Source organism: Achromobacter sp. Root565, from assembly GCF_001427425.1.
Taxonomy (GTDB): domain Bacteria; phylum Pseudomonadota; class Gammaproteobacteria; order Burkholderiales; family Burkholderiaceae_B; genus Achromobacter; species Achromobacter spanius_D.
This window is the reverse complement of record NZ_LMGO01000005.1, coordinates 225,152-281,265: the sequence shown is the minus strand read 5'-3', so window position 1 is coordinate 281,265 and position 56,114 is coordinate 225,152. Positions and strand designations below refer to the sequence as shown.

57 protein-coding genes (2 of these 57 running past the window's edge) are annotated in these 56,114 nt (G+C 65.5%); 44 read left to right on the top strand and 13 right to left on the bottom strand.

Annotated elements, in window-relative coordinates; genetic code table 11:
• The 12 genes from hisC to cysM all read left to right on the top strand — a co-directional run.
• Positions 1-316, top strand: partial view of a histidinol-phosphate transaminase gene (gene hisC / locus ASD71_RS17990; protein WP_056567651.1) — the final stretch only. It extends 806 nt beyond the left edge of the window; 316 of the gene's 1,122 nt are visible here — the last part of the coding sequence; the start codon falls outside the window, past its left edge; the stop codon is at positions 314-316.
• Positions 313-1,215, top strand: a complete 903-nt coding sequence (locus ASD71_RS17985; RefSeq protein WP_056567649.1) for a prephenate dehydrogenase/arogenate dehydrogenase family protein — start codon at positions 313-315, stop codon at positions 1,213-1,215. The genes hisC and ASD71_RS17985 overlap by 4 nt, the downstream gene beginning before the upstream one ends.
• Before the next feature lie 4 nt (positions 1,216-1,219).
• Positions 1,220-2,542: a 3-phosphoshikimate 1-carboxyvinyltransferase gene (aroA, locus tag ASD71_RS17980; RefSeq protein WP_056567647.1), complete on the top strand. Its 1,323-nt coding sequence runs from the start codon at positions 1,220-1,222 to the stop codon at positions 2,540-2,542.
• Positions 2,543-2,563: 21 nt separating this feature from the next.
• Complete coding sequence (cmk, locus tag ASD71_RS17975) at positions 2,564-3,244, top strand: (d)CMP kinase (protein WP_369818985.1); 681 nt, start codon at positions 2,564-2,566, stop codon at positions 3,242-3,244.
• A gap of 175 nt (positions 3,245-3,419) precedes the next feature.
• The gene (rpsA, locus tag ASD71_RS17970) at positions 3,420-5,132 is read left to right on the top strand and encodes a 30S ribosomal protein S1 (protein WP_056569428.1); all 1,713 of its coding nucleotides are present in this window, start codon (positions 3,420-3,422) and stop codon (positions 5,130-5,132) included.
• A gap of 3 nt (positions 5,133-5,135) precedes the next feature.
• Complete coding sequence (locus ASD71_RS17965) at positions 5,136-5,498, top strand: integration host factor subunit beta (protein WP_008164033.1); 363 nt, start codon at positions 5,136-5,138, stop codon at positions 5,496-5,498.
• 210 nt (positions 5,499-5,708) lie between these two features.
• Positions 5,709-6,023 carry a lipopolysaccharide assembly LapA domain-containing protein gene (locus ASD71_RS17960; RefSeq protein WP_056567641.1) on the top strand — a complete coding sequence of 105 codons (315 nt, stop codon included), beginning with the start codon at positions 5,709-5,711 and terminating at the stop codon, positions 6,021-6,023.
• 46 nt (positions 6,024-6,069) lie between these two features.
• Positions 6,070-7,284, top strand: a complete 1,215-nt coding sequence (gene lapB / locus ASD71_RS17955) for a lipopolysaccharide assembly protein LapB (protein WP_056567638.1) — start codon at positions 6,070-6,072, stop codon at positions 7,282-7,284.
• Positions 7,281-8,222: a D-glycero-beta-D-manno-heptose-7-phosphate kinase gene (gene rfaE1, locus ASD71_RS17950; RefSeq protein WP_056567635.1), complete on the top strand. Its 942-nt coding sequence runs from the start codon at positions 7,281-7,283 to the stop codon at positions 8,220-8,222. Before lapB ends, rfaE1 begins: the two co-directional genes overlap by 4 nt.
• Positions 8,219-9,208, top strand: a complete 990-nt coding sequence (rfaD, locus tag ASD71_RS17945; protein WP_056567633.1) for an ADP-glyceromanno-heptose 6-epimerase — start codon at positions 8,219-8,221, stop codon at positions 9,206-9,208. Before rfaE1 ends, rfaD begins: the two co-directional genes overlap by 4 nt.
• Before the next feature lie 185 nt (positions 9,209-9,393).
• Positions 9,394-9,918: a helix-hairpin-helix domain-containing protein gene (locus ASD71_RS17940; protein ID WP_082578988.1), complete on the top strand. Its 525-nt coding sequence runs from the start codon at positions 9,394-9,396 to the stop codon at positions 9,916-9,918.
• A 77-nt stretch (positions 9,919-9,995) separates the two neighbouring features.
• Positions 9,996-10,904 carry a cysteine synthase CysM gene (cysM, locus tag ASD71_RS17935; RefSeq protein WP_056569425.1) on the top strand — a complete coding sequence of 303 codons (909 nt, stop codon included), beginning with the start codon at positions 9,996-9,998 and terminating at the stop codon, positions 10,902-10,904.
• 128 nt (positions 10,905-11,032) lie between these two features.
• Here cysM and mltB read toward each other — a convergent pair whose 3' ends face one another.
• A complete protein-coding gene (gene mltB / locus ASD71_RS17930) occupies positions 11,033-12,193 on the bottom strand; it encodes a lytic murein transglycosylase B (RefSeq protein ID WP_056567627.1) in 1,161 nt (386 codons plus the stop codon).
• A 10-nt stretch (positions 12,194-12,203) separates the two neighbouring features.
• Here mltB and ASD71_RS17925 point away from each other — a divergent pair, with 10 nt between their 5' ends.
• The 16 genes from ASD71_RS17925 (at position 12,204) to ASD71_RS17850 (ending at position 30,741) form a co-directional block, all read left to right on the top strand.
• Entirely contained in the window at positions 12,204-13,127 is a 924-nt protein-coding gene (locus ASD71_RS17925; protein ID WP_082578987.1) for a histone deacetylase family protein, read from the top strand.
• Between the two features lie 72 nt (positions 13,128-13,199).
• Complete coding sequence (locus ASD71_RS17920; protein ID WP_056322273.1) at positions 13,200-13,949, top strand: electron transfer flavoprotein subunit beta/FixA family protein; 750 nt, start codon at positions 13,200-13,202, stop codon at positions 13,947-13,949.
• Between the two features lie 2 nt (positions 13,950-13,951).
• Positions 13,952-14,881, top strand: a complete 930-nt coding sequence (locus ASD71_RS17915) for an electron transfer flavoprotein subunit alpha/FixB family protein (protein ID WP_056567625.1) — start codon at positions 13,952-13,954, stop codon at positions 14,879-14,881.
• Between the two features lie 184 nt (positions 14,882-15,065).
• Positions 15,066-16,757: an aspartate-alanine antiporter gene (gene aspT, locus ASD71_RS17910; RefSeq protein ID WP_056567622.1), complete on the top strand. Its 1,692-nt coding sequence runs from the start codon at positions 15,066-15,068 to the stop codon at positions 16,755-16,757.
• Between the two features lie 107 nt (positions 16,758-16,864).
• The gene (locus ASD71_RS17905) at positions 16,865-18,685 is read left to right on the top strand and encodes a bifunctional aspartate transaminase/aspartate 4-decarboxylase (RefSeq protein ID WP_056567620.1); all 1,821 of its coding nucleotides are present in this window, start codon (positions 16,865-16,867) and stop codon (positions 18,683-18,685) included.
• Between the two features lie 99 nt (positions 18,686-18,784).
• A complete protein-coding gene (aspT, locus tag ASD71_RS17900; RefSeq protein WP_056567616.1) occupies positions 18,785-20,485 on the top strand; it encodes an aspartate-alanine antiporter in 1,701 nt (566 codons plus the stop codon).
• Positions 20,486-20,695: 210 nt separating this feature from the next.
• Complete coding sequence (locus tag ASD71_RS17895; protein WP_056567613.1) at positions 20,696-21,337, top strand: peroxiredoxin; 642 nt, start codon at positions 20,696-20,698, stop codon at positions 21,335-21,337.
• Between the two features lie 213 nt (positions 21,338-21,550).
• On the top strand, positions 21,551-22,579 hold the full coding sequence (locus ASD71_RS17890) for a sulfate ABC transporter substrate-binding protein (protein WP_056567611.1): 1,029 nt from the start codon (positions 21,551-21,553) through the stop codon (positions 22,577-22,579).
• Between the two features lie 24 nt (positions 22,580-22,603).
• Entirely contained in the window at positions 22,604-23,494 is an 891-nt protein-coding gene (cysT, locus tag ASD71_RS17885; RefSeq protein ID WP_056567609.1) for a sulfate ABC transporter permease subunit CysT, read from the top strand.
• A complete protein-coding gene (cysW, locus tag ASD71_RS17880; protein ID WP_056567606.1) occupies positions 23,491-24,390 on the top strand; it encodes a sulfate ABC transporter permease subunit CysW in 900 nt (299 codons plus the stop codon). The genes cysT and cysW overlap by 4 nt, the downstream gene beginning before the upstream one ends.
• 27 nt (positions 24,391-24,417) lie before the next feature.
• Positions 24,418-25,482, top strand: a complete 1,065-nt coding sequence (locus tag ASD71_RS17875) for a sulfate/molybdate ABC transporter ATP-binding protein (protein ID WP_056567602.1) — start codon at positions 24,418-24,420, stop codon at positions 25,480-25,482.
• On the top strand, positions 25,479-26,219 hold the full coding sequence (locus tag ASD71_RS17870) for a phosphoadenylyl-sulfate reductase (RefSeq protein ID WP_056567599.1): 741 nt from the start codon (positions 25,479-25,481) through the stop codon (positions 26,217-26,219). The genes ASD71_RS17875 and ASD71_RS17870 overlap by 4 nt, the downstream gene beginning before the upstream one ends.
• A 10-nt stretch (positions 26,220-26,229) precedes the next feature.
• On the top strand, positions 26,230-27,138 hold the full coding sequence (gene cysD / locus ASD71_RS17865) for a sulfate adenylyltransferase subunit CysD (protein ID WP_056567596.1): 909 nt from the start codon (positions 26,230-26,232) through the stop codon (positions 27,136-27,138).
• 42 nt (positions 27,139-27,180) lie between these two features.
• On the top strand, positions 27,181-28,479 hold the full coding sequence (locus ASD71_RS17860) for a sulfate adenylyltransferase subunit 1 (protein WP_056567593.1): 1,299 nt from the start codon (positions 27,181-27,183) through the stop codon (positions 28,477-28,479).
• A 212-nt stretch (positions 28,480-28,691) separates the two neighbouring features.
• Positions 28,692-30,137, top strand: coding sequence for a PA0069 family radical SAM protein (locus tag ASD71_RS17855; RefSeq protein WP_056567590.1), 1,446 nt, complete (start codon positions 28,692-28,694; stop codon positions 30,135-30,137).
• Between the two features lie 76 nt (positions 30,138-30,213).
• A complete protein-coding gene (locus ASD71_RS17850; protein ID WP_056567587.1) occupies positions 30,214-30,741 on the top strand; it encodes a hypothetical protein in 528 nt (175 codons plus the stop codon).
• A 17-nt stretch (positions 30,742-30,758) separates the two neighbouring features.
• Here the strand turns inward: ASD71_RS17850 and ASD71_RS17845 are convergent, their stop codons facing one another.
• Positions 30,759-31,631, bottom strand: a complete 873-nt coding sequence (locus ASD71_RS17845; protein ID WP_056567584.1) for a DMT family transporter — start codon at positions 31,629-31,631, stop codon at positions 30,759-30,761.
• A gap of 320 nt (positions 31,632-31,951) precedes the next feature.
• On the opposite strand from ASD71_RS17845, the gene rplS reads away from it, so the two are divergent.
• Positions 31,952-32,332, top strand: a complete 381-nt coding sequence (rplS, locus tag ASD71_RS17840) for a 50S ribosomal protein L19 (protein WP_056567581.1) — start codon at positions 31,952-31,954, stop codon at positions 32,330-32,332.
• A gap of 123 nt (positions 32,333-32,455) precedes the next feature.
• A complete protein-coding gene (locus tag ASD71_RS17835; RefSeq protein ID WP_056567579.1) occupies positions 32,456-33,187 on the top strand; it encodes a CoA pyrophosphatase in 732 nt (243 codons plus the stop codon).
• A gap of 118 nt (positions 33,188-33,305) precedes the next feature.
• Here ASD71_RS17835 and rsgA read toward each other — a convergent pair whose 3' ends face one another.
• Together rsgA and ASD71_RS17825 are read right to left on the bottom strand one after the other, a co-directional pair.
• Positions 33,306-34,208 (bottom strand): ribosome small subunit-dependent GTPase A, encoded by a 903-nt coding sequence (gene rsgA / locus ASD71_RS17830; RefSeq protein WP_056567576.1) that lies wholly within the window; start codon positions 34,206-34,208, stop codon positions 33,306-33,308.
• Entirely contained in the window at positions 34,205-35,455 is a 1,251-nt protein-coding gene (locus ASD71_RS17825) for a M48 family metallopeptidase (protein ID WP_056569419.1), read from the bottom strand. The genes rsgA and ASD71_RS17825 overlap by 4 nt, the downstream gene beginning before the upstream one ends.
• Positions 35,456-35,515: 60 nt before the next feature.
• On the opposite strand from ASD71_RS17825, the gene orn reads away from it, so the two are divergent.
• Both orn and ASD71_RS17815 read left to right on the top strand, forming a co-directional pair.
• Positions 35,516-36,061, top strand: coding sequence for an oligoribonuclease (orn, locus tag ASD71_RS17820; RefSeq protein ID WP_056567573.1), 546 nt, complete (start codon positions 35,516-35,518; stop codon positions 36,059-36,061).
• Between the two features lie 61 nt (positions 36,062-36,122).
• The gene (locus ASD71_RS17815) at positions 36,123-36,764 is read left to right on the top strand and encodes an NAD(P)H-hydrate epimerase (RefSeq protein WP_056567570.1); all 642 of its coding nucleotides are present in this window, start codon (positions 36,123-36,125) and stop codon (positions 36,762-36,764) included.
• Positions 36,765-36,782: 18 nt separating this feature from the next.
• On the opposite strand, the gene paaX is transcribed toward ASD71_RS17815, so the two are convergent.
• Positions 36,783-37,712, bottom strand: a complete 930-nt coding sequence (gene paaX, locus ASD71_RS17810; protein WP_056567566.1) for a phenylacetic acid degradation operon negative regulatory protein PaaX — start codon at positions 37,710-37,712, stop codon at positions 36,783-36,785.
• 172 nt (positions 37,713-37,884) lie between these two features.
• Here paaX and paaA point away from each other — a divergent pair, with 172 nt between their 5' ends.
• The 9 genes from paaA to paaK all read left to right on the top strand — a co-directional run bounded on the left by paaA (position 37,885) and on the right by paaK (position 46,073).
• Positions 37,885-38,874 carry a 1,2-phenylacetyl-CoA epoxidase subunit PaaA gene (gene paaA, locus ASD71_RS17805; RefSeq protein WP_056567562.1) on the top strand — a complete coding sequence of 330 codons (990 nt, stop codon included), beginning with the start codon at positions 37,885-37,887 and terminating at the stop codon, positions 38,872-38,874.
• Between the two features lie 191 nt (positions 38,875-39,065).
• Positions 39,066-39,350 (top strand): 1,2-phenylacetyl-CoA epoxidase subunit PaaB, encoded by a 285-nt coding sequence (gene paaB / locus ASD71_RS17800; protein ID WP_006388300.1) that lies wholly within the window; start codon positions 39,066-39,068, stop codon positions 39,348-39,350.
• Positions 39,351-39,366: 16 nt separating this feature from the next.
• Positions 39,367-40,131, top strand: coding sequence for a 1,2-phenylacetyl-CoA epoxidase subunit PaaC (paaC, locus tag ASD71_RS17795; protein ID WP_056567559.1), 765 nt, complete (start codon positions 39,367-39,369; stop codon positions 40,129-40,131).
• Positions 40,128-40,634: a 1,2-phenylacetyl-CoA epoxidase subunit PaaD gene (gene paaD / locus ASD71_RS17790; RefSeq protein ID WP_056569416.1), complete on the top strand. Its 507-nt coding sequence runs from the start codon at positions 40,128-40,130 to the stop codon at positions 40,632-40,634. The genes paaC and paaD overlap by 4 nt, the downstream gene beginning before the upstream one ends.
• Positions 40,635-40,648: 14 nt before the next feature.
• Positions 40,649-41,737, top strand: coding sequence for a 1,2-phenylacetyl-CoA epoxidase subunit PaaE (gene paaE, locus ASD71_RS17785; RefSeq protein ID WP_056567556.1), 1,089 nt, complete (start codon positions 40,649-40,651; stop codon positions 41,735-41,737).
• A 47-nt stretch (positions 41,738-41,784) separates the two neighbouring features.
• Positions 41,785-43,449 carry a phenylacetic acid degradation protein PaaN gene (gene paaN / locus ASD71_RS17780; RefSeq protein WP_056567554.1) on the top strand — a complete coding sequence of 555 codons (1,665 nt, stop codon included), beginning with the start codon at positions 41,785-41,787 and terminating at the stop codon, positions 43,447-43,449.
• Positions 43,450-43,464: 15 nt separating this feature from the next.
• Positions 43,465-44,253, top strand: a complete 789-nt coding sequence (gene paaG, locus ASD71_RS17775; protein WP_056567553.1) for a 2-(1,2-epoxy-1,2-dihydrophenyl)acetyl-CoA isomerase PaaG — start codon at positions 43,465-43,467, stop codon at positions 44,251-44,253.
• Positions 44,253-44,723, top strand: coding sequence for a hydroxyphenylacetyl-CoA thioesterase PaaI (gene paaI, locus ASD71_RS17770; RefSeq protein WP_056569414.1), 471 nt, complete (start codon positions 44,253-44,255; stop codon positions 44,721-44,723). Before paaG ends, paaI begins: the two co-directional genes overlap by 1 nt.
• Before the next feature lie 36 nt (positions 44,724-44,759).
• Positions 44,760-46,073: a phenylacetate--CoA ligase PaaK gene (gene paaK, locus ASD71_RS17765; protein WP_056567550.1), complete on the top strand. Its 1,314-nt coding sequence runs from the start codon at positions 44,760-44,762 to the stop codon at positions 46,071-46,073.
• Between the two features lie 57 nt (positions 46,074-46,130).
• On the opposite strand, the gene ASD71_RS17760 is transcribed toward paaK, so the two are convergent.
• From ASD71_RS17760 to radC, 6 genes are all read right to left on the bottom strand, one after another.
• Positions 46,131-47,534 (bottom strand): MATE family efflux transporter, encoded by a 1,404-nt coding sequence (locus ASD71_RS17760; RefSeq protein WP_056567547.1) that lies wholly within the window; start codon positions 47,532-47,534, stop codon positions 46,131-46,133.
• Positions 47,531-49,261 (bottom strand): hypothetical protein, encoded by a 1,731-nt coding sequence (locus ASD71_RS17755; RefSeq protein WP_056567544.1) that lies wholly within the window; start codon positions 49,259-49,261, stop codon positions 47,531-47,533. Before ASD71_RS17755 ends, ASD71_RS17760 begins: the two co-directional genes overlap by 4 nt.
• A 124-nt stretch (positions 49,262-49,385) precedes the next feature.
• Complete coding sequence (locus ASD71_RS17750) at positions 49,386-49,652, bottom strand: type B 50S ribosomal protein L31 (protein WP_006218255.1); 267 nt, start codon at positions 49,650-49,652, stop codon at positions 49,386-49,388.
• 247 nt (positions 49,653-49,899) lie between these two features.
• The gene (kynA, locus tag ASD71_RS17745; RefSeq protein WP_056567541.1) at positions 49,900-50,748 is read right to left on the bottom strand and encodes a tryptophan 2,3-dioxygenase; all 849 of its coding nucleotides are present in this window, start codon (positions 50,746-50,748) and stop codon (positions 49,900-49,902) included.
• Between the two features lie 144 nt (positions 50,749-50,892).
• The gene (kynB, locus tag ASD71_RS17740) at positions 50,893-51,519 is read right to left on the bottom strand and encodes an arylformamidase (protein ID WP_056567539.1); all 627 of its coding nucleotides are present in this window, start codon (positions 51,517-51,519) and stop codon (positions 50,893-50,895) included.
• A gap of 92 nt (positions 51,520-51,611) precedes the next feature.
• Positions 51,612-52,289, bottom strand: coding sequence for a DNA repair protein RadC (gene radC, locus ASD71_RS17735; RefSeq protein WP_056567535.1), 678 nt, complete (start codon positions 52,287-52,289; stop codon positions 51,612-51,614).
• A 50-nt stretch (positions 52,290-52,339) separates the two neighbouring features.
• Here radC and ASD71_RS17730 point away from each other — a divergent pair, with 50 nt between their 5' ends.
• The 3 genes from ASD71_RS17730 to maiA are packed head-to-tail and all read left to right on the top strand — an operon-like array spanning position 52,340 to position 54,487.
• Positions 52,340-52,816 carry a peptidylprolyl isomerase gene (locus tag ASD71_RS17730; protein WP_105237960.1) on the top strand — a complete coding sequence of 159 codons (477 nt, stop codon included), beginning with the start codon at positions 52,340-52,342 and terminating at the stop codon, positions 52,814-52,816.
• Entirely contained in the window at positions 52,816-53,793 is a 978-nt protein-coding gene (gene ispH / locus ASD71_RS17725) for a 4-hydroxy-3-methylbut-2-enyl diphosphate reductase (protein WP_056567530.1), read from the top strand. Before ASD71_RS17730 ends, ispH begins: the two co-directional genes overlap by 1 nt.
• A 49-nt stretch (positions 53,794-53,842) precedes the next feature.
• A complete protein-coding gene (gene maiA / locus ASD71_RS17720) occupies positions 53,843-54,487 on the top strand; it encodes a maleylacetoacetate isomerase (RefSeq protein WP_056567528.1) in 645 nt (214 codons plus the stop codon).
• Positions 54,488-54,498: 11 nt separating this feature from the next.
• On the opposite strand, the gene ASD71_RS17715 is transcribed toward maiA, so the two are convergent.
• Complete coding sequence (locus tag ASD71_RS17715; protein WP_056567524.1) at positions 54,499-55,944, bottom strand: DegQ family serine endoprotease; 1,446 nt, start codon at positions 55,942-55,944, stop codon at positions 54,499-54,501.
• 63 nt (positions 55,945-56,007) lie between these two features.
• Positions 56,008-56,114, bottom strand: the 3' end of a protein-coding gene (locus ASD71_RS17710) for an ATP-binding protein (RefSeq protein ID WP_056567522.1). Its footprint extends 1,222 nt past the window's final position; the window shows 107 of its 1,329 coding nt (coding positions 1,223-1,329); its start codon lies beyond the right edge, outside the window; it ends in the stop codon at positions 56,008-56,010.

The following is a 56,114-nucleotide window of genomic DNA, read 5'->3' as shown; positions in this document are numbered from 1 at the left end:
GGCCCAGGCCGCGGCCATCGCCGCGCTGGGCGACGCTGCCTACCTGGAAGAAGCCTACGCCTCCAACAAGGCGGGCAAGGCCCAGCTCTGCGCTGCGTTCGATAAGCTGAATCTGCGTTACGTGCCCAGCTACGGCAACTTCGTGCTGGTTCACGTGGGCGACGCGCCGCGCATCAATCTTGAACTCCTCAAGCGCGGCGTCATCGTGCGTCCCGTCGCGGGCGACGGCCTGCCGGAGTGGCTGCGCGTGTCCATCGGGCTGCCCCACGAAAACGCCCGATTCATCGACGCCCTGACCGCCATCCTGACCGCATGAACGACGCGTTACCTTCTTCCGATCAGGGGGCCGCGGGCCCCCTGATTCCTGTATTGGCCGTGGTTGGCGTCGGTTTGATCGGCGGTTCATTTGCGGCAGCCTTGCGGCAGGCAGGGCAGGTGGGCAAGGTGCTGGGCGTCGGGCGTAATACGCAGTCGCTGGAACGCGCCGTCACGCTGGGCCTCATCGACGAGGCTGTGACGGCCGAAGCCGCGGCGGCCCAGGCGGACCTCATCATGCTGGCCACGCCGGTCGGCGGCCTGACGAACGTGCTGTCGCAGATGCGGCCGCACCTCTCGCCGGGCGCCGTGCTGACCGACGGCGGCAGCACGAAGGCCGAAGTGGTCGAAGCGGCGCGCGCTGCGCTGGGCGATCGCATTGGCCAGTTTGTGCCGGGCCATCCCATCGCGGGCGCCGAGCGCACCGGGCCGGAGGCCGCGGATGCGGGCCTCTACCGCGGACGCACGGTCATCCTCACGCCCGTGCCTGAAAACGGGGCAGCAGCCTTGGCGCTTGTGCGCCGGGCCTGGCAAGCCTGCGGCGCTGACGTCATCGACATGGACGCCGCCGCGCACGATCGCGTGCTTGCATCGGTCAGCCATCTTCCGCACCTGCTGTCGTCGGTGTATATGGAACAGGTGGCCACGGCCGCCGACGCCCCGACTCGGCTGGAACTGGCGGGCAGCGGGTTTCGCGACTTCACCCGGATCGCCGCCGGATCGCCCGAGATGTGGCGCGACATCTTTCTGTCCAACCGCGACGCGATGCTGGCCGAAGTGGCCGCCGTGCGCGGCGTGCTGGACCGTGCCGAACGCGCCATCGCCGATGGCGACGGCGAGGCTTTGCTGACGTTGCTGGACACGGCGGCGCGTGCGCGCCGCGGCTGGCGCAAGGAGTAGCTGAATGGGCGCTTTGCCTTACCTCGATCTGCCGCGCGTGCGGCGCGCGCAAGGCACGATGGCCTTGCCCGGATCCAAGAGCATTTCCAACCGCGTGCTGCTGCTGTCGGCCATTGCCGAAGGCACGACGGTCATCACCGGCCTGCTGGACTCCGATGACACCCGCGTGATGCTGGCCGCGTTGCGCCAGTTGGGCGTGCAGGTGACCGACCTGGAAGCAGGGCGTGTCACGGTGCAGGGCGTGCGCCGCTTCCCGGTGGAAAGCGCCGACCTCTTCATGGGCAATGCGGGCACCGCGATCCGCCCGTTGACGGCGGCGCTGGCGCTCATGGGCGGCGACTACCGGCTGTCGGGCGTGCCGCGCATGCACGAGCGCCCCATCGGCGATCTGGTCGACGCCTTGAACGCGCTGGGCGCACGCGTCGACTATCTGGGCCAGCCGGGCTATCCGCCGCTGCATATCGGCCGCGGCGACATCGCTGAAAACGCCGTGACCCGCGTGCAGGGTTCGGTGTCCAGCCAGTTCCTGACCGCCTTGCTGCTGGCCGCGCCGCTGCAGGCCGCGCGCAGCGGCAAGCCCGTCACCATCGAGGTCGCGGGCGAGCTGATTTCCAAGCCCTACATCGAGATCACGCTCAACCTGATGGCGCGCTTTGGCGTGCTGGTGCAGCGGGATGGCTGGAGCCGTTTCGTTGTGGACGCTGGCGCGGCTTATCGCAGCCCGGGGCAGATCGCGGTGGAAGGGGATGCATCGACGGCGTCGTATTTCCTCGCGCTGGGCGCCATTGGCGGCGGCCCCGTGCGCGTGACCGGCGTCGGCGCCGACAGCATCCAGGGCGACGTGGGGTTCGCCAGCACCCTGGCCGACATGGGCGCCAAGGTCACCTATGGTCCGGATTGGATCGAAGTGTCGGGCGTGCAGGTTGCGGACGGCGAGCTTCTCCGCGCCTTCGACACCGATTTCAACCTGATCCCCGACGCCGCGATGACGGCTGCGGCCCTGGCCCTGTATGCCGACGGCCCTTGCCGGCTGCGCAACATCGGCAGCTGGCGCGTCAAGGAAACGGACCGCATTCATGCCATGCAGACCGAGCTGGAAAAGCTGGGCGCGCAGGTCGAGTCCGGCCCCGATTGGCTGCGCGTGACGCCGCCGGCGCAGGATGCCTGGCGCGATGCGCATATCGGCACCTGGGACGACCACCGCATGGCGATGTGCTTTTCGCTGGCGGCATTCGGCCCGGCGGCGGTCCGCATTCTTGATCCCGGATGTGTCAGCAAGACGTTCCCGGGTTACTTTGACGTCTACGCCGGCCTGGTTTCGGCCTAGCGCTGCATGGCATCCATGACTTTGACAGCTTCAACCTCCGCTTCCCTGGCCCCGGTCATCACGATCGACGGCCCCACCGCGTCCGGCAAGGGCACCGTTGCCCATCGCGTCGCCAAGGCGCTGGGCTGGGCGGTGCTGGACAGCGGCGCGCTGTACCGGCTGACCGCGCTGGCCGCCATCAACCGCGGCGTTGCCGCCGAGGACGAGCCCGCCGTGGCGCGCGTGGCCGAGACGCTGGATGTGCGTTTTGACGGCCCCCATGTCTACCTTGAGGGCGCGGATGCCGGTCATGACATCCGCCGCGAGGAAGTGGGCAATTTCGCGTCCCGCGTGGCGGCTTTCCCTGGCGTTCGGCAGGCCTTGCTGGAGCGCCAGCGCGCCTTCCGGCTGCCGCCCGGCCTGGTCGCGGACGGCCGCGACATGGGCACCGTCGTGTTCCCGGACGCGTCCCTGAAAGTGTTCCTGGTCGCCGACGTTGTCGCCCGGGCGGAGAGGCGGCGTAAGCAGTTGATCGAAAAGGGAATTTCTGCTAATCTAGACGACCTTTTGCGGGATATGCGCGAGCGTGACGCGCGCGACACCGGGCGCGCCACTGCGCCGCTGGCCCCCGCAGCAGATGCACACGTGCTGGATTCGTCCAATCTGACGATCGCAGAAACGGTGCAGGCAATACTGGATTTCTGGCAGAACGCCAACCAGTGAAGCTCCAGGCAGTTTTAAAGCAGTTTTTTGATTAGGCCCTGCTCAAGCCAGGCGACTCCCCCACGGGCCACCCCGCAAGGGTCAGCCAGCCGGCAGGTATTTTGACTCCACTGTGGCGGGCAATCCGCTGCGGTGTGTTCTTAACGGCCATTTCGGCCCAATGGATTTCAACCCCATGTCTTCCGTTTCCACTACCGCCACCGGCGGCGAAAGCTTCGCCGACCTTTTCGCACAAAGCCTCAAGAGCCAGGACATGAAGTCCGGCGAGGTCATCAGCGCCGAAGTCGTGCGCGTCGACCACAATTTCGTCGTCGTCAACGCCGGCCTGAAGTCCGAAGCGCTGATCCCCCTGGAAGAGTTCCTGAACGACCAGGGCGAGCTCGAAGTGCAACCTGGCGATTTCGTCTCGGTGGCCATCGATTCCCTGGAAAACGGCTACGGCGACACCATCCTGTCGCGTGACCGCGCCAAGCGCCTGTCGGCCTGGCTGCAACTGGAAAAGGCCCTGGAGAACGGCGAACTGGTTACCGGCACCATCACCGGCAAGGTGAAGGGCGGCCTGACCGTCATGACCAACGGCATCCGCGCGTTCCTGCCGGGTTCGCTGGTGGACCTGCGTCCGGTCAAGGACACCACCCCGTACGAAGGCAAGACCCTCGAATTCAAGGTCATCAAGCTCGACCGCAAGCGCAACAACGTTGTGCTGTCGCGTCGCCAAGTGCTGGAAGCCAGCATGGGCGAAGAGCGTCAAAAGCTGCTCGAAACCCTGCACGAAGGTGCCGTGGTCAAGGGCGTGGTCAAGAACATCACCGACTACGGCGCGTTCGTCGACCTGGGCGGCATCGATGGCCTGCTGCACATCACCGACATGGCCTGGCGCCGTGTGCGTCACCCCTCCGAAGTCCTGCAAGTGGGTCAGGAAGTCGAAGCCAAGGTTCTCAAGTTCGACCAGGAAAAGAGCCGCGTCTCCCTGGGCGTCAAGCAGCTTGGCGAAGATCCGTGGGTGGGCCTGGCTCGCCGCTACCCGCAAGGCACCCGCCTGTTCGGCAAGGTCACGAACCTGACCGACTACGGCGCGTTTGTTGAAGTCGAAGCCGGTATCGAAGGCCTGGTCCACGTGTCCGAAATGGACTGGACCAACAAGAACGTCGACCCGCGCAAGGTTGTGACCCTGGGCGAAGAAGTCGAAGTCATGGTCCTGGAAATCGACGAAGACCGTCGTCGTATTTCGCTGGGCATGAAGCAGTGCCGCCAGAACCCGTGGGAAGAGTTCGCCACGAACTTCAAGCGTGGTGACAAGGTCCGCGGCGCCATCAAGTCGATCACCGACTTCGGCGTGTTCGTCGGCCTGCCCGGCGGCATCGACGGCCTGGTTCACCTGTCCGACCTGTCGTGGGCGGAAGCTGGTGAAGAAGCCGTGCGCAACTTCAAGAAGGGTGACGAAATCGAAGCCGTGGTTCTGGGCATCGACACCGACAAGGAGCGCATCTCGCTGGGCATCAAGCAGCTGGAAGGCGACCCCTTCAACAACTTCGTCGCCACGTTTGACAAGGGCGCCGTTGTTCCGGGCACCATCAAGTCCGTCGAAGCCAAGGGCGCTGTTGTCACGCTGTCCGTGGACGTTGAAGGCTACCTGCGCGCTTCCGAGATCTCCTCGGGCCGCGTCGAAGATGCCACCACCGTGCTGAACGCCGGCGAAAACATCGAAGCCATGATCGTCAACATCGACCGCAAGACGCGTTCGATCCAGCTGTCGATCAAGGCCCGTGACAACGCCGAAACCGCCGACACGATCCAGCGCATGTCTGATGCCAGCGCTTCGTCCGGCACCACCAACCTCGGCGCGCTGCTGAAGGCCAAGCTGGACCAACAGCGCAACGACGGTTAATTCGTGACCAAGTCGGAGCTGATCGCCGCCTTGGCGGCCCGCTATCCTCAGCTGGCCGCCCGCGACACCGATTACGCGGTCAAGACCGTGCTGGATGCAATGACTCAGGCCCTGGCCTCGGGTCAGCGCATCGAGATCCGCGGTTTTGGCAGCTTTTCGTTGTCGCAACGGTCACCCCGTGTCGGTCGCAATCCCAAATCCGGCGAGCAGGTGCTGGTGCCTGGCAAACAGGTGCCGCACTTCAAGGCGGGCAAGGAATTGCGTGAACGGGTGGACCTGGTCGGCGGCAATGACGAGGACGCTCAATCCTCCGGATCGAGCGAGTCGATGCCGTCTTCCATGGCAGGTTTGCACGCCATGCACTGACGCGTCGGCCAGGCAGGGCTGCCTTCGGGCAGATCGGACCGCGAACAAAGCCCCTTGAGAAATCAAGGGGCTTTGTTTTTGTGGCGCCGGTTCTGTGCGATCGCCCCGCCTTCGGGTTAGCCGGCCAAGCTCCGGCCTGGGGCTTTTTTTTCTCTCGTCATGAAGACGTCGCTTACAATTGACGGTCTCGAATCATCTGGAGCATGCGCCATGCGCTATCTCGTCTGGGCCCTGCGATTGCTCGTCTTTGTTGCGGTGTTGATGTTCGCCTTGAAGAACACCGACCCCGTCGCCGTGAAGTTCTACGCTGACTACGTCGTCCAGGATGTCCCGCTGATCGTCGTCATGCTGGTCGTGTTCGTGCTTGGCGCGCTGTTCGGCCTGCTGCTGACCGTGCCTGCCGCGCTGCGCCGCCGCCGCGAGGCCATCCGCCTGCGCCGCGAACTGGATCGCATCCAGGCCGCCGCCAACGGCACCACGCCTGTCGTGCCCCCCGAAGCCGTCGCTCCGATGTCGCCGCTGTGACATCGCGCCGCTTTTTTTGCACCGAATTACCGCGTGAGTCCGAATAGTGGATTTTGAACCTTGGTGGTTGATATTCGTCCCGGTGCTGTTCGCGCTGGGCTGGCTGGCCGCGCGTTTCGATATCCGGCAGATGCTGCGCGAAACCCGCAGCCTGCCAGACTCGTATTTCCGCGGACTGAACTTCCTGCTCAACGAAGAGCCTGACCGCGCCATCGACGCTTTCGTCGAAGTCGCCAAGCTGGACCCGGAAACCACGGAGCTGCACTTTGCCTTGGGCAGCCTCTTTCGCCGGCGCGGCGAAATGGAGCGCGCCATTCGCGTGCACCAAAGCCTCTTGAACCGTTCCGACCTGCCGCAGGCCGAACGCGAACACGCGCAGCACGAGCTGGCGCAGGACTTCCTGAAGGCAGGGATGCTGGACCGCGCCGAAAGCGGTTTCGAACAGCTCAAGGACACGCGCTACGCCTTGCCCGCGCTGCGCTCGCTGATCCGCATTTATGAATCCGAACACGATTGGCCGCGTGCGATCGAGGCCGTGAAGACCCTGCAGGGCCTGATCGACGAGCCCGTTCCGCAAATCGTGCATTACTACTGCGAACAGGCCCAGACCGCGCTCGCGGCCAAGCCCGCCGACGTCGAGGCCGCGCACAAGGCGCTGGACGCGGCGGATCACGCGCTGTCGACCACCGAGGCTGCCTCCAGCAAGGGCGCCAAGGTGCGCACCGCCATGCTGCGCGCGCGCCTGGCGCTGATCGAACAGGATCCGAAGCGCGAACGGCTGTATCTGGAATCCGTCATGACCGACGCATCCGAATATGCCGGGCTGGTGGGCGAGCAGTTGCTGGCTAACTACCGCAATGCCAATCAGGCGGCCGCGGGCCTGGATTTCCTGCAAAAGCAGTATGGCCGCCATGCGTCCCTGGACCTCTTCAATGTAGTGTTCCGGGAATTGCGCGTGCAGCAGGGCGCTGCGACCGCGTGGGCCTTTGCCCGCGGCGCGCTGCGCAGCCATCCTTCGCTGCTGGGCCTGGATCGCCTGCTGGAGGCCGAGCTCGCCAACGGCGACAGCGATGGCGATCACGGTCCGGTGCCGGGCGCCGATCTGACCCTGTTGCGCAGCCTGATCCACAAGCACACGCAACGGCTCGATCGCTATGCATGCCGCAATTGCGGTTTTCAAGCGCGTCGCTTTTACTGGCAATGTCCCGGCTGCAACGCCTGGGAAACCTATGCGCCGCGCCGTCTGGAAGAACTTGAATGAACTCTTTTCCCGCCGAAGCCATTTCGCGTAGCCGCGTGCTCGTGGTTGGCGACGTCATGCTGGACCGCTACTGGTTCGGTGAAGTCGAACGTATCTCGCCCGAAGCGCCGGTTCCGGTCGTGCGGGTCGCGCGACGCGAAGACCGCCTGGGCGGCGCCGCCAACGTGGCGCGCAACGTCGCGGCCCTGGGCGGCCATGTGACGCTGGTCGGCGTGCTGGGCCAGGACGAAGCCGGCGACAGCGTCCGGCGCCTGGCCACCGAGGCCGGCATCCAGGGCGACCTGATTGCCGACAACGAACTGCACACCACCCTGAAGATGCGCGTGCTGGGCCGCCAGCAGCAGCTGCTGCGCGTGGATTTCGAACAGCATCCCTCGCAGGCATCGCTGGACGCTGTGGACGCGGCCCTGGCGCGCCACATGGCCAACCACGACATCGTCGTGCTGTCGGACTATGCCAAAGGGGTGCTGACGCGGGTCGAGTCGCTGATTGCGCTGGCGCGCAATGCGGGCATCCCGGTGCTGGTGGACCCCAAGGGCGACGACTATTCGCGCTATCGCGGCGCGACGCTGGTCACGCCCAATCGCTCGGAAATGCAGCAGGCAGTCGGCCGCTGGACCTCCGAAGCCGAATTGACCGATCGCGCGCAGCGTCTGCGCGCCGATCTGGACCTGGAAGCCTTGCTCGTGACGCGGTCCGAGCAGGGCATGACTTTGTTTTCCGATGCGGGACGCGATCACACCGACGCGCAGGCGCACGAAGTGTTCGACGTGTCCGGCGCGGGCGACACCGTGCTGGCCACGCTGGCGGTCACGCGCGCCATCGGCCTGCCGTGGGCCGAGGCCATGGGCTGGGCCAACAAGGCCGGCGGCATTGCCGTGGGCAAGCTGGGCACGTCCGTCGTCACCGCCGCGGAATTGGCAGGAGAATCCTCATGATCGTCGTTACCGGAGCCGCGGGCTTCATTGGCAGCAACCTGGTTCGCGGGCTCAACCGCCGCGGCATCGAAGACATCATTGCCGTCGATGACCTGACCGAGGGCGACAAATTCGTCAATCTGGTCGACTGCAAGATCGCCGACTACATGGACAAGGACGACTTCCGCCGCCGCGTCGCGGACGGCAGCCTGCCCGAAATCCGCGCGGTGCTGCATCAGGGCGCGTGCTCGGACACGACTGAGCGCAACGGCCGCTACATGCTGGACAACAACTACCGCGTCACGCTTGAACTCTTCGAGTTCTGCCAGGCGCGCCGCGTGCCGTTCCTGTATGCGTCCTCCGCGGCTGTGTACGGCGGCTCGACGACCTACGTCGAGCATCCCGACAACGAAGGCCCGCTGAACGTCTACGGCTATTCCAAGCTGCTGTTCGACCAGGTGCTGCGCAAGCGCATGGACAGCCTGACGGCGCAGGTCGTTGGTCTGCGGTACTTCAATGTGTACGGCCCGCACGAGCAGCACAAGGGCCGCATGGCCTCGGTGGCCTTCCACAACATGAACCAGTTCCTCGAGCACGGGCACGTGCGCCTCTTTGCGGGCTGGGACGGCTACGTGGACGGCGGCCAGAGCCGCGACTTCATCTCTGTCGAGGACGTGGTGGCGGTGAATCTGCATTTCCTGGATCACCCCGAGCAATCCGGCATTTTCAATTGCGGCACCGGCAAGGCGCAGCCGTTCAACGACGTGGCGGCTGCCGTGGTGAACACGCTGCGCGCCGAGCGGGGCGAGGCCGAACTGACGCTGGCCCAGTTGGCCGAACTGGACCTGATCCGCTACATTCCGTTCCCGGACGACCTCAAGGGCCGCTACCAGAGCTACACGCAGGCGGATGTCACGCAGCTTCGGGCAGCCGGTTTTGCCGCGCCGATGCGCGACGTGCAGACGGGCGTGGCCGAATACGTGCGCTACTGGCGCGCCCGGAAGTAACTGTCCCGCATGCAACGCGACCAGGAAAGCCACCGCAATGCGGTGGTTTTTTTTCTCCGCATGGTTGGCCCCGTAGTTGCCGGGGTGGATGTTTTGGTTCACAGGCCGGGCGCAGGGGCGCGCCGGCTCCGATGATGGGAACTGGGCGCGGCAACCGTCGCGTCCGGAACCGTCAGGAGAGCCGCATGAATCCCTTCGTCCAATCCACCGTAGCCCGGAACCTGCCGCAGGCGCCGTGGCGCCGCGCGCGTCCGGCTGTCGTGCCCGCATGCCCGCGCGAGGGCCACCGAACCCTGCGGCGAGCGCTTGGCGCCTTGCTGCTGTCCGCCGGCCTGGGCGTGGCGGCGCCGCCCGCCCACGCGGTCGACATCAACCAGGCCACCGCGGCCCAGCTTGAAGGCGTGCGGGGCATCGGCCCGCGCACCGCCGAAATCATCGTGCGCGAACGCGAGCGCGGCGGCGGTTTTGAGTCGCTCGACGATCTGACCGAGCGCGTGCGCGGCATCGGCCAGAAAAAGGCCCAGGCGTTGCAGGCGGCGGGGCTGACCATCGGCGCGGCAGGGGCGGCGGGCGCGGCGGCCAGGCCGACGGCAGCCGCCGGGGGGGCAGGCGCGGCGGCTGCCGGCCGGCCGGCGCCGGGCAAGGCGCCTACGGCCAATTCGGCGAGGCCATCCACCGGCACCCCGGTGCCGGCGCGCGCCAAGCCCTGAGCCCGCCACCAGGGAGCCCATGGCGCGTGCGCGGCCTTTGGGGCCGCGCGGCGCCGGGCGGAGTTATGATCGACCGCATGACTACTACCTACCCCACTATCGAGCAGACCGTCGGCAACACGCCCCTGGTGCGCCTGCAGCGCATTCCTGGGGCGGCGGGCGACGCGCGCGGCAATGTCATTCTGGCCAAGCTGGAAGGCAACAACCCGGCGGGATCCGTGAAGGATCGCCCCGCCTTGTCGATGATCCAGCGCGCGGAAGAGCGCGGCGACATCAAGCCGGGCGACACCCTCATCGAGGCCACCAGCGGCAACACCGGCATTGCGCTGGCCATGGCGGCCGCCATGAAGGGCTACCGCATGATTCTGATCATGCCCGACAACCTGTCCGTCGAACGGCGCGCAGCCATGGCGGCCTATGGCGCGGAACTGATCCTGACGCCGGCCGACAAGGGTGGCATGGAATACGCCCGCGACCTGGCTACCGAGATGCAGGCCGACGGCCGGGGCGTGGTGCTGGACCAGTTCGCCAATCCCGACAATCCGCGCGCGCACATTGAAACCACGGGCCCGGAACTCTGGAATCAGACGGAGGGACGCATCACGCACTTCGTCAGCGCGATGGGCACCACGGGTACGATCATGGGCGTGTCGACCTATCTCAAGTCGCGCAACCCCGCCGTGCAGGTGGTGGGCGCGCAGCCGGCCGAAGGGTCGCAGATTCCAGGCATCCGCAAGTGGCCCGAGGCCTACCTGCCCAAGATCTTCGACCGCAGCCGCGTGGATGCCTACGAATCCATCCAGCAGTCCGAGGCCGAAGTCATGGCGCGGCGCCTGGCCGCCGAGGAAGGCATCTTCGGCGGGATCTCGTCCGCCGGCGCTCTGGTCGCGGCCCTGCGGGTTGCCGAGCGCGTCAACGATGCGACCATCGTGTTCATTGTGTGCGACCGCGGCGATCGCTACCTGTCGACAGGCGTTTTCAACTGATACGCGTGGCTGAAAAGCGGGACTGCCCGGCCGGTCCGGCCGATATTGCACCCAAATGAAAAACGCCCTGGCGGTTGAACCCGCCAGGGCGTTTGGTTTTTGGCGTGAGGGTGTCCGCAGGAGGGCGCTCAGCGCGCCACGCGGGCCTCGATCTCCGTCGCCAGATCCGCCACCGACGTCGCATAGAAATAGCTGCGGTTGTACTTGGTCAGCGCAAAGAAGTTGGGCGTGCCCACGCGGTACTGCGCCGTGCCGCGCATTTCCTCGACCAGATCCACCACGCCTAGCGGCTGGGTGCTCCAGCCGTCGCCGGTCGCGCCAGGCTTGAGCTGCGAGCCCGCCGCCGATAGCGTCGTCCAGCTTTGCTTGGGCTCCAAGCCGCCGTCCACCAGGGCGGTGGGGTCGGCGGGCAGCACCACCGGCGCGAACACCGGCAGGCCGCGCTGCCAGCCGTGCTGCGCCAGGAAGCTGCCCACGGACATGATCGCGTCCTGGGTGTTGTTGGTCAGGTCGATATGACCATTGCCGTCGCCGTCCACGGCGTAGTGCATCACGCTGGTCGGCATGAACTGCGGCATGCCGATGGCGCCGGCGTAGGAACCCTGCGTTTCCAGCTCGAGCTTGTCGTTCATGACCAGCGTCAGGAAGTCCGCCAACTGGGTGCGGAACATGGTGGCGCGCTCGGGCTTGGCGGGATCGGGGTAGTCAAAGGCCAGCGTGGCCAGCGCGTCCAGGACGCGGAAGTTGCCCATGTTGCGGCCATATAGCGTTTCGACGCCGATGATGGAGGCAATGATGGGCGCGGGCACGCCGAACCGTTGCGCGGCCTGGTTCAGGAGGTCGCGGTTTTCGTTGTAGAACTCGACGCCCCAGGCGATGCGCTTGGGCTCGACGAAGCGCGACCGGTAGGTCAGCCAGCTGCGCCAGACCTTCTTGCCCGGCGGGGAGGGGGCAATCAGCCGCGCCACCGTGGCGTTGTAGCGCGAGCTTTCCAGTGCGGACACCATCGGCGCCAGCGGCAGTTGCCGTTCGGCGGCCAGGTTTTCCACGAAGGTGCGGACCTCGGGGCGCAGCGCGCCCGACGGCGTCAGCGTGGCGGGTGCGTCGTCCGCGAGGTCGGGGCCAAGCGTCGGCGTGCTGGGCCCGATGCGGATGGGTGCGGTCCCTGAAGCTTGGGCGGTTTGGGGAGCAAGCGTGGAGGAGGGGGCTGCGGTGGGAGTGGTGGTGGAGCACCCCGCCAGCAGGGCGGAAAGCGCGCCGAGTTGCAGTATTCGCCGACAGATGAACATAATCTTCCTTATGGAGACCATGTATCTTACCCACCCGGCATGCCGCTTGCATGAAATGGGAAGCTGGCATCCGGAAAGCCCACAGAGGCTGGATGCCATCTCCGATCAGTTGCTCGCAAGCGGTTTGATGCCCTATCTGGATGACCGGCAGGCGCCGCAGGCGTCGCGCCATGACCTCTTGCGCGTGCACACTGTCCAGTATCTGGACAGTTTGCAGAAACATACGCCGGACCAAGGGTATTACCCTATCGATCCCGACACCCTCATGAATCCGCACACCTACGAGGCCGCGTTGCATGCGGCGGGCGCGGGTGTGGCAGCTGTCGATGCCGTGCTGGGCGGCGAGGCGCGCACGGCCTTCTGCTCCGTGCGTCCCCCGGGGCATCACGCCTGCCGTTCGCAGGCGATGGGATTCTGCTTCTTCAATAACGTCGCCATCGCGGCGCGGCACGCCCTGGACTTCCATGGCCTGACGCGCGTGGCGATCGTCGATTTCGACGTCCATCACGGCAACGGCACGGAAGACGTCTTCGCCGGCGACGATCGGGTGCTGATGTGCAGCTTCTTTCAGCATCCGTTCTTCCCCAACAGCGGCGCGGATCACCCGGCCGCGAACATGTTGAATGTGCCCGTGCCCGCCTACACGGCAGGCGCCGCGGTCCGGACCATCGTCACGGACACGTGGCTGCCGCGGCTGGAGGCGCACCGCCCGGAACTGATCCTCGTGTCGGCGGGCTTTGACGCCCACCGCGAGGACGACATGGGGCAGATGGGACTGGTCGAATCGGACTATGCCTGGATCACCGAACAGCTCGTTGGTGTGGCTGACCGCCACTGTGAGGGCCGGATCGTGAGCACGCTGGAAGGCGGTTACAACTCGTCGGCCTTGGGCCGCAGCGTGGTCGCGCACATACGGGCGCTGGCGAAGCTGTAGAATCAGGAAAAAATTGTGCAATGCGATCCCGGCGCAAAGCCGGGTCATTATTTTCCAATTGGAGGCAGCGGGATGAAGGTGTTGGTACCTGTCAAGCGCGTCGTTGACTACAACGTCAAGGTGCGCGTCAAGTCTGATCAGACCGGCGTGGATATCGCCAATGTGAAGATGTCCATGAACCCCTTTGACGAAATCGCCGTCGAGGAAGCCACCCGCCTGAAGGAAAAGGGCGCGGTCGCTGAAGTCGTGGCGGTTTCTTGCGGCGTTGCGCAATGCCAGGAGACACTGCGCACCGCCATGGCCATCGGCGCCGATCGCGGCGTGCTGGTCCAGACCGATGCCGAGCTGCAACCGCTGGCCGTCGCCAAGCTGCTCAAGGCGCTGGTCGACAAGGAACAGCCCCAGCTCGTGATCCTGGGCAAGCAGGCCATCGACGACGACGCCAATCAAACCGGCCAGATGCTCGCCGCGCTGCTTGACTGGCCGCAAGCCACGTTCGCCAGCAAGGTCGAACTGGCCGACGGCAAGGTCACCGTGACGCGCGAAGTCGACGGCGGCCTGGAAACCCTGTCGCTCAAGCTGCCCGCCATCGTGACCACCGACCTGCGCCTGAACGAGCCGCGCTACGTCACGCTGCCGAACATCATGAAGGCCAAGAAAAAGCAGTTGGACACCGTCACGCCGCAAGATCTGGGCGTTGATCCCGCGCCCCGCCTGAAGACGCTGAAGGTCAGCGAGCCGCCCGCCCGCAAGGCCGGCATCAAGGTTGCCGATGTCGCGGCGCTGGTGGACAAACTCAAGAACGAAGCGAAGGTGGTCTGATCATGACGACGCTGGTTATTGCCGAACACGATAACGCCCAACTCAAGGGCGCAACCCTGAACGCCATCGCCGCCGCCGCCAAGATCGGAGGCGACGTGCACGTGCTGGTCGCTGGCGCCAACGCGCGCGCCGTGGCCGACCAGGCCGCTCAGGCCGCCGGCGTGGCAAAGGTGCTGCTGGCCGATGCGCCGCATCTGGCGGACGGCCTGGCCGAAAACGTCGCGGCGCAGGTGCTGGCCGTGGCCTCGAACTACAGCCACATCCTGTTCCCGGCCACCGCCTCGGGCAAGAACGTGGCCCCGCGCGTCGCGGCCAAGCTGGACGTGGCCCAGATCTCCGACATCATCGGTGTCGAATCCGCCGATACGTTCCAGCGCCCGATCTACGCCGGCAACGCCATTGCCACCGTGCAATCGGCCGACGCCGTCAAGGTCATCACCGTGCGCACGACCGGCTTTGACGCCGTCGCCGCCCAAGGCGGTTCCGCCTCGGTCGAAGACGCTGCCGCCGTGGCCGATTCGGGCCTGTCCACGTTCGTGGGCCGCGAAGTCGCCAAGAGCGATCGTCCCGAACTGGCCGGCGCGCGTGTCGTGGTGTCGGGCGGCCGCGGTCTGGGCAGCGCCGAGAACTTCAAGATCCTGGATCCGCTGGCCGACAAGCTGGGCGCAGCGCTGGGCGCTTCGCGCGCCGCCGTCGACGCCGGCTACGCGCCGAACGACTGGCAGGTTGGCCAGACCGGCAAGATCGTCGCGCCGCAGTTGTACGTGGCTGTCGGTATCTCGGGCGCCATCCAGCATTTGGCCGGCATGAAGGATTCGAAGGTCATCGTCGCGATCAACAAGGACGCCGAAGCGCCGATTTTCGGTGTCGCCGATTACGGCCTGGTGGGCGACCTGTTCACGGTCGTTCCCGAGCTGACGAACGCGCTGTAAGCCACAGCCGCTTCGATGAAAACCGCGGGCCTTCGGGTCCGCGGTTTTTTTTTGTAGAAGCACCGCTCACATATTTCAAAAATTCGAAAATCTTTGATTTTCGGAAAGACTCTGATAAGGTACTTCGCGCGCTACTCACTGTTTGCGATTGTGCTTGACCTGTACAGAACGAAGGAGATTCGTGATGGAATGGTTCTTTGACACGCTACGTAAGTTCCCAGAGCTGGCGATTTTCTTGACCCTGGGCCTGGGTTATTGGATCGGGGCCAAGAAAATCTTCGGATTCAATCTGGGCGCAGTGACCGGGACATTATTGGTGGGCGTCCTGGTCGGCCAGCTCAATATCTCGATTGCTCCCATTCTGAAGCAGGTGTTCTTCCTGCTTTTTCTTTTTGGTCTTGGCTACGGCGTGGGACCACAATTCTTCCGCGGCATGAAAAGCGATGGCCTGCCCCAGGTCATTTTTGCCGTCATCATCTGCGTGCTCTGCCTGCTGGTCACCTGGGTGACCGCCATCGGATTCGGCTTTGATGCCGGGACCGGCGCGGGGCTGCTGTCGGGCGCGCAGACCATCTCGGCGGTCATGGGCGTGGCGACCGACACGATCAACGGCCTGTCCGTTGACGCGGCGACCAAGAAGCAGTGGATCGACAACATTCCCGTCGCCTACGCGGTCTGCTACATCTTCGGCACGGTCGGCAGCGCCTGGCTGCTTGCTTCCCTCGGTCCCAAGCTGATGCGCGTGGACATCGTGAAGGAATGCAAGGAGTACGAGGCCAAGATGTCCGGCGGTGCCGATTCGATGGAGCTGTCGGGCTACCGCAAGTTCACCGCGCGGGCCTACCGGTTGGACCACACGGAATACGTCGGCAAGACGGTGGGCGAACTGGAAGCGAAGTTCGTGGACGCCCGGGTCTTTGTCGAGCGCATCCGGCGCGGCGACCAGGTCATGGACGCCGACTCCACCACCGCGCTGCAGGCCGGCGACGTGCTGGGCGTGACGGGCCGCCATGACGCGCTGGTGCTGCAGGCGGCGGGCCTGATCGGCACCGAGGTCGAGGACCGCGACGTCATCAATCTGCCGGCGGAGATCGTCGAAGTCGTGCTGACCAACAAGAATGTGGCCGGCAAGACCCTCAAGGAGCTTGCCGAAAACGAGACCGTGCGCCAACTGGGCCGGGGCGTGTTCCTGCGCAAGGTCGTGCGCGGCGGCCACGAGATGCCGGTCAACTGGGGCCTGAAACTGGACCGAGGCGACCGCCTCTTCATCCTCGGCGCGACGCGCGACGTCGAACGGGTGGTCAGCAAGCTGGGCTATGTGGACCGCGCCACGAACCAGACAGACATGGTGTTCGTGGGCTTCGGCATCCTGCTGGGCGGCTTGTTCGGCACGCTGGTGCTGACGGTGGGCGGCATTCCGATCACGCTCTCGACATCCGGCGGCGCGCTGATCTCCGGGCTGATCTTCGGCTACCTGCGGTCCGTGCATCCGACCTTCGGGCGCGTGCCGGAGCCGGTGCACTGGTTCCTGACATCGGTGGGCCTGACCGCATTCGTCGCGGTGGTGGGCATTGTGTCGGGACCGGGCTTCGTGCAGGGCTTCCAGCAGCTGGGCGCAAAGCTCTTCATCGCGGGCGTCATCGCCACCAGCATCCCGATGATCCTGGGCGTGCTCATTGCCCGCTACGTCTTCAAGTTCCACCCCGCCATCTCATTAGGCGTGTGCGCGGGGGCGCGGACCACCACCGCAGCGATCGGTCAGATCACCGAGACGGCCAAGAGCCAGGTCCCGGCGCTTGGCTACACGGTGCCTTACGCCATCGGCAATACCCTGCTCATCATCTGGGGCATTGTCATCGTCATGCTCATGGCTTAGCAGGACTGCCCGCAAGTTCCGGCTTGCGGGTGCTACAGAGAAGCGCGGCAATCATAACGGCGCCCGTCTTCATGGCGCCTGTCAAAACGCACACCAGGAGTACACAAATGGCTTCCACTGCGCCCGTCACCGTCAGCCTGGCCTCGGCCCTGAAGACCACTCGTTCCCACCAACGCGACCTGGAGCAACTGTCCCCGTTCGAACTGAAGGACTACCTGATCACGCTGGCCAAGGACAACCAACAGTCGGCCGCCGCCACCATGTTGAACGCGGGGCGCGGCAACCCCAACTGGATCGCCACCGAACCGCGGGACGCGTTTTTCCTGATGGGCCGGTTCGCCATGAAGGAGGCGCGCCGGGTGCGCGACGATGGCATTCTGGCGGGCATGCCTGCCAAGAAAGGGTGCGCCGACCGGCTGCGCAAGTTTCTTTCCAAACACAAGGGCGAAGATGGCTACGATTTTCTGGTCGGGGTGCTGGAGTACGGCGTCAAGGTCAAGGGGTTCGATCCGGATGAGTGGATCCATGAACTGACCGACAGCATTATCGGCGACCACTATCCCGTGCCGCCCCGCGCGCTGGTGCACACCGAGCAGATCATCCACGACTACCTGGTCAAGGAAATGTGCGACGGCAGCCCGCCGAAGGGCAAATTCGACCTCTTCCCGGTGGAAGGCGGCACAGCCGCCATGTGCTACATCTTCGATTCGCTGATGGTCAACGGCCTCTTGAAGCAGGGCGATACCATCGCGTTGTTCCTGCCGACGTTCACGCCCTACATCGAGATCGCGCACCTGGAGCGCTTCCAGTTCAAGATCGTTGGCATCAACGCCAGCAGCCTGCGCGCCGACGGCACGCACGATTGGCACTATCCGGCCTCGGAAATCGCCAAGCTGGAGGATCCCAAGATCAAGCTGGCGGTTACGGTGAACCCCAGCAATCCGCCGTCGGTGGCGTTCAGCCCCGCCGAGATGAAGCAGATCGTGCGCATCATCCGCAAGAATCCCGATTTGGTGCTGGTGACCGATGACGTGTACGGCACCTTCGTGCCGAACTTCCGGTCGCTGATGGCCGAGGTGCCGCAGAACACCATCTGCGTGTACTCGTTCTCGAAGAATTTCGGCTGCACGGGCTGGCGTCTGGGCGTCATCGCCACGCACGAGAACAACACGATGGACCGGCGCATTGCCGAGCTGCCCGCGTCCTGGAAAAAACGCCTGGACAAGCGTTACGGCGCCATGACGATGGAGCCCGAAAAGCTCAAGTTCATCGACCGCCTGGTTGCCGACAGCCGCGAGGTGGCGCTGAACCACACGGCAGGGTTGTCGTTGCCGCAGCAGGTGCAGATGGGTTTTTTTGCGCTTTCGCACTTGCTGGACCTGAAGGACGCCTACAAGCACCTGACGATGCAGATCGTGCGCAGCCGGCGCGACGCGTTGTGGCGCGGGCTGGGCATCCCGATGCCGCCGGAAGATCCGATGCGCGGCTGGTACTACGTCGAACTGGACTTCATGGTCTGGGCCAAGATCATGTACGGCGACGCGTTCTGCAAATACATGATCGACAACTACGAGCCGGTGGACTTCCTGTTCCGCCTGGCGGAGAAATCGGGCGTGGTGCTGATGGATGGCGGCGGTTTCGGCGGCCCGGCGTGGTCGATCCGCATCTCGCTGGCGAACCTGGACGATGCGGACTACGCCAAGATCGGCAAGTACATGGTTGAATCCGCGACCGAGTACGTCGAAGCGTGGAAGGCGTCCGAGCTGGTGCGTTCCGGCCCGACGGCGGGCAAGGGCCAGACGGTCAAGGCATCGGCCGCCAAAAAGCGCGCGGCAGCCGGCAAGACCGCCGCCAAGAAGGCCGTGAAGAAGGCCGTAAAGAAAGCGGACACGGCAGCCAAGTCGGCCAAGAAGGCGACCGCGAAGTAGGAAGTTGTGCGGCGGGCAACCGTGCAGCAGGCAACTGCAGCGCGGCCAACCGCAGCGCAGGCCATTGCACAGTAGGCAACAACAGGGCGGCGTGAACTCATGACGTGTTCGGTCGGGTTTTTCAATAGCGTTCCCATCGCGGTGCTGTTCGTCACGGTGGGTCTGGGATACCTGATCGGCAAGCTGAAGGTCGGGCCGATTCAGCTTGGCGGCGTGTGCGGCACGCTTATCGTCGCCCTGCTGATCGGCCAGACGGGCTGCCAGATGCGCGGCGACCTGAAGGAGGTCGCGTTTGCCCTGTTCATCTTTGCGATGGGCTACTCCGGTGGCCCGCAGTTCTTCGCGAATCTCAACCGGTCCAGCCTGCGCTATGTGGTCCTGCCGCTGATCGAGGCGGTGCTGGTGCTGACGATCGTGCTGGCAGCCGTGCCGCTGTTCGGGCTGGATGCCGGCACCGCTGCAGGCCTGGCCGCGGGCGCAGCCACCGAATCGGCCGTGGTGGGCACCGCCGCCGAGGCGCTCAAGCACCTGGGGCTGCCGGACGCGGAAGTGCAGCGCATGGAGGCCAACATCGCCACGGCCTACACGCTGACCTATCTGGTGGGCCTCATCAGCATCGTGTTCTTCACCAGCCAGGTGGCGCCCGCGCTGCTGCGTATCAACCTGCGCGAGGCGTCCAAGGCGTTGGAGGCCAAGCTGGGCGCGACGCCCGGCGACAACGACGAGGCCAGCCTGCCGACGCTGCCGCGCCTGGTGGGACGCGCCCACGTGGTCAAGGACGTCGATGGCAAGCGGGTGGGCGACGTCGAGGCCCTGCTGGGCGGGCGCACCGTCATCAGCCGCGTCCTGCGCAACGGCGAGGCGGTCGACGCCACCCCCGAGTATGTGCTTGCGACCGGCGACATCGTCGTGGTGCTGGGACTGCGGCGCTTTGCGTTGCGGGCCGGGTCGGTGATCGGCCCGGAAATCCAGTTGCCCGAGGCGCACGCGGATGATCTGCAATTGAGCGAGCTGCAGGTCATCGTCAGCAAGAAGACCGTGAACGGCCACACGGTGGGCGAGCTGGCCCTGCGGCCCAACGCCCAGCGCGCGCGAGGCGTGTTCCTGCAATCCATCTCGCGCTCGGGCCATGTGCTGCCCCTGACGCCCGCGACGGTGGTGCAGTTTGGCGATCTGGTCACGCTGGTGGGCGCGCAGCCCGAGCTTTCCGAGGCGGGCGCGGCGCTGGGATCCGAACTGCGCCGCAGCGGCGTGACGGACCTGGTCTTTCTGGCGTTCGGCATTCTGGCCGGGCTGATGATCGGCAGCCTGGGGGCAAGGCTGTGGGGGATTCCGGTCTCGCTGGGCAGCGGGGGCGGGGCGCTGGTCAGCGGTCTGGTCTGCGGCTGGATCAATGCCAAGCGGCCGTCGATCGGGCACATGCCGGCCCACGCGGTGCAACTGCTCAAGGACCTGGGTCTGGCGATCTTCGTGGCGTGCGTGGGCTTGTCGGCCGGGCCGGATGCGCTGTCGCTGATCCGCGAGCACGGCGCGGTGCTGCCGCTGATCGGCCTGCTGGTGTCGCTGGGACCGGCGTGCCTGTCGCTGTGGGTGGGGCACAAGCTGCTGAAGATCGAGGGGCCGCTTCTGGTGGGCGCCATTGCCGGGCAGCACGTCAGTACACCGGCCATCAGCGCCATCCTGACGGCCAGCGGCAGCTCCGTGCCGCTTCTGGGCTACACGGTGACCTACGCCATCGCCAATGTGCTGCTGCCGGTGCTGGGACCGATCATCGTGTCCCTGGCGTATCACCTGAGTTGAGGCGCTCCGCGTCAGCCGATGAGACGGCTTCGAATATTGCATAAGGTTATATGACTTGCGTATTTCCTAGCCTAAAGGTTTGATGGAAGAATCGTTTCACAAGCGGTGACGTCACACCCGGCACCCACCGCCGCGAAACGCTATTGCCCGCTGCAGTCCATGCCGGACGGTCAGCCGGCCCCTTCAACTGAATCCCGTACAGGAGACACCATGAGTCAACTACGCCTGGGCGACATCGCCCCTGATTTCGAGCAGGAATCCTCGGCTGGCAAGATCCGCTTCCACGAGTATCTGGGCAACAGCTGGGGGGTGCTGTTCTCGCATCCGGCCGATTTCACGCCGGTTTGCACGACCGAGCTGGGCTACACGGCCAAGCTGGCCGACGAGTTTGCCAAGCGCAATGTGAAGGTCCTGGCCCTGTCGGTCGATGGTGCCGATTCGCACGCCAAGTGGATCGAAGACATCAACGACACGCAATCGACGACGGTCAACTTCCCGATCATCGCCGACAAGGACCGCAAGGTTTCCGAGCTGTACGACATGATCCACCCGAATGCCAGCGCCACGGCGACCGTGCGCTCGGTGTTTGTCATCGATCCGAATAAGAAGGTTCGTCTGACCATCACGTATCCCGCCAGCACGGGCCGCAATTTCAATGAAATCCTGCGCGTCATCGATTCGCTGCAACTGACCGACAGCCACAGCGTGGCCACGCCGGTCAACTGGGAAGACGGCGACGACGTCATCATCGTTCCGTCCCTGCAGGACGAAGCGGTGATCAAGGAAAAATTCCCGAAGGGCTACAAGGCCGTGCGTCCGTACCTGCGCATTACGCCGCAACCGAATAAGTAAATTCGAAAAATGGGGGGGTGCCCCCCCGGCTTGGACGCGGTCCCGCGCCGCCCGAACCGTCGCGATCTTCATAGAGGATCGCGACGGTTTTTCGTTGTTGGGATGCTTGTCCTATATGCCTCTTGGCGATGAGCAACCAAATAATGATTCGTTCCGTTCAGATCGGCCTACACGCAAACTTGCCTCCACATTGCAGATCACAGGGAGCAAGGGATGTCTTTCAGGAAAGCCGGTTGGTTGGCCGCCTTGGCCGCAGTGACGGTTTCATTCGCCGCGATTGCGCCGGCGCAGGCGCAGCAGAAGCAGACGCTGCTGAACGTTTCTTACGATCCGACGCGCGAACTCTACCGCGCGATCGATGACGCCTTCATCAAGCAGTACAAGGAGAAGGCGAACGTCGATCTGACGATCCGCCAGTCGCACGGCGGTTCCGGCCGCCAGGCGCGCTCGGTGATCGACGGGCTGGAAGCCGACGTCGTGACGCTGGCGCTGGCCTACGACATCGACGCCATCGCCGACCGCGGCCTCTTGCCTGAGAACTGGCAAGCCCGCCTGCCGCAGAACAGCTCGCCGTATACGTCCACCATCGTGTTCCTGGTGCGCAAGGGCAACCCCAAGCAGATCAAGGACTGGGACGATCTGCTCAAGGACGGCGTGCAGGTCATCACGCCCAATCCCAAGACCTCGGGCGGCGCCCGCTGGAACTACCTGGCGGCCTGGGCCTACGCGCTGGAAAAGAACGGCGGCAGCGAAGACAAGGCGCGCGCTTTCGTCGGCGACCTGCTCAAGCACGTGCCGGTGCTGGATACCGGCGCGCGCGGCGCCACCACGACGTTCGTGGAGCGCGGCGTGGGCGACGTGCTGCTTGCCTGGGAAAACGAGGCCTTCCTGGCGCAGGAGGAACTGGGGCCGGACAAGTTCGACATCGTGGTGCCGTCGCTGTCCATCCTGGCCGAGCCGCCGGTGGCCATCGTCGACAAGGTCGTGGACAAGAAGGGCACCCGCGTCGCCGCGCAGGCCTATCTGGAATTCCTGTACACCCCGGCCGCGCAGGAGATCATCGCCAAGAACTACTACCGTCCGCTGGACAAGACGGTCGCCGCCAAATACGAGGCCAAGTTCCCCAAGGTCAAGCTCGTCACCATCGACGACAAGATCTTCGGCGGCTGGCGCAAGGCGCAGAAGGATCACTTCAGCGACGGCGGCACCTTCGACCAGATCTACCAGCCGCAGAAGAAGTAACTGCATAACGTTCGGACGACGGCCATGACTTCAGCCTCGAACCCGGCGGCAAACGGCGCGCAAGCGCCTTTTTCCGTTCGGCGCAACAGCCCGGGCGTGCTGCCCGGATTCGGTATTTCCATGGGCTACGCGGTGCTGTATCTCAGCGTGCTCGTGCTGATCCCGCTGGCCGCCTTGCCCATCAAGAGCGCGGGGCTGGGATGGCAGGGCTTTTGGGACGCGGTGACCGCGCCCCGCGTGATGGCCTCGTACCAGCTGACCTTTGGCGCCTCGCTCATCGCGGCGCTGGTGAACCTGGTGTTCGGCACGGTCGTCGCGTGGGTGCTGGTGCGCTATCGCTTTCCGGGAAAGAAGATCCTGGATGCGCTGGTCGACCTGCCATTCGCGCTGCCGACGGCGGTGGCGGGCATCGCGCTGACTGCGCTGTATTCGCAGAAGGGCTGGCTGGGCGGTCCGCTGTCCGAATGGTTCGGCCTGAAGGTGGCGTTCACGCCGCTGGGCATCGTCATTGCGCTCATCTTCATCGGCGTGCCGTTCGTCGTGCGCACGGTGCAGCCGGTGCTGGAAGACGTGGAGCGCGAGATCGAGGAAGCGGCCGCCAGCCTGGGCGCGGACCGCTGGCAGACCTTCCGGCGCGTGCTGCTGCCGACGATCATGCCGGCCCTGATGACGGGCTTTGCGCTGGCGTTCGCGCGCGCGGTGGGCGAATACGGCTCCGTGGTGTTCATCGCCGGCAACATGCCGATGGTGTCCGAGATCACGCCGCTGCTGATCATTTCCAAGCTGGAGCAGTTCGACTACGCCGGCGCGGCCGCCATCGCGACCGTGATGCTGGTGCTGTCGTTCGTGCTGCTCCTCATCATCAACCTGTTGCAGGGCTGGCAGGCGCGCCGCGGCCTGGGGAGGCAGTCATGAGCGCACCGGATCGTCCCGCTCACCTGACCGAGCCGCGCTGGGTGCGCGGCATTCTGCTGTTCATCGCGCTGGGATTTCTTGCGCTGTTTCTGCTGGTGCCGCTGGCGGCCGTGTTCGCCGAGGCCTTCAGGAAGGGATGGGCGCTGTACCTGGACGCCATCGTCGAGCCCGACGCCCTGGCGGCGATCCGGCTGACGCTGCTGGTCGCGGCCATCGCCTTGCCGGTGAACCTGGTGTTCGGCGTGGCCGCCGCGTGGGCCATTACCAAGTTCCAGTTCCGGGGCAAACAGTTCCTCATCACGCTCATCGACCTGCCGTTCTCAGTGTCGCCGGTGGTCGCGGGCCTGGTGTTCGTGCTGCTGTTCGGCTCGCAGGGCTGGTTTGGCGAATGGCTGCAGGCGCACGACATCAAGATCGTCTACGCGGTGCCCGGCATCATCCTGGCGACGTTGTTCGTGACGTTTCCCTTTGTGGCGCGCGAGCTGATCCCGCTGATGCAGGCGCAGGGCAGCGAGGAAGAGCAGGCCGCGCTGACGCTGGGCGCGAGCGGCTGGCAGATCTTCTGGCGCGTGACGCTGCCGAACATCAAGTGGGGTTTGTTGTACGGCGCGATCCTGTGCAATGCACGGGCCATGGGCGAGTTCGGCGCGGTGTCGGTCGTGTCGGGCCAGATCCGCGGGCTGACCAACACGATGACGCTGCACGTCGAGATTCTCTACAACGAATATCAGTATTCCGCGGCGTTTGCCGTCGCCTCGCTGCTCGCGCTGCTGGCGCTGGTGACGCTGGTGGCAAAGAACGTGGTCGAGTGGCGCAACGCGCGCCTTCAGCAGGGCGCGGACCAGCCGGTGGAGTACCCCGGCGCCGCGGTGGCCATCAAGCCGGCGGTCGCCTGACGCGACCGCCCGGGCAAGGAGACAGGCATGAGTATCGAAGTACGCAATCTATCCAAGCGGTTCGGTCAGTTCCGCGCGCTGAACGACGTGTCGCTGCACATCGAGACCGGCGAACTGGTGGCGCTGCTGGGACCGTCGGGCTGCGGCAAGACGACGCTGCTGCGCATCATCGCCGGGCTGGAATCTGCCGATTCGGGCAGCGTGCTGTTCGCCGGCGAGGACGCCACGGCTGTTGACGTGCGCCAGCGCCAGGTCGGATTCGTGTTCCAGCACTACGCGCTGTTCAAGCACATGACGGTGTTCGAGAACGTGGCGTTCGGGCTGCGCGTGAAGCATCGCTCGCAGCGCCCGTCCGAGGACCAGATCAAGCGCAAGGTGCACGATCTGCTGGGCCTGGTGCAGCTGGACTGGCTGGCCGACCGCTATCCGGCGCAGTTGTCCGGCGGGCAGCGCCAGCGCATCGCCCTGGCGCGCGCGCTGGCGGTCGAGCCGCGCGTGCTGCTGCTGGACGAGCCCTTTGGCGCCCTGGACGCCAAGGTCCGCAAGGAACTGCGCCGCTGGCTGCGGCGGCTGCACGATGAACTGCACGTGGCCAGCGTGTTCGTCACGCACGACCAGGAAGAGGCGCTGGAGGTCTCGGACCGCGTGGTGCTGATGAACGCCGGCCGCATTGAACAGGTGGGCACGCCCCGCGAGGTCTGGGAAGGGCCGGCCACGCCATTCGTCTACGGCTTCCTGGGCGACGTGAACCAGCTTCAGGGCACCGCCACGCGCGGCGTGTTCCAAGGCGCCGGCCTGTCGCTGCCCGCGCCGGAACTGGCGCAGGCCGACGCGCAGCGCGCCACGGCCTATGTACGGCCGCACGAATTCGAGGTCGAGCGTTATCGCGCCGGTGCCGAAGGCATCCCGGTGCGCCTGTCGCACGCCTATCTGGCCGGTCCCAGCGCGTATCTGGAACTGGCGCGCCAGGATACGGACGCGATCATCGAGGCCGAGGTGCCCGAGTCGCTGTACCAGGAGCTCAACCTGCGGGACGGCGAGATCCTGCTCGCGCGTCCCCGCCGGGCGCGCATCTTCGCGGTGCAACCATGACGACGACCGATACCTCCGTTGAACTGGCCCCGGCGCTGGCTGCGCGCTGGCGCGATCTGACGGCGCGTCTGGCGGACATCCAGCGCCGTTATCCGGATGCCGCGCTGGCGTCGTCGCTGGCGGCCGAAGACTTGGTGCTGACCCATGCCATCTACGACTCGGGCCTGGACCTGGAAGTCTTCACGCTGGACACGGGCCGGCTGCACGCCGAGACGTTGGGCGTGCTGGACGCCGTGCGTCAGCGCTACGGCCGTGAAGTCACCGTGTACCGGCCCGTTCAGGCGGCGGTCGACGAACACGTCGCGGCGCATGGCGCGTATGCCTTTTACGAAAGCGTCGACCTGCGCAAGGCCTGTTGCCAGATTCGCAAGGTCGAGCCGCTCAAGCGTGCGCTGTCCGGCCGCGGCGCCTGGATCACCGGGCAGCGGCGCGCGCAGTCCACGACGCGCGGCGAGCTGCAGCTGGAAGAGGACGATGCGACCTTCGGCCTCTACAAGTTCAACCCGCTGGCCGAGTGGAGCGAGGACGAGATCTGGTCCGCCATCCGCGCGCTCGGCATTCCCTACAACCCGCTGCACGACCAGGGCTACCCGTCCATCGGTTGCGAACCCTGTACGCGCGCGATCCGCCCCGGCGAAGACCTGAGGGCAGGGCGCTGGTGGTGGGAGTCGTCCGACTCGAAGGAATGCGGCCTGCACGCGGGCAACCGGGTCATCACCATTTCAAAATTGTTTTAGGGGAATACCTATGTCTGCCGTGATCCAACGCAGCCACCTGGATTGGCTGGAATCGGAAGCGATCTTCATCCTGCGCGAAGTCGCCGCCGAATGTGAAAAGCCTGTCCTGCTCTTTTCGGGCGGCAAGGACTCCGTGGTGCTGCTGCGCCTGGCCGAAAAGGCCTTCCGGCCGGGGCGCTTTCCGTTTCCGCTGATGCACATCGACACCGCCCACAACTTCGACGAGGTGATCGCCTTTCGCGACGCCCGCGCGGCCGAGCTGGGCGAAACCCTGATCGTGCGCAGCGTTGAAGACTCGATCAAGCGCGGCAGCGTTGTGCTGCGCCGCGAGACCGATTCGCGCAACGCGGCGCAGGCGGTGACGCTGCTGGAAGCCATCGAGGAGTTCGGGTTTGACGCCTGCATCGGCGGCGCGCGCCGCGATGAGGAAAAGGCTCGGGCCAAGGAACGCATCTTTTCGTTCCGCGACGAGTTCGGCCAGTGGGATCCCAAGGCCCAGCGCCCCGAACTCTGGAACCTGTTCAACACCCGCGTGCATCGCGGCGAGAACATGCGCGTCTTCCCGATCTCGAATTGGACCGAGCTGGACGTCTGGCAGTACATCCAGCGCGAACAGCTGGCGCTGCCCCCGATCTATTTTGCGCATGAGCGCGAGGTGGTGCGCCGCAAGGGCCTCTTGGTGCCGGTCACCCGCCTGACGCCGCCGGCCGACGGCGAACAGGTCGAACGCCTGTCCGTCCGGTTCCGCACCGTGGGCGATATCTCGTGCACGTGCCCGGTTGCCTCCGACGCCACCGACACCATGGCCATCATCGCCGAGACCGCCGTGACGGACATCACGGAGCGCGGCGCCACGCGCATGGACGACCAGACTTCCGAGGCCTCGATGGAGCGCCGCAAGAAGGAAGGCTATTTCTGAATGAGATGACGCGTCGGCGCATGCCGGCGTCTGGGGAACTACATGAACGCACTGAACGATTCCTTTCTTTCCGGCGCCGACACCGGCGTGCTGCGCCTGATCACGGCCGGCTCCGTCGACGATGGCAAATCCACGCTGATCGGCCGCCTGCTGTATGACAGCAAGGGCGTCTTCGCCGACCAGCTGGACGCGATTTCACGCGCCAAGCACAAGCGCGTGGCGGGCGACGGCATCGACTTTTCGCTCTTGACCGACGGCCTGGAAGCCGAGCGGGAGCAGGGCATCACCATCGACGTCGCCTACCGCTACTTCTCGACGCCTTCGCGCAAGTTCATCATTGCCGACGCGCCGGGCCACGAGCAGTACACGCGCAACATGGTGACCGGCGCGTCCACCGCGGACGTCGCCGTCATCCTGATCGACGCGACTCGCGCCGCCGACGGCAAGCTGCTGCCGCAGACCAAGCGGCACAGCACCATCGCGCGCCTCTTGGGCATCCGCCACATCGTGGTCGCGGTGAACAAGATGGACCTGGTGGATTGGGACCGCGCGGTGTTCGAACGCATCCGCGACGCCTATGCGGACCTGGCGGTCAAGCTGGGCATTCCCCACTTCGACGCGTTGCCGTTGTCGGCGCTGAGCGGCGACAACGTCGTCACGCTGTCCGGCAAGACGCCCTGGTACGAAGGGCAGCCGCTGCTTGCGCTGCTGGAATCGCTGGACCTGTCGGGCGACGGCCGCACCTTGCCGCTGCGCTTTCCGGTGCAATGGGTGTCGCGCCATGGCGGCGATCGCGCGGACGATTTTCGCGGCTATGCCGGCCGTGTTGCCAGTGGCGTGCTGCGCCCCGGCGACGAAGTGACGGTGCAGCCGTCGGGCGTGACGGCGGTGGTGCAGGAGGTGCGCGCCTTTGATCGTGCGCTCGATGAAGCTGTGGCCGGCGATTCGATCACGTTGGTGCTGGACCGCGATGTCGACGTGTCGCGCGGCGACGTGATCGTGCACACCGCCGCGCCGGCGCAGGTGTCGCGCGAGTTCGAAGCCGAGCTGTGCTGGCTGGATGCGCAGGCGTTGAATCCCGCGCGCAAATATCTGCTGAAGTCGGGCACGCGGCTTACGTCGGCGAAGGTGCGTGCCGTGTTATCGCATCGGGATATTCATGAACTGCAGGAGGTCGAGAACACCGAAGGCACGCTGCGCATGAACGACATCGGCCGCGTCACGCTGACGACTCGCGAGTCGTTGGCGGTTGATCGTTATGACGATGTGGCGGCGACCGGCGCGTTCATTTTGATCGACGAAACCACGCATCAGACCGCTGCGGCGGGGATGCTGCGGTAAACCGCAACACAGGTGAAAAAACGGGCCCCTGGGGCTCGTTTTTCTATGTTGTTTTTCGTCCAAACCCAATGCTGGTGCGGGTTTCCGGGCCATCTCGCAAGATGAAATCGAATTGTTCAGACGATGTCTTCTTCTTGCGGTAAAGTTGGGCTGTCTTACGAAAAGGCTTTTGGTGCTTGTCAAAACCACTGTGTTTTTGTACAGTAGTTTTTATGGCACGCACCGATCATTCTTTTCCCGCCGGTTCTGGGTCCCCGGCTGCCGCCCCCGCCGCCTTGCGCGGTCGGGGTGCGGTTACTAATGTTCGGCATCGCTTTCAGCGCGATGACCGCGTGCAGGTCGACGACGGCTGGTCAGCTTCCGGCCTGCCTGCCGACTTTGTTGAGTCCGTCCCCGATTCAGCCTTTGACGGTTCAGCCCCCGACGCCTCAGCCTCGCAGACTGCAGGCCCCGCTGGCCGCGCCACCGTCATTCCCATCCTGCCCGACACGCGCTCCGCGCCGCCCGCACCCAAGACCACGGTCACGGCGGAAGAGGCGCGCAAGATCCTGTCGCGCAACGATTCGCCGGATATCCCTTTTGACGTTGCCGCCAACCCGTACCGCGGGTGCGAGCACGGTTGCGTGTACTGCTATGCCCGGCCCACGCATTCCTACCTGGGCTATTCGCCGGGGCTGGATTTCGAAACGCGCCTGGTGGCCAAGGCCAATGCCGTGGAAGCCCTGCGCGCGGAACTTGCCCGTCCCGGCTACAAGCCGTCGCCCATCAATATCGGCTCGGCCACCGACGCCTATCAGCCCATCGAGCGCGACTGGCGCCTCACGCGCGGCATGCTCGAACTCGCGCTCGAAACCCGCCATCCGGTCACCATCGTCACCAAGAACGCGCTGGTCGCCCGCGACCTGGACTTGCTGGCAGCCCTGGCGCAGCAGAACCTCGTGGTGGTCTACATCAGCATCACCACGCTGGACGCCGGCATGGCCCGCACGCTCGAACCCCGCGCCGCTGCGCCGTGGCGCCGCCTGGAAGCGGTGCGCAGCCTGACCGACGCCGGCGTGCCGGTGGGCGTGCTGGTGGCGCCGGTCATCCCGTTCATCAACGACGAGTCCATGGAGCACATCCTCCAAGAGGCCAAGGCGGCTGGCGCCCATTACGCCAGTTACACGGTCCTGCGCCTGCCCTGGGAGGTCAAGACCCTGTTCGAGGACTGGCTCAACGCTCATTACCCGGACCGCGCGCAACGTGTCCTGCACCGCATCGAAGACCTGCGCAACGGCCGCCGCAACGATCCCAACTTCGGGTCGCGCATGCGCGGCACGGGCATCTGGGCCGACCTGCTGCGCCAGCGCTTTACGGTTGCCACGCGCAAGCTGGGGCTTAACCGTACGCGCCTGTCACTCGATTGCAGCCGGTTTGTACCGCCTGCGGGTACCGGCGCGTCGGCGTCCCTGTTCGATGGCGCGGCGCCGGGTGGCGAGGCTACGGGCAATGCGGTCAGCTCCGGCAACGCCGCTACCGATTTTCAATCCCCGGTTGATGCGAAAGCGTCTTCAGGGGTCCCTTTTCCTGGTGGTTTGCCTGCGGTCAGCGGCGCATACGGGCGCGGTGCGCGCCAGTTGCGCGCCATGGCGGCTGGCCAATTGTCTTTGTTCGATTGACCGCAGGCCGCAGTTGCCTCGGGTGCATGCCAGGGCGAATCGCCCCGGCGCTGGAACGTTTATCCAAGGAGTTCCCATGAACACCGCTGATTTTTCCGTCCTGCCGGATGAGCTCGTCGTTTCCCTGAATCCGCTGCGCCGCGGCGCCAGCCGCGCTCGGGCCTTCTGCGCCCGCCTGGCAGGCATGGCCATGCCCTGGAACGGCACGATATCCGGCCAGCCCGCGCGGGCCACACGCATGCCAGCCCGCTGGCCATTCCCGCCGGCGCCCACGCCCGAGGAAGTGTCGGGCGGCGCCCGGGGGGCTGGCGTAGCAGTGGGCGGTGGTGTGCCCGACGCTGGCGCAACCGTAGCCGGCGCACCGGCGGCTGACGTACCTGCAGCCGGCTCCCTCGCGGCGCTCCCCGTTGCGGGCGCATCCGCCGTCTCCCCGGCGGCGTCTGCCGCTGCGGTGGCGCGTGATCACAGCATCGGAGACGCCAAGGCGCAGCCGGTGGCAAACCAGCTCACGATGAAAGCCATGATCACGGACGTGGTGCTGGTGTTGGCCTGGGGCGCGATGATCCCCGGCCTGATGTGGTTGGGCGTGGCCGGCGGCTTCTGATGGCCGCGGCGCGGGGTTCAGCTCGATCCCAGCAGGATCACGCCCGCCAGAATGGACACGCAACCGGCCAGACGCCCCACGCCCACTTTTTCCCGCAGCAGGAACATGCCGGCCAGGGTGCCGAGCATCATGGACATTTCCCGGGCAGGCGCCACCAGGCTTAGCGGCGCGCCGTTGCGCAGCGCATACAGCACCAGGATGTACCCCAGCGGCGACAAAAAACCCACGGCCAGCGCCAAGTGCCAATGTCCTCGCATGGATTCCCACGATTGCGTAGGGCGGCGCAGCATGTGCGGGGTCATCATGGCGGTGCGGGTGACACAGGTAAACCAATCGAACAGCACCGGACTGATCAGCAGCACTTTCACGCCGTACGCGTCCACCACCGTATAGGCCGCGATGAACAGGCCGATCACCACGCCCCAGCGCACGCCGATCCATGCCTGCGCCTGCTTGAAGATGGCCAGCCGTCCTTGGGTGGCGATCAGCAGCACCCCCGCCACGACGCACAACATGCCGACGATGCCGGTGCTGGTGGCGGGTTCGCCCAGCAGCAGGAAGGCGCCCGTCGTGGAAAGCAGGGGGCCAGTGCCCCGGGCGATCGGGTACACCACGGACAGGTCAGCCACCTGATAGCCTCGCTGGAGGCACAGGCTGTAGCCCAGATGCAACAGGCTGGACGTCAGGATCGCGCCGACAACCGGCCAGGTCCAGTTCATGCCGTCGTGCATCAACACCCAGATCACCCACGGCGCATACAGCACCGAGGCGCAGAGCCCGTAGGCAAACACGAACGGTGCGCCCACCATGGCCGCGCGCTTGGCAAGGAGGTTCCACGTGGCGTGGGCCATTGCCGCCAGGACGACCAATATCAGGGACGAGTGCGACATGAGGGAACAGCGTCAGATGACGTGTTTGTTACAGGGAGTTGGAAGGGTACCGCAAACCTTGCTGAAGGCGCACATGTTACCCGAGGCTCTGGGGAATTTTTGGTGTAGAATCATTGGTTTGCCAAATCTCATCCTCTGCTTGCGGCATAGCATCGCGACATAGGTACACAGCCCAGGTTCAAAGTTCAGGCTCGAAGCCCAGCTCAAAGGGAATCCGCGTTACTGATAACTGCGGACAACTGCTGAGAACGTCGCCATGCACACAACATTGATCGGCAAATAGTTTTAGTCCGCAAAGACATGATGATCTAGGAGTTCACATGAACCTCATCGCTATCCTGGAACAGGAAGAAATTGCCCGTCTGACCGGCGGTCAAGCCAAGCCTGAATTTGCTCCTGGTGACACCGTCATCGTGAGCGTCAACGTCGTTGAAGGCACCCGCAAGCGCGTGCAGGCTTTCGAAGGCGTTGTTATCGCCAAGCGCAATCGCGGCCTGAACTCCGCGTTCACCGTGCGCAAGATTTCGTCGGGTGAAGCCGTGGAACGTACGTTCCAGCTGTACTCGCCGCAAATCGCCAGCATCGAAGTGAAGCGCCGCGGCGACGTGCGCCGCGCCAAGCTGTACTACCTGCGCTCGCGCTCGGGCAAGTCGGCTCGCATCAAGGAAAAGCTGGTCAGCAAGCAAGCCTCCGCGGCTTGATCGCTTATCGGTACACGGCCCTGACAGTGTCGGACGTTCACGCCAATCCGCGTTTCCGTCCGGCACGGTTTTCCGGGTTAAAAAGGCACCTGCGAGGGTGCCTTTTTTCTTATTTCCAAGCGTATGTCTGATACCTCGTCCTCCGCGCGGCCCCGACGGCCGCTGGCGCGTCCCGGATTCGATCCGGCGACGCAACCGTGGGTGGTGGCCAACGAATCGCTGCCGCCCGTGCCTACCCGCCTGCTGACGCCGGATTCCCTGCGCGGCACGCTGAGCCAGCCGTCCACTTGGACGCTTGAGCTGTCGCGCGACAACGATCTTCGCTATCCCGGCCGCGAGGGCACACCCGTGCCGGCGGCCGTGCTGATCCCGCTGGTGACGCGCGACGAAGGCGTGAACATCATGCTGACGCAGCGTGCCGCGCATCTGCACGATCACGCGGGCCAGATCAGCTTTCCCGGCGGGCGCATCGAGACCAGCGACGCCAACCCCGAGGCCGCGGCGCTGCGCGAAGCGCAAGAGGAAACGGGCCTGCCGGCCAATTATGTGGAAGTGCTGGGCAGCATGCCGCCGTACCTGACGGCCACCGGCTTTTCGATCATTCCCGTGGTGTCGCTGGTGCGGCCCGGTTTCGAACTGGCGCCCGACGCGTTCGAAGTGGCCGAGGTGTTCGAGGTGCCGTTGTCGTTCCTGATGGATCCGGCCAATCATCGTCTGTACGAAGCCCGGCTCGATGACGGACGGGTGCGTCAGTATTACGGCATGCCGTACGGCAAGCACTTCATCTGGGGCGCCACCGCGGGCATGCTGCGCAATCTCTATCACCTGCTGCGCCACGGGTTCGCGCCGCGCTGATCCGCCTGGGAACAGACGGCCTTGCGGTCCGATCTAGGCGAACGGTCTGGATAACAAACAGCCCCGCATAAGCTAACGGCCCCGATCGGGGCCGTTTTCAATGGGACAGCGTCACGCGTCAGTAGCGCTGCTGGCCCGCCAGGTTTTCCTCGAGGATGCGCTCGTACAGCGCGTACCGCGCCGCATCGATCTTGCCGTCCCGCAGGGCCGCCACCACCCCGCAGCCGGGTTCGTGGCGGTGGGTGCAGTTGTAGAAGCGGCATGCTTCGATGGGCTGCGTGAACTCCGGAAACCCGCGGATGATGTCGTCCCGCGTCAGGTGATGCAGCCCGAAGGCCTGGAATCCGGGCGAGTCGATCAGGTCGCCGCCCGGCGCCGGCAGATGATAGAGCCGAGTGCTGGTCGTGGTGTGCTTGCCCATGTCCAGCGCGGTGGAGTGCTCGCGTGTCGCCGCGGCGGCGTCCGGCACCAGCGCGTTGAGCAGCGTGGACTTGCCCATGCCGCTCTGGCCCAGCAGCAGGTTCGTGCGGCCGGCCAGGCGCGGCGCGAGCAGCGTGTGGACGTTCTCGGGTTCGAGTGCGCTCAGTTCGATGATGTCCACGCCCAGCGCCGCAATGGGCGCAAGCCGCGCGCGAGCGGCCGGCAGCTCGTCGGTGAGGTCGGTCTTGTTCAGGACGATGAGCGGCGCGATGCCGGCGCTCCATGCGCCTGCCAATGCGCGGCCGGTGAGGTCGTCCGAAAACGTGGGCCGGACAGCCACGACGATCAGCAGCTGGTCGACATTGGACGCAAACTGCTTGGACCGCATTTCGTCGGAACGATAGAGCAGGTTGCTGCGCGGCAGAATGGCGTCGATGGCGCCTTCGTCCTTGCCTTGCGGCGTGATCTTGACCCGGTCGCCTACCGCGGCGCCGGTCTTCTTGCCGCGGGGGAAGCACTTGCGCAGGGCGCCATCGGCCAGTTCCACGGTGTAGTGGCGGCCATGCGCGGCGATGATGCGGCCTTCCATCGGCGCGCTCATGCGGTGGCCGCCATCAGGTGGCGGATGCGCACGGCGGCAGGAGGGTGACTGTCGTAAAAGGCGGAATGCACAGGGTCGGGTGTCAGGGTTGCAGCGTTGTCGTCGAACAGCTTGACCAGCGCCGAGACCAGGTGGTCGGGCGAGCTCTGCTCGGCGGCATAGCGATCCGCTTCGAATTCGTCGCGGCGCGAGTACCAGCTGGCCAAGGGTGTCAGCATGAAGGTGAATACAGGAATGACCAGGAAGAACAGCAACAGGGCCATGGCGTCGTTGCGGCCGCCCAATTGCGGCATCACGCCCAGGCTCACATAGAACCACGGCTGCTGGGCAATCCAGCCCAGGATCGCAAAGAACACCAGCGCGGCGGCAAAGCTGAAGATCACGCGCTTGATGATGTGGCGTTTGGCGAAATGCCCCAGCTCGTGCGCCAGCACGGCCTCGATTTCGTCGGCGTTCAGGCGGGCCAGCAGGGTATCGAAGAACACGATGCGGCGGGATTTTCCGAAGCCCGTGAAATAGGCGTTGCCGTGGGCCGAGCGGCGCGAGCCGTCCATCACGAACAGGCCATTCAAGGCAAAGCCGCAGCGCTGCGCCAGACCTTGGATGCGGGCAGTCAGTTCCGAGTCTGACAGCGGTGTGAACTTATTGAAGAGCGGAGCGATGAACATCGGGTAGATGATCCACAGGGCCAGATTGAACACCGACCACAGGGCCCACGCCCATACCCACCAATAGGTGCCGGCGCTGCCCATCAGCCACAGCACTGCCGCTACCAGCGGCAGACCCAGCACCGCCGCGACCATCAGGCCCTTGGCGGCGTCGGCCACAAACAACCCAGGCGTCATGCGGTTAAAGCCAAAGCGCGCTTCCAGCTTGAACTGCCGCCAAAGCGTGAACGGCAGACCCAGCAGGCCCAGCAGCAGCGCAACCACCACCAGCAGCAGCATCTGCCGCACGAAGTCGTTGCTGGTAAGCTGGCTGACCATCAGGTCGATGAACTGCAGGCCGCCCAATAGCGTCAGCGCGACCAGCACCAGGGCGTCATAGGTGCGCTCGAGCATGCCCAGCCGAACCCGTGCCACGGTGTAATCCGCCGCCCGCTGATGGCTGGACAACCCGATGCGATGGGAGAATTCCGCAGGCACCTGGTCGCGATTGCGGGCGACATGGCGGATCTGGCGTGACGCCAGCCACATGCGCACGGCAATATCGGTCAGCAGGAAGGCAACGAACAGCAGTGTGAACATGGACAATGCGTTTTGCTCAAGAGGGATGTGCGAAAATCGCGCGTTTTAAAGGCAAATTATATGGCTGCGAACGAAAACCGCCTGATCTGGCTCGACATGGAAATGACGGGCCTGGACCCCGAGAAAGAACGGATTATCGAAGTCGCCGTCGTGGTGACAGAACCCGACCTGACCGTCGTGGCCGAGGGACCGGTGATTGTGGTGCACCAGTCCGACAGCCTGCTCGACGCAATGGACAACTGGAACAAGTCGACCCACGGCAAGAGCGGACTGATCGATAAGGTCAAGTCGTCCACGGTGACCGAGGCAGAGGCAGAGGATACGCTGTTGGCGTTTCTTGCGCAGCATGTGCCGGCGGGCAAATCGCCCATGTGCGGCAACACCATCAGCCAGGACCGCCGCTTCATGTTTGCGTACATGCCGCGCCTGGAACAGTTCTTCCATTACCGCAACCTGGATGTCAGCACGCTCAAGGAGCTGGCGCGCCGCTGGGCTCCCGCCGTTTACAAGGGATTCGAGAAAAAGAGCCGCCATGAAGCGCTGGCCGACATCTACGAGTCGATTGACGAGCTCAAGTATTACCGCGAGCATTTCCTGAAGGTCTGAGACCGGCGGCGGACCGCCAGGTTCCAACGGATTCCCGGCCACGTTGCCGCACCTTGTTGTCATGTCGTCCTATTCCGTCGCGCAGATCCGTCTTGCTGAACAGCGCGCCCTGGCAACCGGGCGCGCCCTGATGCCGCTGGCCGGCGCGGCAGCGGCCAGCTTCGTCGCGGCGCGCGTGCCGGCCGACGCGTTCATCCTGGCGCTCGCCGGCCCCGGCAACAACGGCGGGGACGCATTGGAAGCCGCCGCGCTATTGCTGGCGCGAGGCTTGGATATTCACGTGGTGTTGCCTTCGGGGCCAGACAGGCTGCCCGCCGATGCGGCGCGCGCCTGGGCCGGCTGGCTGGCTGAGGGCGGAGAGCCCCGGACGCACACAGCTCTTCCGGCCGGATCGTCACCGGATCTGATCATCGACGGGTTGTTTGGCATCGGCTTGAACCGTCCCCTGGATGCCGCGTGGCAAGCCCTGATCGACGCGGTCAACGTCATGGAGGTTCCGGTGCTGGCGCTGGATGTGCCCAGCGGCATTGATGCCGACAGCGGGGTGGCGTTGGGCCGGCCGATCCAGGCGCGCTGGACTTTGTCGTTCATTGCGCCCAGCCGTGGACTCACACTTGCCGGCGCAGGGCGCGAGGCAGCCGGAGAATGCCACCTGGATACGCTGGGCGTCGCCATGCCGGATGACGGCAGCACTGGCCGTTAGGCCGACGCGCGCCAGTCCTTAACCCGGCCGGCCCCCGAAGCGCGATTCGACCTCGGGCGACAGTGGGCGGTAGCGGTCGTTGTCCTGGCCCGCCAACGCATTCAGATGGGTTTCGGAAGGATCGAACACCTTCCAGTAGAGCCGTCCGCACAATTCGCGCGCGGCGTGCCCGGGCCAGTTGTCGGGCAGCATGGGGGCGGGCAGTTGAGGATCGTGCAGCACGATCCGGCGCCAGTTGTGCAGCACCATGACGCGCACGGTGAACGCCTCGGCGGGCGAGGGCGCCTCGTCCAGCAGTTTTTCCAGCGGGCCGAAGTTGCGCGAGAACTGCCGGTATTGCTCGGCCACGTCGTCCAGATTCCAGCATTGGGTGGCCAGGCTGGCGATGGGTAGCCCCCCGGCGCCGGCCAAATCGCGGGCCGACAACACCAGCGCCCGGTCCGGAATGCCCAGTTTTTCAAGAATGTCGTGTGCGGCGCGCGCCTCGGTGTGCGGATGCGCAAACAGGCCCGGTGCGATCATGCCGAAGCCTTCCCACGTCAATTCGCGGCGCAACTCGCCGCGTTCAGCCAGGCCGTTGCCCGTACGCGGCAGCGCCACCAGCGTCCATTCCCCGTTCCATTCCTTGGCTCCGCCTTCGTAGATGCGCTGCGAGGCGTGCGACGTGTGGCGCACGCCCTGCTCGGAAATCAGGTAGAGGCTGCGTCGGCCGTGGCGTTCGGACTGCAGCCAGTTCTGCGCCACCAGGCGAAAGACGCTGGTGCGCAGCAGGCGTTCATTGATGCCAAGCGGAGCCAGCAGCTCGATCAGGCTGCCCAGCCAGATGGCGCCGCCGTGCGGGGCCAGCGCATCGCCCAACACGCTGACGCAGAGCGATTTCGCGCGGGGCGGATCGCTTTTCAACAAGCGGGACAGGGAGCGTTCCAGGGGCGACTGAGGATTTGCCATAAGGAGGGCCGCGGACGGCCGATATCGGGATGCTGGATATGATACATAAATCCAATGTGATACAGATTTGAGTTTGACAATGAATTTTTTGTATTAAATAATCGTCGCATGACATGACGGCACTGCGCAGCGTTTGCTTTGCGTTTTCGCAAACCGTCTCAAGGAGACAACTATGTACGCTCAACTCGTCGAAACCGGCGTCAAGCAGGTCAAGACCGCGGACCAGCTCGACGGCCTGGAACAGACGTTCCAGCGGCGCATCGACGACGGTGTTCGTATCGAGGCCAAGGACTGGATGCCCGAGGCCTACCGCAAGACGCTCGTGCGTCAGATCTCGCAGCACGCGCACTCGGAAATCGTGGGCATGCTGCCGGAAGGCAACTGGATCACGCGCGCCCCGTCCCTCAAGCGCAAGGCCATCCTCCTGGCCAAGGTGCAGGACGAGGCGGGTCACGGGCTCTACCTGTACAGCGCCGCGGAAACGCTGGGCGTGTCGCGCGACGACCTGATCGACGACCTGCACGCCGGGCGCGCCAAGTACTCCAGCATCTTCAACTACCCTACGCTGAGCTGGGCCGACATCGGCATGATCGGCTGGCTGGTCGACGGCTCGGCGATCATCAACCAGATTCCGCTGTGCCGCTGTTCGTATGGTCCGTACGCGCGGGCCATGGTGCGCGTCTGTAAGGAAGAGTCCTTCCATCAGCGTCAGGGCTATGACCTGCTCATGCAGATGTGCCTGCACGGCACGCCCGAACAGAAGGCGATGGTCCAGGACTCGCTCAACCGCTGGTGGTGGCCCGCACTGATGATGTTCGGTCCGTCGGACGCCGATTCGCCCAATAGCGCGCAGTCGATGGCCTGGAAGATCAAGCTCTTCTCCAACGACGAGCTGCGCCAGAAGATGGTGGACCAGACCGTGCCGCAGGCCGAATACCTGGGCCTGACCGTCCCCGATCCCGATCTGAAGTGGAACGCCGAGCGCGGCCACTACGACTTCGGCGAAATCGACTGGTCCGAGTTCTACGCCGTGCTCAAGGGCAACGGCCCCTGCAACCGCGAACGCCTTGCCGCGCGGGTGAAGGCGCATGAGGACGGCGCGTGGGTACGTGACGCGCTTGTCGCCCACGCCGACAAGCAGTCCGCCCGTAAAGCCGCCTAGAGGTTCCCCCCCCGGAGCGCTGCGCGCTTCCCCCCAGGGGGGCGCCGCAGCGGACCGGCGGAGCCCGGATCCGCGCGGCCCCGCTGGCCCTCGCTGCGCTTTGGGATTGGGCACATCTGGCATTCGTAGTCCCTACTTCATTTATTGCAGACCGTCGGCGCGATGCGCCCCGGCATTAGAGGAAATCCATCATGAGCAAAGACTGGCCTCTGTGGGAAGTCTTCATCCGTAGCCAGCACGGCCTGGCGCACAAGCACGTGGGCAGCCTGCATGCCCCGGACGCCGAAATGGCGATCAATCACGCCCGCGACGTGTACACGCGCCGTAACGAGGGACTGAGCATCTGGGTCGTCCGCGCCTCGGATATTTCGGCCAGCAGCCCGGGCGACAAGGATCCGCTGTTCGAGCCGGCCAACAGCAAGGTTTACCGGCATCCGACCTTCTTCCCGATGCCCGAAGAAATCAAGCACATGTAAGGCGGGCGGGGGAGACATGGACAAAGCACTGTTTGAATACCTGCTGCGCCTGGGCGATACGTCGCTCATCCTGTCGCAGCGGCTGGGCGCCTGGACGGGGCACGGTCCGATCCTGGAAGAGGATCTGGCGCTGACCAACACTGCGCTCGACCTGCTGGGCCAGGCCCGCATGTGGCTGACGCTGGCCGGCGAGGTCGAGGGCGCGGGCCGCGACGAGGACGCGCTGGCCTATCTGCGCGACACGCACGAGTTCCGCAACGCGCTGCTGGTCGAGCGCGACAACGGCAACTACGCCGACACCATGGCGCGGCAGTTCCTGTTCGACGTCTGGCACTACTTCCTGCTGCAGCGCCTGGAGGCGTCTGCTGATGAGCGTGTCGCGGCCATCGCGGCCAAGTCGCTCAAGGAAGTGACCTACCACGTGCGCCGATCGTCGGACATGGTGGTGCGCCTGGGCGATGGCACTGCGGAAAGCCACGCCAAGATGCAGGCCGCCGTCGACGACGCCTGGCGTTTCACGGGCGAGCTCTTCACCGATGACGCCATCGATCACGACCTGGCCGCGCGCGGCATCGGCTGTGAGCTGGCGGCGCTGCGCCAACCGTGGCTTGCGCACGTGCGGGAAGTGCTGGAAGAAGCCACCCTGACCGTTCCCGACGAAGCCGCCGCCAACCATGCCGCGCATCGCGGCGGCCGCCAGGGCAAGCACACCGAGGCGCTGGGTTATGTGCTGGCCGAGATGCAGCATCTGCACCGCGCCTACCCGGGAGCCACGTGGTGAACGCGCTCACGCCCATTTCCGCTGACCAGGTCTACGCCTGGCTGCAGGAGGTCCCGGACCCGGAGATCCCGGTGCTGTCCGTGGTGGACCTGGGCGTGGTGCGTGAAGTGTCGTGGGATGGCGATGCGTGTGTCGTCGTCATTACCCCCACCTATTCGGGCTGCCCGGCCATGCGCGAAATCACGCAGGACATCTGCCAGACGCTCGAACGCCACGGCGTGTCCGAGGTACGGGTGGAGACGCGCCTTGCCCCGGCCTGGACGACCGACTGGATGAGCGAAAAAGGGCGCGAGGCGCTCAAGGGCTACGGCATCGCCGCGCCCGCCGAACGCGCCATCGACATCTCGGGCATCAGCCGCCGCGCGGCCGCCCCGGCCATCGCCTGCCCGCGCTGCGGGTCGCGCGATACGCGGATGGTCAGCAATTTCGGGTCGACGTCGTGCAAGGCGCTGTATCGCTGCGTCTCGTGCCGCGAGCCCTTCGATTATTTCAAGACTCACTAAAGAGTGGTTTCGAGATGAGCCAGAACCAATTCCATGCTTTGAAGGTGGCGTCCGTGGCGCGCAATACGCGCGATGCCGTGGTCGTGACCTTCGACCTGCCCGAGGCGCTGACGAACGAGTTCGCCTTCCTGCCCGGCCAGTACCTGACGCTGCGCACCCAGCTCAATGGCGAAGAACTGCGCCGTTCGTATTCGATCTGTTCGGCGCCGCGCGACAAGCTCTTGCGCGTGGCGATCAAGAAGGTCGACGAAGGCGTGTTCTCGAGCTGGGCCAATCACCAATTGCAGCCTGGCCAGACCCTGGAGGTCATGGCGCCGGCGGGCAACTTCACAGTGGACTTCTCGCCCGAGAACCAGCGCCACTACGTGGCGTTTGCCGTGGGCAGCGGCATCACGCCCGTGTTTTCGCTCGTCAAGACGGCGCTGTCGACCGAGCCGCGCAGCAAGTTCACGCTGTTCTTCGGCAACCGCGCCTCGTCCGCGGTGCTGTTCCGCGAGGAAATCGAGGACCTGAAGAACCTGTACATGGACCGCTTTTCGCTCGTCTATGTAATGAGCCGCGAAACGCAGGACATCGAGCTCTTCAACGGCCGCCTGGATGGCGACAAGGTCGACCAGCTCATGTCGGCCTGGATGAGCCCCGAGGATATCGATTACGCTTTTGTGTGCGGTCCGCAGACCATGACCGAGAGCGTGGTCGAGCGGTTGCAGGCGCGCGGTATTCCGAAGTCGAACATCAAGTTCGAACTGTTCGGCGCGCCCAAGGGCCCGCGCGCGCTGCGCACCGGCCAGGACGCCCCGCAGGCGCCCGGCAAGGGACAGTGCGAGGTCACCGTGGTGCAGGACGGACATAGCCGCATGTTCGTCATCGACAAGAACAAGGACAGCGTGCTGGATTCGGCGCTGGCGCAGGGCATCGAACTGCCGTATTCGTGCAAGGGCGGGGTGTGTTCCACCTGCCGTTGCAAGGTGATCGAAGGCGAGGTGGACATGGATGCCAACTTCGCCCTTGAAGATTATGAAGTCGCGCGCGGGTTCATCCTGAGCTGCCAGAGCTTCCCGGTCAGCGACCGGCTGGTCATCGACTTCGACCAGGAAACCTGACCCGGCGCACGCCAGGCAAGCATTCAGATCTTATTGGAGAGACGAGCGTGTCCCAGAAATTCTTCGAACGTCACCAGCCCCTGCTGGAACAATCCCTGGCTGCCGCCGCGCTGCGCGGCTACTGGAGCCCGTTTGCCGAGTCGCCCAGCCCGCGCAACTACGGCGAGACCGCCAACGACGAAGGCCGCGCCGCCTTCGAAGCGCTCCAGGGCAAGCCCTTTCCGCTGAACCTGCACGATGCCGACGGCGTCGTGGGCGGCGAAAAATCGCCCTACGGTTTCGACCTGGGCATCACGTATCCGCGCGTGCCGGCGGACAAGCTGATCGCCGCTTCCAAGCGCGCGCTTGAAGATTGGCGCCACGCCGGTCCCCACGCCTGGGTGGGCGTGTCGCTGGAAATCCTGGCGCGCCTGAACAAGCTCAGCTTCCAGATCGCCTACGCGGTCCAGCACACCACGGGCCAGGGCTTCATGATGGCCTTCCAGGCCGGCGGCCCCCACGCGCAGGACCGCGGCTTCGAAGCCGTCACCTACGCCTGGCAGGAAATGTCGCGCATCCCGGGCATCGCCGTGTGGGAAAAGCCGCAGGGCAAGAACGATCCCATCCGCATGGAAAAGCAGTTCACGGTCGTGCCGCGCGGCGTCGCGTTGGTGATCGGCTGCTCGACCTTCCCGACGTGGAACGGCTATCCGGGCCTGTTCGCCAGCTTGGCGACGGGCAACACCGTCATCGTCAAACCCCATCCGGGGGCGATCCTGCCGCTGGCCATCACCGTGAAGGTGGCGCGCGAAGTGCTGCAGGAAGCGGGCTTCGATCCCGACGTCGTGCAACTGGCTGCCCATGAGGCCGGCGACGACACCGCGCAGAAGCTGGCGCTGGACCCGGCCGTCAAGATCGTCGACTTCACCGGCAGCACCGCCAACGGCGACTGGCTGGAAAACAATGCGCGCCAGGCCCAGGTCTACACCGAGAAGGCCGGCGTGAACCAGGTCATCATCGATTCGACCTCGGATCTGAAGGGCGTGGCCCGCAACCTGGCGTTCTCGCTGGCCCTGTATTCGGGCCAGATGTGCACCGCGCCGCAGAACATCTACGTGCCGCGTGACGGCATCAATACGCCGGAAGGCCGTGTCAGCTTCGACGACGTGGCCGCCGCGCTGGGCGTGGCGCTGGAAAAGGTGGGCGCCGATGCCGCCAAGGCCGTCGAGCTGACGGGCGCCATCCAGAACGAAGGCATCGTCGAGCGCATCGAGAAGGCCCGCGCGCTGGGTCTGCCCGTGGTGGCGGACAGCAAGACGCTGGCGCATCCCCAGTTCGAAAACGCCCGCGTGCGCACGCCGCTGCTGCTGCGCACCGAGGCCGGCAATGCGGCGCTCAGCCAGGAGTGGTTCGGTCCGATCGCGTTTGTCGTTGCCACCGACTCCACCGCCCACAGCATCCAGCTCGCGCGCGACAGCGTCATCCAGCACGGCGCGCTGTCGCTGTCGGCCTACACGACGGATGACCGCGTGGCCGAGCAGGTGCAGGACGCCGCCGAAGTGTCCGGCGTGTCGCTCTCGCTGAACCTGACCGGGGCGGTGTTCGTCAACCAGACCGCCGCCTTCAGCGACTTCCACGGCACCGGCGCCAATCCGGCGGCCAATGCGGCGCTGTCGGACACGGCCTTCGTTTCGAACCGCTTCCGCGTGGTGCAAACCCGCCGTCACATCTAAGCCGGGCGATCGCAGATGAGCTATCAGGATATTCAATTCGACCTGTCCGGCGGCATTGCGCGCCTGACGCTGAACCGCCCGGACAAGCTGAACAGCTTCACGGCCAACATGCACGCGGAAGTGGCCGACGCGCTGAGCCGCGTCGAAACCGAAGGCGCGCGCGTGCTGGTGCTGACCGGCGCGGGCCGCGGCTTCTGCGCCGGCCAGGACCTGAGCGAGCGCAAGCCCGCGCCCGACGGCACGCCGCCCGACCTGGGCGAGACCGTTGACAAGTTCTACGGCCCATTGGTGCGCCGGCTCAACGCGTTGCCCATGCCGGTCGTGGTGGGCGTGAACGGCGTGGCGGCCGGGGCGGGCGCCAATCTGGCGTTCGCGGGCGACATCGTCATCGCCAAGGCCTCGGCCAGCTTCATCCAGTCGTTCTGCCGTCTGGGCCTCATCCCCGACACGGGCGGCACGTTTGCGCTGCCCCGTCTGGTGGGCCGCGCCCGGGCCATGGGCCTGGCGCTGCTGGGAGACAAGCTGAGCGCCAAGCAGGCAGAGGAGTGGGGCCTGATCTGGCAATGCGTGGCCGACGAGGAATTCGACGCCACGCTTGATCGGCTGGCCACGCATTTCGCGGCCGCGCCCACCAAGGGCCTGGCATTCACCAAGCGCGCCTTGCAGGCCAGCCTGGGCAATGATCTGTCCACGCAGCTCGACCTGGAGCGCGACATGATGCGCGAACTGGGCCAGAGCGCGGATTACGCCGAAGGCGTTGCTGCGTTCCTGGGTAAGCGTGAACCGCAGTTCAAGGGGCAATGATGAGCGTGCACGTTCCCCCCGTTGAAGTGCCGACCGACCCGCAGGCGCTGGCGCAGGCCGTGGGCTCGGTGATGTATGCCGGCGACGCGGCCACGCAGGGCCTGGACATGAAGATCGAGGAAATGGCGCCGGGCTATGCGCGGCTGACCATGCGCGTCCGGCCCGACATGCTGAATGGCCACAAGACCTGCCATGGCGGCTTCATCTTCGCCCTGGCCGACAGCGCGTTCGCGTTCTCGTGCAATTCCCGCAATGTCAGCACCGTCGCGTCGGGCTGCACGATCGACTATCTGGCGCCGGGTTTCGAAGGCGACCTGCTGACCGCCGTGGCCCAGGAGCGTTCGCTGGCCGGCCGTACTGGCGTCTATGACGTCACCGTCACCAATCAGGATGGACGCAACGTGGCTTTGTTCAGGGGGCGTTCCTACCGCATCAAGGGCCAGATCGTCGGGACGCCCACGGACGCCTGACTGCTGCACCGTACCAAAGAGAAGAGAGACATCATCATGCCCAATACCATGAGCAAGCCGGGACTGGATCCTATCGAGCATGCCAGCCAGGACGAGCTGCGGGCCCTGCAGCTCGATCGCTTGAAGTGGACCCTCAAGCATGCCTACGAAAACGTCCCGCACTACAAGAAGGCGTTCGACGAAGTCGGCGTGCATCCGGACGACCTGAAGCAGTTGTCCGATATTTCGAAGTTCCCGTTTACGACCAAGAAGGAACTGCGCGAGAACTATCCGTTCGGCATGTTCGCCGTGCCGCGTGAGCGCATCTCGCGCATTCACGCGTCCAGCGGCACGACCGGCAAGCCGACCGTGGTGGGCTACACCCAGGGCGACCTGGACAACTGGGCCAACCTGGTGGCGCGCTCGATCCGCGCGGCGGGCGGCAAGCCCGGCGATACCGTGCACGTGGCCTACGGCTACGGGTTGTTCACGGGCGGCCTGGGTGCGCATTACGGCGCCGAGCGCCTGGGTTGCACGGTCATTCCCATGTCCGGCGGACAAACCGAAAAGCAGGTGCAGCTGATCAATGATTTCCGTCCGGACATCATCATGGTCACGCCCTCCTATTTCTGCAACATCCTCGAAGAGCAGCGCCGCCAGGGCATCGACCCGCGTCAAAGCTCCCTGCGCATCGGCATCTTCGGCGCCGAGCCCTGGACGGGCCAGATGCGCGCCGACATCGAGGCCGAAGCGGGCATCGACGCCGTCGACATCTATGGTCTGTCTGAAGTGATGGGGCCGGGCGTGGCGAGCGAATGCGTCGAGACCAAGGACGGCCCGGTGGTCTGGGAAGATCACTTCTACGCCGAGATCGTCAATCCGGACACGGGCGAGCCGGTGGCCGACGGCGAGCCCGGCGAACTGGTGTTCACGTCGCTGACCAAGGAAGCGATGCCCATCGTGCGCTACCGCACACGCGACCTGACCCGCCTCTTGCCGCCCACCGCGCGCAGCATGCGCCGCATCGGCAAGATCACGGGCCGCAGCGACGACATGCTGATCGTGCGCGGCGTGAACATGTTCCCCACGCAGGTGGAAGAACTAGTCCTGAAGATCGCGCAGCTTGCGCCGCATTACCAGCTGGTGCTGTCCCGCTCGGGCAACATGGACGAACTGGAAATCCTGACCGAAGTGCGCGCCGAATTCTCGAGCCTGTCCGACGCTGAGCGCGCCAATCTGGGCAAGCAACTGCAACACGCGGTCAAGACCCATATCGGCGTGAGCGCGCGGATCCAGGTATCGGATGCCGGGCATGTCGAACGCACGCTGACCGGCAAGGCACGGCGGGTGATCGACAAGCGTCCGAAGTAGGAGGCACGTCTACACGCAAAAAAGGCAGCCAGATGGCTGCCTTTTTTCATTGCATCGTCACGATCGGCCCACCGTTCGCAATATCCGCCGATACCAGAAGTGCAGCAAAGCGGCCGACAGCGCCAGCCCGAACATCGCCATCAGCCACATGCTGCCGGCCCCCTGCGGCGAGCCCGGCACCAGCAATTCGCGCAGGCCGTCGATGCCGCCCCGTCCCGGACCGAATCCAAACCACCAGCCGCCGACCAGGCCCACGCCGGCAAGCGCCACCGTCTGCAGGATCAGTGGCACGACGGCGATCTTGTACGCGCGCAGCAGGTACGAGTTGATGCACTGCATCGAATCGAACAGGTGGAACAGCGGCAGGACGGCGAGCAGCGTGGTCGCCACGGCGGCAACGGCGCCGTCGTCCGTGTACGCGGCCAGGATCAGCGGGCGGCCGATCAGCAGCACCGCGGCCGTCAGCAGCGCGCCGATCAGACCCAGCGCCAGGCCCGCCATGCCGGTGCGGTGGGCGTGCGCGTAGTTGCCCGCGCCGATGGCCTGCGCCGTCAGCGCGGCGGTCGCCACGCCCAGCGCCATCGGCATCATGTAGCAGAGCGCGGCCAGGTTCGACATGATCTGATGCCCGCCGGTCACGAAGGTGCCCTCGCGAGCCACCAGCAGCGCCATGAACGTGAATGCCGACACCTCGACCAGGTACGAGCCGCCCATCGGGATGCCCAGGCGCAGCAGCTCCTTGAGCGCCTTCCAGTCCGGCTTGCCGATGCGAAGCTGGAAGCGGCGGTAGTAGCGGTCGTGCGTGATTACCCACAGGCCCAGGCCCAGGCTCATCCACGACACCACGGCCGTCGCCAGTCCCGCGCCGGCCGCGCCCATCGCGGGCAGGCCCAGCTTGCCGTAGATGAAGAGCCAGTTGAAGAGCGCCTTGAAGCCGATGATGGACAGGTTGATGGCCATGACGAGCTTGGGCCGCGACACCGCGGTGCCCAGCGCATAGATGGTGCGGAACACCAGGGCGGCGGGCAGGGCCAGCACCAGCGCCTGCAGGTACGACGCGATGCGGTCGCGCACGCCGGGAGCGACGTCACCCGACATGAAGAGCCACATGTCCGGAAACAGCATCAGCATGGCGCCCACGACCGACAGGCCAAGCGCCAGCCACACGCCCTGGCCCCAGCTCTTTCCGACTTCCTGATTGTTGCCGGCGCCGAACTGCTGCGCCAGGATCGGGATCAGGGCGTGCACGACGCCCATCAGGCCGACGAAGACCGTGATGTAGATGGAAGCGGAAAGCGCCATCGCCGCCAGGTCGTCGGGGCTGGAGTGCCCCGTCATGGCGGTGTCCAGCACGCCGAACGAAATGCTGGCCCACTGGCTGATGAGCACGGGCCAGGCCTGTTTGGCGATTCCGCGCAGGGTGGCGCCGAAGGTCATCGGCGCCCCGATCGCTGCGGTCATGGCTTGACGCCGGTTCGCAGCAGGCGGAAGACTTCGGAACGGTCGGCGCGGCGGCCGCCTTGCCAGAGGACCTCGGCGCCTTCGCTGTACGCGGCCGTGCCGTCACGCAGGCTTTGGTTGGTGGTCTGTTGCAGGACCAGCGTGCAGCGCGTGTCGAACGGGAACGACAGGTTGTTGAAGATCAGGAACGACGCGCGCTGGCCGCTGCCCAGGCTGAGGCCCCGGACGCATTCGCCCGGGCGCTTGTGCTGCGCGATGGCCTGGGCCAGTTGGCCCGACACCGTGCGATAGCTGCGTGCGTAGTCCACCGCGGGCTGCCACAACAGCACCAGCAGGATCCAGGTCACGGTCAGGCCGCCGGCCGACAGCACGGTGCCGCGCCACAGCGCCTGCGGGCGCACGCGCAGCCGCCAGACGACCAGGGCGATCCAGCCCAGGGTGAAGAGCACCGCCAGCCCAAAAGCCACCCACGAGATGACGGGTTCATAACCGGTGGTCTGGCGGGCAATGTTGCGGGAAATCTGTGCCGGCCAATGGAAGTGCAACGCCACCCAGCCGAGCCAGGCCGTCGCCACCGTCAGCGAAAAGCACATGACGGCAAACCAGTCGAGCGTGTTCACCACGCCGCGGCGCAACGTGGGCAGCGAGAACGCGCCAAGCACCGCGCAAGGCACGGCCAGCAGCACGAATTCGGAATCGCTGGGCTCGTCCACGAAGAACAGAATCACTGCCGAGCACATCAGCAGCATCAGCGGCACCCAGATGTGGGGCGCATAGATCCAGGCGCGCCACCGCCAGATGGCCAGCAGCGCCAGCGGCCAGGTCGGCCACAGGTACCACGGCAGGTCGCGCAGCGTGCGGGCGGCGTCGTGCAGGCCAGGGATGGCGAACGACGACAGATTCCAGGTCTTCCAGTTGCGGATCCAGTACTCGCTGCCCTGGCTGGCGGGAATCCACCAGGCCAGGATCAGGCCGGCGGCCAGCACGGCGGCCCACAGCATCCAGCGCTTGCATTTCCAGAGCGGGCTGCGGGGATAGAAGGCGAGCGCCGCGCCGACCATGATGGGCAGGGCGCCCACCCATCCGCGCGCAAGGAAGCTGGCGGCCAGCGCGATGCCGAGCGTGGTCGAACCCGTGACGGGTCGGTCCACGGTGCGCGCCAGCGAATAGAACGCGAGCGCCTGGCAGGCCATGATGGCTGGCATGACCGTGGTTTCATGCGTGCGCTGCAGGATGCCGACCGTGGCAAGCAGCAAGAGAAGGGCGGCGTCGGCCAGCATGCGGCCGTAGTCGCGCGGTTCGGGTTCGCCGCCAAAGGGCAGCGCCAGCGGTTGGGCTTCCGCCCGGCGGCCAAGCAGATACGTGCCGTACCAGACGCTTGAGGCCGTGATGCCGAACCACAGCAGATTGGGCAGGCGGCCAGCGGTGATATCCCCGATGAACGGGCCAAACAGCCAGATGCTGATTGCGCCCACCCACGTGATCAGCGGACCTTCCTCGGCGTGGGCCAGATGCCCCACCTGCGGCAGCAGCCAGGTCAGGCCGCCTTCGCGGATCGCGGTGATCATCGTCGCCAATCCGACGGCGTCGTCGGTTTTCCACGGGTCGCGCATGAACAGCCCGGCCACGATGTAGACCAGGGCCAGGCCCAGCAGGATGAGGCGGGGCAGCTTTGCGGTGGCTACCGACGTAAGCCGGGCCGGGGTGGAAATGGAAAGTGGGGACACGGGCGTTAATGTAACCGAGTGGTCGGGATGCGCCACCCCCTGTCCGGCCGGCTGGCACCGAGGGGGGAAAAAAAAGCAGCCCGAAGGCTGCCTTTTTGCTGTGACTCCCGCAGGAGCAACAGGATCAGGAAGCGGACTTGACCGTGCCGGCCGTGCGGGCGAAGCGGGCGCGGAACTTTTCCACGCGGCCAGTTTCGACGATGCGGGTCTGGGCGCCAGTGTAGAACGGGTGCGATTCGGAGGTCACGTCGCACTTGAAGAGCGGGTACGTCTTGCCGTCGATTTCGACGGTTTCGCGCGTGTGGACGGTCGAACGGGTGATGAACTTGTTGCCCGTTTGCAGGTCGGCGAAGACGACTTCGCGGTATTCGGGGTGAATGCCTTCTTTCATGGTGCTTTCCTAGACTCGGTCGAGTCTTTTTCAAGAGTTAGGGTCGCCAGCTACAGCTGCCCGGTTCACAGCCCAGACTTACTGTCCAGACCTACTGCCCGGACTCACTGCCAAATGAATGGCGCGACAGGCGCTAGCCACGTATCCAAAAAGTAACCCCGAATTCTAGCACGCGATCCTGCCGGCGGCCACCCGCAAATGGGCGCCCGGGCCGTCCTGCAGCCCGGGTGTGATGGCGGGGCGGACGTCAGAGATCCGTGCGCAGCTTCCAGATTTCCGGAAACAGCACCACTTCCAGCATGCGCCGCAGGTAGTCCACCCCCGACGTGCCGCCCGTGCCACGCTTGAAGCCGATGACGCGTTCGACCGTCGTAACGTGGCGGAAGCGCCACAACCGGAAGGCATCTTCCAGATCGGTCAGCTTTTCACCGAGCTGGTAAAGCGCCCAGTAGCGGTCCGTGTCGCGGTAGACGGTCAGCCAGGCGGCTTCAACCGCCGCCGACGCCTGATACGGTTGGGTCCAGTCGCGTTCCAGGTGATCGGCCGGGATATCCAGGCCGTTGCGCGCCAACAGCCGCAGCGCCTCGTCGTACAGCGACGGGGCCTCGTAGGCGCTCTGCACCTGGGCGAGCAGGTCCGCGCGGTGCGAGTGCGGCTTGAGCATGGCCGCGTTCTTGTTGCCGAGCAGGAACTCGACCTGGCGGTACTGGTAGCTCTGGAATCCGCTCGAGCGCGCCAGATAGGGACGCAGCGCGGAGTACTCGGGCGGCGTCATGGTCGCCAGCACGTCCCAGGCGTGGACGAGCTGCTCCATGATCTTGCTGACGCGCGCCAGCATCTTGAAGGCCGGTTGCAGGCGGTCCTCCGCCACGCTGGCGATCGCGGCCCGCAACTCGTGCAGCATCAGCTTCATCCACAGTTCGCTGGTCTGGTGCTGAATGATGAACAGCATCTCGTTGTGCTCGGGCGACATCGGATGCTGGGCGCCAAGCAGTTCGTCAAGATGCAGGTAATCGCCGTAGGTCATGTCGCGCGCGAAATCGAGCTGCGCCTTTTCCTGATGGACGATATCTTCGGGGCGTTCGTTCTGGCTCATGCGCGGCCTCCGGGGCAGGGCGGCGCGGCGCGGCGGGCGGAGGCGGGCAGGGCGCGCCAGTGGGGCGCGAATAGGGATTGCATGGTCGATTCTCCAAGCGGGGCGGCGGCTCTCGAGCAGCCGCTCCCGGGCCGGCAAATCAGCCTACAGTTCGCGCAGGACCGCGCGGACCGGGCTGGCATCGGCCTGGATCAGCGCCAACGGCAAGGCGATCAATTCGTAATCGCCTTCCGGCACGTCGTCGAGCACCAGGTTCTCCAGTACCCGCATGTCGTGCCGCAAGATCGTATGGTGGCTGTCCAGGGTCTTGCTGGAAGCGGGGTCGATGCTGGCGGTGTCCAGACCGATCAGCATGACGCCGCGTTCGGCCAGCCATTCGATGGTTTGGGGCGCGTAGGCGGAGAAGTCGTCCGTCCACCAGTCCTGCGCGGCATGCTTGGCGGTGCGCACCAGCACGCGAGGCGGCAGGTTGTGCGCCGCATGGGCAAGGTGGTCGATCGTGATGAGCTCGCCGCAGTCGATCGCATGGATGACGCGGCAGGGGCCCAGAAAGGGTTCAAGCGAGACCGCGCCGATGGCTGCGGCCCCATTTTGGTAATGAAGCGGGGCGTCGGCATGCGCGCCGATGTGCGGCGACAGCGTGATTTCGCTGACATTGACCGGACAGCCGGGCGTGAGCGTCCATTTCCATTGCTGGCGGTACGGCGTGTCGCCCGGAAAGACGGGCGATGCCGTCGAGACGGGCGGGGAAATGTCCCACAGGCGTTTCATGGCAGGCAAGGAAAGGTCGCGAGGGCCAGAATTAGGTTAAGCCTAAAACAATATTGGGCGGTAGTCTAACGGAATTCCGGCGCTTGCTGCGGTCAGAGGCAGCCCAGTTCAGCCAGTGACACCGCCGACCCTCCCGCGACGATCAGGTGGTCCACCAGCCTGATGTCCACCAGCGCCAGGGCTTCCTTCAGGTGCCGGGTGAAGGCGCGGTCGGCGGCGCTGGGCGACGCCACGCCGGACGGGTGGTTGTGGGCCACGATGAGCGCTGCCGCATGGTGGCGCAGGGCTTCGCGCACGACCTCCCGGGGATAGACCGCCGCCTGCGAGAGCGTGCCCCGCGCCAGTTCGCCCGTGGTGATCAGGCGCAGTTGCGCATCCAGGAAGAGGGCGATGCAGTGCTCCACCTGCAGATGGCCGAGCGCCGCCTTGCAATATTGTTTCACTCGGCTCGGGTGGTGCATCGAGGCGTCCCGGATCAGGTCTTCTTCCAGCGCCCGGCGGGCCAGCTCCAGCAGGGCCGCCAGGGTGCAGGCCTTGGATGACCCCAGGCCGGCGATGGCCATCAGGTCCTGCGGCGAGGTGCTGAGCAACCCGCGCAGTCCGCCGAACCGTGCCAGCAACTGGCGGCACAGATCCACGACATTCAGGCCCGGAATACCCGTGCGCAGGGCGACGGCAAGAAGCTCGGCGTCCTGGATGGATGCGGCCCCGTGACGTAGCAGACGCTCTCGGGGACGGTCTTGTTTTGGCAGCCGGACGGACAATTTCATAAGAGGCTCTAAAATCAGGGTTTACTCAAATACCCATACGGTGGCAGATCGTGAGCATCGCCTCTAATGAAGTGAACGTTTTGGTCCGTCCGGATTCCTACCTGACGCTGCATTACCGCATCACGCTGGCCTCGGGCCCGGGGGCGGGTTCCGTGTTCACCGACACCTTCGACGGCCGTCCCGGCACGCTGCAGATGGGCGGCGGGCAGTGGGCGCCCGGCCTTGAGGCCGCGCTGGTCGGCCGCGCCGAGGGCGACAAGTTCAGCGTCACCATCGAACCGGCCGACGCCTACGGCGACCGCAATCCCGAACTGATCCAGCGCGTGACGCGCGCCATGCTGGCGCAACATGCCGGCGAGGACGCCACGTTCGAACCCGGCGACCTGGTCGAATTCACCGCGCCCAACGGCGGCCGCTATTCGGGCGTCCTCAAGGAAATCAACGACGACTCCGCGCTGTTCGATTTCAACCACCCGCTGGCAGGCATCAGCCTGAAAGTGGACGTGGCGTTGCTGGGAGTCCTTTAATGAGCCAGGCTGTCACCGCCTCCGACGCCGAAGTCCTGCTGGCGCAGCCGCGCGGCTTCTGCGCAGGCGTGGATCGCGCCATCGATATCGTCGAGCGGGCCATCGAACTGCACGGCGCGCCCATCTATGTGCGCCACGAGATCGTCCACAACCGCTACGTCGTCGAAGATCTGCGCGCCAAGGGCGCCATCTTCATCGACGAGCTCGACGATGCGCCCGCGGGCGCCATCGTGGTGTTCTCGGCGCATGGCGTCTCCAAGGCCGTGCGCGCCGAAGCCGAATCGCGCGGCCTGCAGGTCTTTGACGCCACCTGCCCACTGGTCACCAAGGTTCACATCGAGGTCGCGCGCATGCGTGCCGCCGGCCGCGAGATCATCATGATCGGCCACAAGGGGCATCCCGAGGTCGAAGGCACGCTGGGCCAGGCGCAGGGCGGCATGTACCTGGTCGAAACCGTCGAAGACGTGGCCGGCCTTGAGGTCACCGATCCGGAAAACCTGGCCTACGTCACGCAGACCACGCTGTCGGTCGACGACGCGGCCGCGGTGTCGCAGGCGCTCAAGGCACGCTTTCCCAGCATCGCCGAGCCCAAGAAAAGCGACATCTGCTATGCCACGCAGAACCGGCAGGATGCAGTCAAGATCCTGGCGCCGGAATGCGATCTGGTGCTGGTCGTGGGCAGCCCGAACAGCTCGAACTCCAATCGTCTGCGCGAAGTGGCCGAGCGCAAGGGCGTCGCGTCGTACCTCATCGACGGCGCGGACTCCATCGATCCGGCATGGCTCGTGGGCCGCAAGCGCATTGGCGTGACCGCGGGCGCCTCGGCGCCGGAAGTGCTGGTGCAGCAGGTGATTGCGCGCGTCAAGGAACTGGGCGCCGTCTCGGTGCGCAAGATGCCGGGCCTGGAAGAGAACGTGGCGTTCCCGTTGCCCAAGGGCTTGTCGCGCAAGGCGGCCAAGACCGAATCGCTGGAATGAACAAGCGCCGCCCACGCGGGCGGCGCCACAAGAATACCGAGGAGACTACATGCAGCTTTACAGCTACTTCCGCAGTTCGGCCGCGTATCGCGTGCGCATCGCCCTGAACCTGAAAGGCCTGCCGTACGAATACGTGCCGGTGCATCTTCTGAAGGATGGCGGCCAGCAGTTGTCGGCCGACTACCGCAAGGTGAACCCGACGGCGCTGGTCCCCGCACTGGTGGATGGCGATGCGGTCATCGGCCAGTCATTGGCCATCATCGAATACCTGGAAGAAACGCATCCCGAAACGCCGCTGCTGCCGGCGGACGCCATCGGCCGCGCCCGCGTGCGCGATCTGGCGCTGGGCATTGCCTGCGACACGCATCCGCTGAACAACCTGCGCGTGCTGAAGTATCTGAAGCACACGCTGGGCGTGGATGAAGCCGCCAAGACCGCCTGGTACAAGCACTGGGTGCATCAGGGCCTTGAGGCGTTGGAAGCCCAACTCGCCGGCTCCAGCGCGACGGGCCAGTTCTGCCACGGCGACACGCCCACCATTGCGGACCTGTGCCTGGTGCCGCAAGTGGCGAATGCGCAGCGCTTCGAGTGCGACCTATCGGCCATGCCCAATGTGCTGCGCATCGACGCGGCTTGCCGTGCGTTGCCGGCATTTGACGCGGCCGCGCCGGGCAAGCAGCCCGACGCGGAGTGACACCCGGCTGATCAGCCGATCTGCACCGGCACGAAGATCTTGTCTTCGCCGCGCTGCACCAGCAAGGCCACGGTCTTGCCCGCCTTCGACAACTCGGCCTTCACCTGGCCGACGTTGTGCACCGGCACCCCATTGAGCGAAAGCAGCACGTCGCCGGGCTGAATGCCAGCCTTGGCGGCGGGGCCGGCCGAACGCTCGATGAGCAGGCCTTCCGCACCCGACTCCTGCTGCTCCTGCGGGTTCAGGGGACGCAGCGCCAGACCAAGCTGGCCACGCTGCACTTCCTGGCCGTCCGCCGACGCCTGCGACTTGTCCTTGGGCACGCCACCCAGCGTCGCGACCATTTCCTTCTGACCGCCATTGCGCCACACGTCCAGCTTGATCTTCTCGCCAGGGGCGGCCATGGTGATCGTCGAAGCCAGGTCGCCGGAAGACACGATGGTCTTGCCGTCGATCTTGCGCACCACGTCGCCCGGCTGCAAGCCGGCCTTTTCGGCGGCGCTACCCTTTTCGACGCTCGACACCAACGCGCCCGACGGCGAATCCAGCTTGAACGAGTCGGCCAGGTCCTGATTCACTTCCTGCACCGTCACGCCCAGACGCGCATGCTGCACCTTGCCGTGCTCAAGGATTTGATCCTTGATCTTGTAGGCCAGATCAATGGGAATCGAGAACGACAGGCCCTGGAAGCCGCCGGTGCGGCTATAGATCTGCGAGTTGATGCCCACCACTTCGCCGCGGTCGTTGAACAGCGGGCCGCCCGAGTTGCCGGGGTTCACGGCCACGTCGGTCTGGATGAACGGCACCGAGGTGTCGTCCGGCAGCGAACGGCCCTTGGCGCTGACGATGCCGGCGGTGGCCGTGTTCTCCAGGCCGTATGGCGAGCCGATGGCCAGCACCCATTCGCCAACCTGCAGCTTGTTGACGTCGCCCACCTTGATGACCGGCAGATTCTTCGCCTCGATCTTGATGACGGCGACGTCGGTCTGCGGGTCGGCGCCCAGGACCTTGGCCTTGTATTCGCGGCGGTCGGTCATCTTCACGGTCACTTCCTTGGCGTCCTGGACCACATGTGCGTTGGTCAGGATGATGCCGTCCGAACTGACGATGAATCCCGAGCCTTCGCCGCGCATCGGTACTTCACGGGCCGGCGCGCGGCCACGTGCGCCTGGAACCTGGCCAAAGAACTGCGCGAGCGGGTCGTCGCTTTCGGTGGCGGACACCTTGCGCGTGCCACTGACGCTGATATTGACGACGGCCGGGCCGGACTCGCGCGTGATCTGCGCGAAGTTGGGCGGCACCGACGCGCTGATCGGCTGGGAAGCCGCAGCGGCTGCGGGGGCTTCGGCAGCCATCGAAACGCTGCCGGTCAAGGCGGTTGCGCCTGCGCCGCCAATGGCGCCGGCAGCCAGCAGCGCCAGGACGAGGCGCGAGGGTTTGATTTGCGTGGTCTTCATGTCGGCTCCTGCGATCATGTTGGGAACATGGCGCTATCTTCGGGCCGCACGCTTAGGTGAAACTTAAGCGGGAAAATCCACGCGTGCGCGCAGGCCTTGGCCGGCGGGCGCGTCTTCAAGGGTGATGGTGGCGCCGTGGCGGTCAGCGATGGTGCGCGCGATGGCCAGCC

Bases quoted from the DNA above. Each gene is read 5' to 3' on its own strand.
- ASD71_RS17985 (WP_056567649.1), top strand. From the start codon at position 313: ATGAACGACGCGTTACCTTCTTCCGATCAGGGGGCCGCGGGCCCCCTG.
- aroA (WP_056567647.1), top strand. From the start codon at position 1,220: ATGGGCGCTTTGCCTTACCTCGATCTGCCGCGCGTGCGGCGCGCGCAA.
- rpsA (WP_056569428.1), top strand. From the start codon at position 3,420: ATGTCTTCCGTTTCCACTACCGCCACCGGCGGCGAAAGCTTCGCCGAC.
- ASD71_RS17960 (WP_056567641.1), top strand. From the start codon at position 5,709: ATGCGCTATCTCGTCTGGGCCCTGCGATTGCTCGTCTTTGTTGCGGTG.
- rfaE1 (WP_056567635.1), top strand. From the start codon at position 7,281: ATGAACTCTTTTCCCGCCGAAGCCATTTCGCGTAGCCGCGTGCTCGTG.
- rfaD (WP_056567633.1), top strand. From the start codon at position 8,219: ATGATCGTCGTTACCGGAGCCGCGGGCTTCATTGGCAGCAACCTGGTT.
- ASD71_RS17940 (WP_082578988.1), top strand. From the start codon at position 9,394: ATGAATCCCTTCGTCCAATCCACCGTAGCCCGGAACCTGCCGCAGGCG.
- cysM (WP_056569425.1), top strand. From the start codon at position 9,996: ATGACTACTACCTACCCCACTATCGAGCAGACCGTCGGCAACACGCCC.
- mltB (WP_056567627.1), bottom strand. From the start codon at position 12,193: ATGTTCATCTGTCGGCGAATACTGCAACTCGGCGCGCTTTCCGCCCTG.
- ASD71_RS17925 (WP_082578987.1), top strand. From the start codon at position 12,204: ATGGAGACCATGTATCTTACCCACCCGGCATGCCGCTTGCATGAAATG.
- ASD71_RS17920 (WP_056322273.1), top strand. From the start codon at position 13,200: ATGAAGGTGTTGGTACCTGTCAAGCGCGTCGTTGACTACAACGTCAAG.
- ASD71_RS17915 (WP_056567625.1), top strand. From the start codon at position 13,952: ATGACGACGCTGGTTATTGCCGAACACGATAACGCCCAACTCAAGGGC.
- aspT (WP_056567622.1), top strand. From the start codon at position 15,066: ATGGAATGGTTCTTTGACACGCTACGTAAGTTCCCAGAGCTGGCGATT.
- ASD71_RS17905 (WP_056567620.1), top strand. From the start codon at position 16,865: ATGGCTTCCACTGCGCCCGTCACCGTCAGCCTGGCCTCGGCCCTGAAG.
- aspT (WP_056567616.1), top strand. From the start codon at position 18,785: ATGACGTGTTCGGTCGGGTTTTTCAATAGCGTTCCCATCGCGGTGCTG.
- ASD71_RS17895 (WP_056567613.1), top strand. From the start codon at position 20,696: ATGAGTCAACTACGCCTGGGCGACATCGCCCCTGATTTCGAGCAGGAA.
- ASD71_RS17890 (WP_056567611.1), top strand. From the start codon at position 21,551: ATGTCTTTCAGGAAAGCCGGTTGGTTGGCCGCCTTGGCCGCAGTGACG.
- cysT (WP_056567609.1), top strand. From the start codon at position 22,604: ATGACTTCAGCCTCGAACCCGGCGGCAAACGGCGCGCAAGCGCCTTTT.
- cysW (WP_056567606.1), top strand. From the start codon at position 23,491: ATGAGCGCACCGGATCGTCCCGCTCACCTGACCGAGCCGCGCTGGGTG.
- ASD71_RS17875 (WP_056567602.1), top strand. From the start codon at position 24,418: ATGAGTATCGAAGTACGCAATCTATCCAAGCGGTTCGGTCAGTTCCGC.
- ASD71_RS17870 (WP_056567599.1), top strand. From the start codon at position 25,479: ATGACGACGACCGATACCTCCGTTGAACTGGCCCCGGCGCTGGCTGCG.
- cysD (WP_056567596.1), top strand. From the start codon at position 26,230: ATGTCTGCCGTGATCCAACGCAGCCACCTGGATTGGCTGGAATCGGAA.
- ASD71_RS17860 (WP_056567593.1), top strand. From the start codon at position 27,181: ATGAACGCACTGAACGATTCCTTTCTTTCCGGCGCCGACACCGGCGTG.
- ASD71_RS17855 (WP_056567590.1), top strand. From the start codon at position 28,692: ATGGCACGCACCGATCATTCTTTTCCCGCCGGTTCTGGGTCCCCGGCT.
- ASD71_RS17850 (WP_056567587.1), top strand. From the start codon at position 30,214: ATGAACACCGCTGATTTTTCCGTCCTGCCGGATGAGCTCGTCGTTTCC.
- ASD71_RS17845 (WP_056567584.1), bottom strand. From the start codon at position 31,631: ATGTCGCACTCGTCCCTGATATTGGTCGTCCTGGCGGCAATGGCCCAC.
- rplS (WP_056567581.1), top strand. From the start codon at position 31,952: ATGAACCTCATCGCTATCCTGGAACAGGAAGAAATTGCCCGTCTGACC.
- ASD71_RS17835 (WP_056567579.1), top strand. From the start codon at position 32,456: ATGTCTGATACCTCGTCCTCCGCGCGGCCCCGACGGCCGCTGGCGCGT.
- rsgA (WP_056567576.1), bottom strand. From the start codon at position 34,208: ATGAGCGCGCCGATGGAAGGCCGCATCATCGCCGCGCATGGCCGCCAC.
- ASD71_RS17825 (WP_056569419.1), bottom strand. From the start codon at position 35,455: ATGTTCACACTGCTGTTCGTTGCCTTCCTGCTGACCGATATTGCCGTG.
- orn (WP_056567573.1), top strand. From the start codon at position 35,516: ATGGCTGCGAACGAAAACCGCCTGATCTGGCTCGACATGGAAATGACG.
- ASD71_RS17815 (WP_056567570.1), top strand. From the start codon at position 36,123: ATGTCGTCCTATTCCGTCGCGCAGATCCGTCTTGCTGAACAGCGCGCC.
- paaX (WP_056567566.1), bottom strand. From the start codon at position 37,712: ATGGCAAATCCTCAGTCGCCCCTGGAACGCTCCCTGTCCCGCTTGTTG.
- paaA (WP_056567562.1), top strand. From the start codon at position 37,885: ATGTACGCTCAACTCGTCGAAACCGGCGTCAAGCAGGTCAAGACCGCG.
- paaB (WP_006388300.1), top strand. From the start codon at position 39,066: ATGAGCAAAGACTGGCCTCTGTGGGAAGTCTTCATCCGTAGCCAGCAC.
- paaC (WP_056567559.1), top strand. From the start codon at position 39,367: ATGGACAAAGCACTGTTTGAATACCTGCTGCGCCTGGGCGATACGTCG.
- paaE (WP_056567556.1), top strand. From the start codon at position 40,649: ATGAGCCAGAACCAATTCCATGCTTTGAAGGTGGCGTCCGTGGCGCGC.
- paaG (WP_056567553.1), top strand. From the start codon at position 43,465: ATGAGCTATCAGGATATTCAATTCGACCTGTCCGGCGGCATTGCGCGC.
- paaI (WP_056569414.1), top strand. From the start codon at position 44,253: ATGAGCGTGCACGTTCCCCCCGTTGAAGTGCCGACCGACCCGCAGGCG.
- paaK (WP_056567550.1), top strand. From the start codon at position 44,760: ATGCCCAATACCATGAGCAAGCCGGGACTGGATCCTATCGAGCATGCC.
- ASD71_RS17760 (WP_056567547.1), bottom strand. From the start codon at position 47,534: ATGACCGCAGCGATCGGGGCGCCGATGACCTTCGGCGCCACCCTGCGC.
- ASD71_RS17750 (WP_006218255.1), bottom strand. From the start codon at position 49,652: ATGAAAGAAGGCATTCACCCCGAATACCGCGAAGTCGTCTTCGCCGAC.
- kynA (WP_056567541.1), bottom strand. From the start codon at position 50,748: ATGAGCCAGAACGAACGCCCCGAAGATATCGTCCATCAGGAAAAGGCG.
- kynB (WP_056567539.1), bottom strand. From the start codon at position 51,519: ATGAAACGCCTGTGGGACATTTCCCCGCCCGTCTCGACGGCATCGCCC.
- radC (WP_056567535.1), bottom strand. From the start codon at position 52,289: ATGAAATTGTCCGTCCGGCTGCCAAAACAAGACCGTCCCCGAGAGCGT.
- ispH (WP_056567530.1), top strand. From the start codon at position 52,816: ATGAGCCAGGCTGTCACCGCCTCCGACGCCGAAGTCCTGCTGGCGCAG.
- maiA (WP_056567528.1), top strand. From the start codon at position 53,843: ATGCAGCTTTACAGCTACTTCCGCAGTTCGGCCGCGTATCGCGTGCGC.
- ASD71_RS17715 (WP_056567524.1), bottom strand. From the start codon at position 55,944: ATGAAGACCACGCAAATCAAACCCTCGCGCCTCGTCCTGGCGCTGCTG.